Below are 51,777 nucleotides of genomic sequence, written 5' to 3' on the forward strand. Positions count from 1 at the left end.
GCCGCGACATCGGCATCCTGCGCACCATGGGGCTGACGCGGGGGGCGATCCTGCGGGTGTTCTTCTTGTGCGGGGCGCTGGTGGGCACGGTGGCGACGGCGCTGGGCACGGTGCTGGGCTGCCTCTTCGCGCTGAACGTCAACAACGTGGTGGGCTTCATCAACTGGATCTCCGGGCAGGAGGTGTGGGACGCCTCGATCCGGGGCATCTACCGGGTGCCCTCCGAGTTGCAGGCGGGCGACGTGGCCTTTGCCGTGGCGCTCGCGCTGGCGCTCTCCTGGGGGGCCACGATCATCCCCGCACGCCGGGCCGCCCGGCTCGATCCGGTGGAGGCGCTGCGCTATGAGTGAGGTTCTGGGGCTCGACGGGATCGAGAAGACCTACAACGCCGGAAAGCCGAACGAGATCAAGGTTCTGCGCGGGGCGGGGCTGACCGTGGCCGCCGGCGAGGTGGTGGCGCTGGTGGCGCCCTCGGGCTCCGGCAAGTCGACGCTGCTGCACATCGCCGGGCTGCTCGACACCCCCACCGCCGGGACCGTCCGGCTGCTGGGAGAGGATATGGGATCGCTCGGGGATGGCCGGCGCACCGAGGCGCGGCGGGCACAGGTGGGCTTTGTCTACCAGTTTCACCATCTTCTGCCCGAGTTCACCGCGCTGGAGAACATCGTGCTGCCGCAGCTCGCCAACGCGGTGGAGCGCGGGGCGGCGGAGGCGCGGGCGATGGACCTTCTGGCGTCGGTGGGGCTGGACAACCGGGCCAGCCACCGCCCGGCGGAACTTTCGGGCGGCGAGCAGCAGCGGGTGGCCTTCTGCCGGGCGCTGGCCAACGGGCCGGCACTGCTTCTGGCCGATGAGCCGACCGGCAACCTCGATCCGGGCACGTCGGACACCGTGTTCCAGGCGTTGATGGCGCTTGTCCGCGAGACCGGCCTTGCCGCGCTGATCGCAACCCACAACCTCGACCTCGCCGCCCGGATGGATCGGACGGTGCGGCTGGACAACGGGCTGCTGGTGTAAACCGCTGTTTCCGGAACGGAAACCGGCTGTTTCGCGCCAATCTTACCTGTCTGCGCCACTTTCGCCGCAAAGCCGGGTTAAGGTCCCGGCATGGATTGGGCTCTCATACTCTCTATGCCGTTCATGCTTCTGCTGGGGTTCCTTGGCGACGCGGCCAGCCGCGACGACGAGGACGACGACCAGGAGGTGAGCGAGGCCAGCGGTGGCGATGCCGCGCTGCAGGCCGCCGCTGCGCGCGGCGCCGGGGACGACGGGATTGCCGTGATGCTGGCGGCCTCCGAGGAGGCAGAGGAGCCTGCCCCCGAGGAGGAGCCGGCCGAGGAGGAGGCCGGGGAAGACGCCGAGCCCGAGGCCGAGGCGGCGCGCTTCAACGAGACCGTGGAGAGCGCCGCTGCCGTGGCCGCGCCGGAGCCCGCGCCGGAGGAGATGGCCGAGGCCGACCCCGACGTGGAGGAGGCCCCCGAGGAGATTGCGGGCTTCGACACCGAGGAGGATGTGCTGGTGGTCGAGGCCCCCGGCGCATCGGAGGCCGAACCCGAGCTGGAAGCTACCGAAGACGGCATGCTTGTGCGCATGGCGGGTCAGGAGGCCTTTCTGCCCGGCGTCGCCGAGCTGCCCGCCGATGCGGTGGTGGGCGTGGAGCCCGAGCCTAGCCTTTCAGCGTAAGCACCACGCCAAGCGCCATCAGCCCGATCCCGCTTGCCCTCAGGAGGCTGAGGCTGTGCTGCGCCGCGCCGAAGAGACCGAAATGGTCGATCACGGCGAAGGAGATCATCTGCCCCAGGAGCACGAAGATCACCGCGTTGCCGACCCCGAACTGCGGCGCGACCCAGGTGATGGAGAGCACGTAGAAGGCCACGAAGAGCCCTGCCAGAAACCCCTCGCGCGGGGCGGTGGCAAAGCGCGCAAGCGGGGCCGGGCCGGTGACGAGGGCGGTCGCCAAGGCGGCGGCGAAGGCCACGATGAAGAGCACCACCGCCGCGGAGGCGGGCGAGCCGAGGTGCCGCCCGAGGCTGGCGTTCAGCGCGGCGAGGATCGGAATGCCGATGCCCGCGGCGAGCATGATGGCGGCGGAGGTGGTATAGCCCATCGGTGGTGTCTCCCGTCTGTCGCGGCGAAGCTAGGCCGCAGCGCCGGGAGGAGCAACGCAGGGATTGCGGCGCAGGTCGTGCAGGCCTGCCTTGCCGCGCCTCAGGAGCAGATCCCCGCGGTGTCGGCGCCCTCCCAGGGCAGCACCACCTCGCCGACCGGGCGGGAGAGCTCGAGCGGGGCCGGGTCCATGACCTGGGAGAGCAGGGCGCGGAGGCGGGCGGTGCGGGGGCCTTCGGGGTCGAGCGCGCGGCAACAGACGAACTCTTCCACCAGGCTGGCCTGCTGTTCGTAGGGATAGTCGAGAAACCGGGGTTTGCTCGCGGCATGGAAGAGATAGGGATCGAGGCTGCCCCTGTGCTCGGCGGCGGCCTTGAGCGGGTGATAGCCGGTGATCCTGCGATTCTGCCACTGCCAGATGTGGGTGATCTCGTGGGCGACGAACATGGCGGCGCCGAGGTTCATCTGCTCGGGCCAGCCCTCGAGATAATCCTCCAGGTACCAGTCGGGATTGAGGAAGAGCTTGTTGAACAGCACCAGACCGGCGGTGCGGGACTTGAAGCTCCTTTTCGTGGAGGGCGGCAGGATCAGCTCGCGGCAGGTGGTGCGGGGCCGCGCGAGATAGGTGCGCTCGATTGCGCCGACGGTGCCCCAGGTGGTGAAGCGGGCGCGGTCGAGATCGACGGTATCGCCATGAATCTCCTGCAAGAACCCCTTCTCCGCTTCGGTCAGCGGGCGGCCGCAGGAGGCGGCGAGCAGGGCGAGACAGAGAACGAGGAACAGGCGCATCGCGGCGAGTTTAGGTTTTTTGCGGGGAGCGGCAAGTGGCGGATTACCCACGAAAAATCGAGGCGCTCCCCCGCTGCATGCCTCGGGGCTGGAGGCGTCTGCGCTCGGAGGGGCATGGGTGCGGCGCCCGCGCCGGCTTGACCCGGATCAAGGCGCGGGCAAGGGCTGGGGCGCAGACTGGGTGCAGACTGGGCGCAGGCAGCAAGAGGAGACAGGCGGATGAAGACGGCTCTTGGAGGGATCGCAGGCCTCGCGGCGGCGGCGGCAATGGCGGGTGCGGCGGCGGCGCAGGATGTGCACGAGGGCCGGGTGCTCTACGAGCGGCACTGTGCCACCTGCCACGGGCTCGACGCCGACGGCATGGGGCCGATGGCCCCCGCCCTGGTGCTGCAGCCGGTGGACCTGACGGAGCTCTCGCTGAACAACAGCGGTGTGTTTCCGATGGAGCGGGTGGTGATGCGGATCGACGGGCGCGACCCGCTGGTGAGCCACGGCTCGCCGATGCCGGTTTACGGGGACTTCTTCGAGGGCGACGACACCGCGCTGAAGGCCGAGACCGGCCAGCCGATCATGACCTCGCGGGCGATCGCCGACCTGGTGGCCTATCTGGTGACGCTCCAGAAATAGCCCGGTGGCGAAGACGCGCCTGTGTCTTTGTTTATAGGAACTTCCGGCCGTGGGGTGGCGTTGGGAGGGCAGAACCTGAAAGGAGGATCTGCCATGAATTGGGATGTCATCAAAGGCAACTGGAAAGAGTGGAAGGGTTCGGCCCGCGAGAAGTGGGGCGAACTGACCGACAACGAGCTGGAAGAGGCCAAGGGCGAGCGCGAGCAGCTCGTCGGGCTGGTTCAGCAGAAATACGGCTGGGCCCGCGACGAGGCCGAGCGCCAGGTCGACGACTGGCGCGCCGGGCTGCACGAGCGGACCTGACCCGCACCAGCCGAACCTCGTTGAGACGAGTGCCGCCCCCTGCGCGAGAGTGCGGGGGGCTTTTTCACGAGGTGATGCGTGGCAGGCCGGCCCGGTCGAAGAGCTGCGAGGAGGCGGAGCGCTCCATGGTCTTGCCGCGCTGGATATCGGAGAGCAGGAGCTTGAGGCGGCGGCGCTGGCGCCAGGAGCGGACCTGCGGCGCCTCCACCTCGACCGGACGCAGCACGGCCCGCTCGCCGCTGCCGGTGATGTCGAAATTGCGATAGGCGGCGACGATGTCGCGCGCCTGGCTGGTGGCGGCGACGGCGATCAGCTTGATGCGCTTGATGCGGTCGACCTTCCGCGCGATGTCCTGCGCGCCGTGGCGCTGGTGGACCCGCTCGAAGATGTCCTCGAAGCTGCCGATATCGACATGGGCGCCGCTGGCCATCGGGCCCTGGGCGGTCTCGGACCGGGTGCCGTCTCCGAACATCTCGAGCCGGTCGACGACGCTGGCGGTGATCGTGTCCTCCCCGATCTCGACCTCGGCGAGCACATCCGTCAGGTAGGCGGGCTCGGAGCCGAGGTTGGAGACGATGCAGCGTGCCTCCAGGCCGTCGCGCCCGGCACGGTTGATCAGAAGGCCGGAGCGGGTTTGACGGCGAAAGGAGACCAGGAAGATGTGCAGGTAGGCGATCCACACCACGGTGGTGGTGAGGCTGACGACGATCTGGATCGCCGGCTGGTTCTGCTGGAGCCATTGCCACATGGGGGGTCAACGGGGGAGGGGAGGCGGGGGTTCCGTTGGGGGGGTGGCACCGGGGGGGTAGCAAGAGGTCCTCGGGTCGAGCCCGAGGATGACGGCTTTGACTGTCGCCGCCCGGTGCGCGCCGTAAGGCGCCGGGCAGCGCCGACCCGCCCCCCGGGGCGGCGCTTTGGATGGGGAGCCGCGCGGTAGAGAGGGAGAGCCAAGGCTGAGGGATAAAGTGGCACAGACGGGCGTCGGGATGCGCCACCCCGCGGGTCGGCGCTGGGTGGCTCTGCGCTTAGCGCTTTGTCTTCTGCTTGAAAAACCTATCGCTCTCCGCGTCACTTAACCACTTCTTAATGTTAGGATGCGGGAAAATTAGGCTGGCTCTGTAGAGGAAACCCCATCGAACATGGCGAGTATTCTTGGTCGCTGGTATCGGTAAATTAAAGAGCAGGAGATAGAGAAATGTGGCGATTATTGTGAATACGCCAGCGGCAGCAGATACCCGATAGATTGCGGCAATGCCCGCGTTCGCGACGATATCAAGTTGAAGGATGAATAAATAGTATCCGAACGAAATCAGCGGAACCAAAAGAAGTGAGAGGCAAACGCTGGTCAGCAGAATAAGAACTCGACTAATCGGAAACTTTTGTTCAAAGAACATATTTGTGGTCAAAGGCACGGCCATAGAGATCCCATCAATTTTCTCAATTGTGGCATAAGCATTAATTGAGAACCCGTGGAGCAACATTCGGGTGCCAAGCCTAGACTTCATTGCAACAATGATCGCATGGTGTTGGAGAGCCATCGCGATGAAGAAAAGTGCGATACTTCCATACAGGGTCACGAATGCCGTAGAGATTGAGGCGGTAACGCCACCAATTGTAACGCTCACTCTAGACTCTGTTCCAAATGTCGAGAGTAGAAGGAATATTAAGAGTGCCGAGGAAGCTTGCTTTGCGAGGCGGGGTATCGATTCACTTTCCAGCTCGCCAATTCGTTTGTATGCAGCAGCCCATGACTCAACGGTCGGAAACATAATCCGCAGGGTAGAGTGCATTTCATGTAATCGAAGGCGTCTAAGAGATACGCAGGGATGTTTTGGGTTTCTCAAACATCCAACTCCTCAACAAACCTCGCATTCTCCTGAATATACTGGAACCGCAGTTCCGGCTTCTTCCCCATCAGCCGCTCAACCAAATCCCCAGTCTCCCCAGGATCGTCCTCGTCAATCGTCACGCGGATCAGCTGGCGGGATTTCGGGTCCATCGTCGTCTCTTTCAGGTCCTTGGCGTCCATCTCGCCCAGGCCCTTGAAGCGGGACACGTCGATCTTGCCCTTGCCGCCGAGGCCCTTCTCCAGCCACTTGTCGCGTTCGGCCTCGTCGAGGCAGTAGACGCGCTTCGCGCCCTGGGTCAGGCGGAAGAGGGGCGGGCAGGCGAGGTAGAGGTGGCCGGCGTCGATCATCGGGCGCATCTGGGTGAAGAAGAAGGTCATCAGGAGCGAGGCGATATGGGCGCCGTCCACGTCGGCGTCGGTCATGATGATGACCTTGTCGTAGCGCAGGTCGTCGATGTTGAACTTGCTCCCGAGGCTGACGCCGAGGGCCTGGGAGAGGTCGGAGATCTCGGTGTTGGAGCCGAGCTTGGAGGAGGCGGCGCCCAGCACGTTGAGGATTTTGCCGCGCAGGGGGAGGAGGGCCTGGTTGACCCGGTTGCGGGCCATCTTGGCGGAGCCGCCCGCGCTGTCGCCCTCGACGATGAAAAGCTCGGTGCCGTCGCGGTTGGTGGCGGAGCAATCGACCAGCTTGCCGGGCAGGCGGAGCTTCTTGGTGGCGGTCTTGCGGGCGGTTTCCTTTTCTTGCCTGCGGCGGAGGCGCTCCTCGGCGCGCAGCACGAGGAAGTCGAGGATCGCCCCGGCGGACTTGGTGTTGGAGGCCAGCCAGTTGTCGAAGTGGTCGCGCACCGAGTTCTCGACCATCCGCTGGGCCTCGGTGGTGGCCAGCCGGTCCTTGGTTTGCCCGACGAACTCGGGCTCGCGGATGAAGCAGCTCACCAGCGCACCGGCGCCGGCGACCAGGTCTTCGCGGGTGATGGTGGCGGCCTTCTTGTTGGAGACCAGCTCGCCGTAGGCCTTGATGCCCTTGAGGATCGCCGCCCAAAACCCGGCCTCGTGGGTGCCGCCCTCCGGCGTGGGCACGGTGTTGCAGTAGGACTGGATGAAGCCGTCGCGGCTTGGCGTCCAGTTGATCGCCCATTCGACCTTGCCCGGCGCATTGAACTTTTCGAAGGAGACGGTGCCGGCGAAGGGGGCCTCGGCGTAGGTGGAGGCGGTGCCCAACGTCTCGGAGAGGTAATCGGCCAGGCCGCCGGGGAAGTGGAACCTGGCCTCCATCGGTGTGTCGCCGTCGGGGAGGGCGGATTTCCAGCGGATCTCGACGCCCGAGAAGAGATAGGCCTTGGAGCGGGCCATCTTGAAGAGGCGATGGGGCTTGAGCTTGAGGGAGCCGAAGATCTCGGGGTCGGGGTGGAAGGTGACGGAGGTGCCGCGCCGGTTGGGGGCGGCGCCGATCTTCTCCAGCTTGGTCTGGGGCACGCCGCGGGAGAACTCCATGGCGTAGAGCTCGCGGTTTTGCGCGACTTCCACACGGAGGTGGTCGGAAAGCGCGTTGACCACGGAGGAGCCCACGCCGTGCAGGCCGCCGGAGGTTTCGTAGTTGTCGCCCGAGAACTTGCCGCCCGCGTTGAGGGTGCAGAAGATGATCTCGAGCGCGGATTTGGACGGATCCTTGGGGTGGGCGCCGATCGGGATGCCGCGGCCATTGTCGTTGACCGTGACATGGCCGTTGGCGTGCAGCTCGACCTCGATCCAGGTGGCATGGCCGGCCACCGCCTCGTCCATCGAGTTGTCGATGATCTCGGCGACCATGTGGTGCAGGGCGCGGTCGTCCTTGCCGCCGATGTACATGCCGGGGCGCAGGCGGACGTGCTCCATGTCTTCGAGCACCTGGATGGATGCGGCGTCGTAGGTGGAGGTCTCGCGTGCGCTGAGGAGGTCGTCGGCCATGTGGTGCTGCTCTTTTTCGGGCTTTTGGTTGGGCCGGAGTGTAGCGGAGGAGGACGGGCAGGGGAAGCGCATGGAGGGCGCTCCCGCCCGCTCTCCCTGCATGTCTCCGGGGGCAGGGCAGGGCGGCGCGGTGGGCCGATTGCCCAGCCTACCGGGCGGTGCAGGCCAGGAGCCAGCTGTTGGCGTAGTGGCTGCCTGCGACCGTCAGGGTGGTGGTGAAACCTCCATCCTCGGCGATCCGCTCCGCCGGGCGGGGCGGAAGGACGAGGAGATCGACGCTCTCGCGGTCGCGGCGCTGGGCGATGGTGGAGAGCATCTCGCGGCGGGCGACTATGTAGGTGGCGGTGTAGGGCTCGAAATCGGGAGAGTGCATGGCGAGGGTGATGGTGTCGCCGGAGATGGCGAGGTCGTAGGTCTTGCGGTGGTTGGCCGCGATGAAGGCGGTGTCGTCGGTATCGAAGGTGGTGAAGGCCGCGACGGTGCAGGCGTAGGGCGCGGCGAGGGCCGGGGTGGCGGCGAGGGTGAGGAGCCCGGCGAGCGCGCACATCCGCCTCTTGAGGCGTCTTCGCGGGCAGGAGAGGTGCCGCCGTGGGGTTTTCATGCGCGGGCCTTCGCGCGCAGCCATCGGGCGAGGTCGATGTCGTCGAGCTTGCGCTGGGCGAGGGCGATGATCTTGTCGCCGGCTTCCTCGGTGCTCCATGTGATCTGCACGCCGATGAGATCGAGGCAGACGTCCATTGACTGGTGCGCCGTGCGCTTGTTGGCGTCGTTGAAGCAATGACCGCAGGCGATGGCCTGGGCGTAGGCGGCGGCAAGGTCGAAGACATCTTCGATCATGCCATAATATAGGCGGTTGTCGACACGGGCGAGCGCGCCATCGAGCGACTTGTCGAGGGCGCGGCCGGTGAGTTCGCCGGGGTTGAGAACCTTGTCGTGGATGGCCTCGACAAGCTCCGCGTCGAGGAGCAGGTAGGTCATTTGTCTTTCAGGTAGTCCAGGACGGGCTGGTTGACCGAGCGGCGGCGCTCGAGCGACTCCAGGACCTCCTCCCTCGTCGCCACGCGGGGCTCTTCCTCGGGGGTGGCGGATTCGGGGACCAGGTAGCCCACCACGCGGGAGTTCTTCATGATGGCGACGGGCTTGCCATTGGCGCGGTCGAGCACCTTCTGCGGCTCGCGCAGTTCGGTCATGGTGCAGGTCTGGCTGGCGAAGATGCGGTTCATCGGGGTGCGCTCCTGAGTGTGCATTTCAATCTACATTCTGTTGGGCAAAATTTCAAGCGGTCCGGTGGTGGCCTGACGGGAGAGGGCGCGCGCCTGAGGCTTGGGCGCGACAGGCAGAGAGGCGTATCTGCTGAAAAGCCGAGGTTTGAGCGCGATCAAGGCGGCGGGGCGTGAAACGTGTCAGGGGAGGAGCCGGGGATAGTGAAGGAGACTGCCGATGGCCAAGGACACCGCTGCCGAAACGACGATCATTGACACGAAGACCGCGGCAGCTGCCGTGCCCGAGCCGGGGCCGCTGCCGACCCCGGCGCCCGACAGCTTGCGCGCGGCCTTCGAACGGGGGGACTACCCCTACGAGAAGCGGCTCTCCCGCCGGAGCTACGAGCGGCAGAAGGCCCAGTTGCAGGCCGAACTGCTGAAGGTGCAGAAGTGGGTGGCCGAGACCGGCCAGAAGATCGTTGTGCTCTTCGAGGGGCGCGATGCGGCCGGCAAGGGCGGGACGATCAAGCGGTTCATGGAGCATCTGAACCCGCGCGAGGCGCGGGTGGTGGCGCTGAACAAGCCGTCGGTGAAGGAAAAGGGCGAGTGGTTCTTTCAGCGCTACATCGAGCACCTGCCGACGGCCGGTGAAATGGTGTTCTACGACCGCTCCTGGTACAACCGGGCAGGTGTGGAGCGGGTGATGGGCTTCTGCTCGCCCAACGACTACCTCGAATTCATGCGCCAGACGCCGGAGCTGGAGCGGATGCTGGTGCGATCCGGGATCCGGCTGTTCAAATACTGGTTCTCGGTCACCCAGGACGAACAGCGGCTGCGATTTGCGGCCCGCGAGACCGACCCGCTGAAGCGGTGGAAGCTCAGCCCGATCGACAAGGCCAGCCTCGACATGTGGGACGATTACACCGAGGCGAAGGAGGCGATGTTCTTTTACACCGACACGGCGGATGCACCCTGGACCATCGTCAAGAGCGCCGACAAGAAGCGGGCGCGGCTGGCCTGCATGCGGCATTTCCTGGCGAGCCTCGAGTACCCGGGGCGCGACCGATCGGTGGTGAAGGGGCCGGATGCGAAGCTGGTGAGCGCGGGCTCGCACGTGGTGCACGGGGCCGATCACATCCTGGGTGCGGCGCTGCATCCCGACCTGCGGCGGAGCGGCGAGGCCAGCTGAGGCGGCGGGGCCGGTCACATCTTGCCGAGGGGCCCCCGCGACCGCTTGAGGCGGCTCGGGGGCCGCTGTAGGGTCGCCGCCATGAGAAACTGGTTTGCAGCCCTGATCCTGGCGGCCCCCGGCGTGGCCGGCGCGCATCCGCATGTCTTTGTCGAGACCGGCTTCGAGGTGATCTTCAACGATGCCGGTCTGATCGAGGCGGTGCGGGTGAACTGGCGCTATGACGAGCTGACGTCGCTCTACGTGGCCGAGGAGCGCGGGGTGGATCCCGACTTCGACGGCGAGGCGACGCCGGAGGAACTGGCCGCGCTCCAGGGCTTCGACATGACTTGGCCGGAGGCGTTCGAGGGAGACACCTACCTGACGGTCGACGGGGTGCGCGTGGCGCTCGGGGCACCGGAGGAGGTGAGCGCGGGCTACGCCGAAGGCAAGGTGTCTTCGAGCCACCTGCGGCGGCTGGCGGAGCCGGTGGACCCGAGGAAGGTGGTCGTGCTTTCGCCCTATGATCCGAGCTACTACTCGGCCTACGAGATCGTTTCGGAGACCGCCCTGACGGGCCGGGAGGGGTGCCGGGCGGAGCTTTGGGTGCCCGATTACGACGCCGCCGCGGAGCAGCTTCAGGTCGCGCTGGAGGAGCTGATGGGCGATGCCCAGGCCCAGGGGTTCGACGAGGCGGAGTTTCCGCCCGTGGGCGACATGTTTGCACAGGAAGTCCGGGTGGCGTGCGACGCGGGCTCGTGATTGCGGCCGCGCTGCTGGCGCTTGCGCTGGCAGGGCTCTGGGCGAGCGGCGCGGTGGAGGCGCTGGGGCGCTGGGGGGCGGCTGCGCAGAAGGAATTTCAAGGCAGCATGGCGGGCGCGATCCGGGCCTTGAAGGCCGGCCAGCCGGCGGCGATCTGGGGGCTGATCGGGCTCTGCTTTGCCTATGGGGTGGTGCATGCCGCGGGGCCCGGCCATGGCAAGGTGCTGATCGGCGGCTACGGGCTGGGGCGGCGGGTGCCGCTGGTGAAGCTTTCGGTCCTGGCGCTGCTGTCGTCGCTGGCGCAGGCGGGCGGCGCGGTGCTGCTGGTCTATGGCGCGATTGCCCTGCTGGGCTGGGGCGGCGACCGGGTGGAGGGGCTGACCGAGGAGGTGCTGGCGCCCGCGAGTTACGGGGCGATTGCGCTGATCGGGGCCTGGCTGGTGTGGCGCGGGCTACGCAGCTTGCTGCGGCGGGCGAAGGACGGCGGGCAGGGCCATGACCACGGACACGCCCAACATGGGCACGGGCACGGGCACGTGCATGACCATGGGCACGACCCCGAACACGAACACGACCACGGGCACGACCAAGGGCACGACCACGGGCACGACCACGGGGGCGCCGTCTGCGAGACCTGCGGCCATGCCCACGGGCCGACGCTTGAGCAGGTCGAGAGCGCGGGCAGCCTGCGGGACATGGCCATTCTGATCGCGGGCATCGCGATCCGGCCCTGCACGGGCGCGCTGTTTCTGCTTGTCATCACCTGGCGGCTCGGGCTGGCCGGGGCCGGTGTGGCGGGGGCCTTTGCCATGGGGCTGGGCACGGCGCTGGTGACGATCGCCGTGGCGGTCATGGCGGTGACGCTGCGCGAGGGCACCTGGTCGGCGCTGGAGGGCCGCGGGGCGGCGCTCAGGATCGCCGGGCCGGTGCTGGAGTTGGCGGCGGGGGCCGTGGTGGTGCTGGTGGCCGGGCAATTGCTGATGCGGGCGCTTTAGCGGAGGGCCAGGGCCCTGCGTGGGGGCGTGCAAGCCCCTTGCAGCCGCGCGGGCGCAGGCCTAGGCTGCGGGAGCGCGATGCGCCCCAGGGGGGTGCCGCGTGCGACTCATCGAAGTCATCGCCCTGGCGCGATCCAGGCAACCCTGATTTTTCTGAGCAACGCCCCCGCCCGGCATGTCGCCGGAGCGGTTTTGCATCGAGCGAGGACGTGATGGGAAAAGGCAACAACAAGCGCGGCAACAAGGAAGCGAAGAAGCCCAAGCAGGAAAAGCCCAAGGTGCTGGCCACGGCCAACTCGGGCGCGGTGAAACCGATCACGCTGGGCGAGAAGAAGGGCCGCTAGGGCCCTGATGCGGCACGAGGCCCTGGCCCGCCCGCCGCGGGCCGGGCCGTGAGCCCTGCCGCGCGGCCTGCGCAGGAGATCGCTGCTGTCAGCATGGGTCTTGCCCCGGCAGCGGCAAAGCCCTAGCAGGGGCCATGCGCGATCAGATGACATATGCGGGGCACGCGAAGGCGATTCTGCTCCTCGGGCTGCCGCTCGTCGGCGGGCATCTGGCGCAGATGGCGATCCAGATCACCGACACGCTGATGATGGGCTGGTACTCGATCCCCGGCCTTGCCGCCATGGTGCTGGCCGGCACCTTCTGGATCGTGGCCTTCATCTTCTCCATCGGCTTCAGCCAGGCGGTGCTGCCGCTCGTCGCGGAGGCGAGCGAGCGCGGAGAGGAGGGCGTGCAGCGGCTGCGCCGGGTGACGCGGATGGGCTTCTGGCTCTCGGCGCTGGCCTGGGCGGCATTCCAGCCGGCCTTCTGGTTTTCCGGCCCGATCCTGGTGGCGCTGGGGCAGGACCCGGAGCTGGCGGCCATGGCGGAGGGCTACCTGCACATCGCCGGCGTGGCGCTGCTGCCCGCGCTCGTCACCATGGTGCTGAAGAGCTACCTCTCGGCGCTGGAGCGCACCAGCGTGCTGCTCTGGATCGCGATCGTGGCGGCAGTGGTGAACGTGTTCCTCAACTGGGTGCTGATCTTCGGCAAGCTGGGCGCGCCGGAGCTGGGGCTGATCGGTGCGGCCTGGGCCTCGCTTGCCGGCCACCTGCTCTCGGCGGTGCTGCTGGCGCTTTACGCGGTGCGGATCTTTCCCGAGCATGGCATCTTTCACCGGCTCTGGCGGGGCGATGCGGGTGCGCTGCGGCAGGTCTTTGCGCTGGGCTGGCCGATTGGCCTGACGCTCCTCGCAGAGGTCGGGCTCTTCGCCTTTTCCTCGCTCCTGATGGGCTGGATCGGCACCATCGCGCTCGCCGCCCATGGCATCGCGATCCAGATCGCCAGTGCGACCTTCATGGTGCATCTCGGCCTTTCCAACGCGGCCACCATCCGCGCGGGCAAGGCCTTTGGCCGGATGGACGAGCCGGGGCTGCGGCGCGGCGCGCAGGTGTCGATCGCGCTCAGCATCGCCTGGGCGGTGGTGACGCTGGCGGCCTACCTGGCCTTCCCGGCCTTCCTGATCGGGCTCTTCGTGGACCCGGCGGAACCGGCGCGGGACGCGATATTGGCCACCGGCGTGGGGCTCTTGGCCATGGCGGCGCTGTTCCAGCTTTTCGACGGGGCGCAGGTGACGGCGATGGGCCTGCTGCGCGGCGTGCAGGACATGCGGGTGCCGATGTGGATCGCCGCCGTTTCCTACTGGGGCGTCGGCGCACCGCTGGCCTGGGCGCTGGGCTTTCCGGCGGGCTACGGCGGGATGGGCGTGTGGTTCGGCCTCGCCATGGGGCTGGCGACGGCGGGGGTGCTGCTTTTGTGGCGGTTCTGGGCGCGGTCGGTGAAGATCGGCGAGCTGCTGCCGGGCGCGGCGGCCTCGGCCTGAGGGCCGCGGCCCTTCCGCCCTCCGGCAAGCGGTGCTAGGCATGTGCCGCAACGGTAGCGCGGAGGCCCCCCGATGAGTGACAACGCACCCAAGGACCACCTGGGCAGCCTGTTGCGGCGCTTGCAGGGCCGGATCTTCGCCGTCATCGACGGGGCGCATTTTGACGACCTGCCGGGCCGGATCCGGGATGTGGGCCTGGAGGCGCTGCCGCTGTTCACCGACGAGATCGACCTGCCCGCGCTGGGCCGGGGGCCGCATCTGGTGGCCTGTCCGAACCTCTTTGCGGTGGAGCAGGTGACGGATGTCTGCGCGGGCGTTCCCGCCGTGGTCTGGTGGGACTGGCCGGACCAGGGGGTGAAGACGGCGGACAACATCTTTGCCCATCTGCGGCGGTTGAACCTGGTGGAGATCCCGGCCAACCGCGCCGAGCCGATCATCGGGCGCCGCCAGGTGGGCGCGGTGGACCGGAGCGCGGGCTGGGAGACGGTGCTGTTCCGGCATGGCGACCCCAACGTGATGTCGCTGCTGATCCCGGTGCTGGACGAGGCGCAGCGGGGGCAGCTCTTTGGCGCGGCGCTCTCGGTGGCGATGCAGCCGCCGGGCGGCGAGGTGACCCACACCACCAACCCCAGCCACAACGCCCCGCCGGGCTTTGGCCGGCTGCGTCTGTCGGCGGCGCAATATGACGAGCTGGCGGGCCATCACGGGCGCGGCCTGCGGCGGCGGGCGATCAACGAGCTGGCCGCCGACATGCCGGGCCGGACCCCGGAGGAGCGCGCCGCGCGGGTTGCGGATGCCTACGACCGGGCCGAGAGCTTTGGCTGCATGACGCTCGACCAGATCTGGGAGTTCATCCATCTCGACAAGCGCTGGGGCGCGCGGTTCGAGCAGGCCAAGGGGCACGAGAAGGTGCTGGAGGCGCTGCGGATGGCCGATGCCAGCGCCGAGGAGCGGCTGTGGCGGGCCGAGATGGAGCTGGGTTTCGCCAAGTAGGCGGGCCGCTCTTCGGGGCCTTTCCTGCGGCGCGGCCGCTCATCGCGGGCTTGCGCGGTGAGACGGGTTGCGGCACGATGGGGCATGGGCCCGGCGTTCGGGCCATGGAGTTTTGATGCCAGAGACTGCATGAGGTCGCCGCCCCGCGCGGGTGGCAGCTGAGAGAAGGGACAGGCCCCGGGAGGGTCTGCTCGATCTTTTGTGCAATCCAGAGACATCCATGAACATTTCGAAAGACGAACAGCGGGCGCTGCATGTGCTGGCCCGCGGTGGCGTGATCCGCCATGAGCGGGGTGCGGGCGGCAAGGTGCTGGACGTGACCTGCTTCACCCATGACGGGCTGGTGCTGGAGGGCTGCGGCCTCGCGCTCTTCCAGCGGCTGCGCAAGCGGGGCTTCATCGAGAGCCGGGGCGGTGCGCCCTATCGGATCTCGCGCAGGGGGCGCCGCGCGGTGCGGGCGCAGCCGGACAATGCAGCCTGAGGAGCGCCGGATGGAGATCAGGGACGAGCGGCCGCAAGAGGCCGGAGCGATCGGGGCGCTGGTGACGGCGGCCTTCGCGGGCAAGGCCTATTCCGACGGCACCGAAGCGGCGCTCTTGGCCGGGCTGCGGGACAGCGGCGCGCTGGTGCTCTCGCTGGTGGCCGCAGAACCGGGCGGCCTTCTGGGGCAGGTCGCGGCCTCGGAGGTGCGGCTGGGCGGGCGCAGCGGTTGGGTCGGGATCGGCCCGGTCGCCGTGCGGCCCGACCGGCAGCGTGAGGGCATCGGCTCGGGTCTGATGCGGGCCGCCCTGGCGCGGCTCGCGGCAGCGGGGTTTGACGGGGCGGTGCTGGTGGGGGATCCGGGCTACTACGGCCGCTTCGGCTTTGCCCCGCGCGAGGGGCTGACCTCGCCGGGGCTGCCGACGCACCATGTCATGGGCCTCGGCTTTGGCGTCACCGCGCCGCGCGGTGAGATCCGCTGGCACCCGGCCTTCGACACGGGCCGGGGCTGACGGGGATGTGGCGAAGCCCTCAGGGGCTTCGCCCGGGCTCCGGACGCCTGCTCAGGAGAGCAGTTCGTCTTCGGTGATGACCTCGTCGGTGGGCAGCACTTCGACGCCGTTCGCGTCGACCACCGGCGCCTTGGGCGCCTCGGCGGCGGGCGGCGTCACGCAGCCGGCGAGGGCGAGCGCGAGCAGGAGAGGCAGCGTCTTGCGGATCATGGGGGTCCCTTTCAAAGTGATAAACGATGCATGGCCGCAGATTGGCAGGAAAGCCGGGGGCAGGCAACAGGCGGCGGCCGCTCAGCCCTCGCCCTTCGCGCGCATCAGCCGATCGGCCTTCTTGCGGACGAGCACGGAGCGCAGGTCGTGCATGGCCAGCAGCAGGGCGTCGGTGACCTCTTCGAGCTGGTCGTCCTCGGCCTTGGACTGGACCCATTGGGTGGTGATGTTGAGGTAGTCGACCGCGCGGTGGATGTCGTCGATGTCACGACGGGCGAGCAGGGCGGTGCGCTCGGTCATCCACGCGGTGATGGCGGCGACGTCTTCTTCGGAGAGCTGGTGATCGCCGTGCGGCTTGACCTCGCCGTTCCTGATGTTGATGACCGCGATCTGGTCCATCTCGATGCGGCGCTGGCGGTTCTCGGTGTCGACCCGGAAGGCGACGGCCCCGTTCTCGCGCACGCGGAAGTAATAGTCCGGCAAATCGCCTGCCATCGGCCTCGTGTCCCTTGTTGTGCCAGAAGGGATAGCAGGGGGCGGGGCGGGGCGCCAGATGCCGGGAAAAGCCGGGCGCGGGGAGGGGGGCGGAGCGGCGGGCAGGAAAAAGGCCCGGCGCAGCGCCGGGCCTTTAGGGGTCGGGATGCGGCGGCGCTTATTTCAGACCGGCGCAGAAGGCCTGGATGCGGGTGCAGGCTTCTTTCAGGTTCTCATCCGACGTGGCGTAGCTGACGCGGAAGTTGGGCGAGAGGCCGAAGGCGGCGCCGAAGACGGCGGCAACGCCCTTTTCTTCGAGCAGGGCGGTGCAGAAGTCCTCGTCATTCGAGATCAGCTTGCCGCCCTCGGTGGTCTTGCCGATGCAGCCGGCGACATCGGGGTAGACGTAGAAGGCGCCCTCGGGGGTGGCGCAGGTGATGCCCTCGGCCGCGTTGAGCATGGTCACCACGAGATCGCGCCGGCGCTTGAAGGTCTCGTTGTTGGCAGCGATGAAATCCTGCGGGCCGTTCAGCGCCTCGACGGCGGCGTATTGCGAGACCGAGCAGGGGTTGGAGGTGCTTTGCGACTGGATCTTGCGCATGGCCGCGATCAGCTCCTTCGGCCCGGCGGCATAGCCGATGCGCCAGCCGGTCATCGCGTAGGCCTTGCTGACGCCGTTGACCGTGAGGGTGCGATCGTAGAGCCGGGGCTCGACCTGGGCCGGAGTGCAGAACTCGAAGCCGTCGTAGACGAGGTGCTCGTACATGTCGTCGGTCATCACCCAGACGTGGGGGTGCTTCAGCAGCACGTCGGTCAGCGCCTTAAGCTCGTCCCAGGTGTAGCCCGCGCCGGTGGGGTTGGAGGGCGAGTTGAAGATGAGCCACTTGGTCTTGGGCGTGATCGCCGCCTCCAGCGCTTCGGGGGTCAGCTTGAAGGCGGTATCGGCCCCGGCGGGCGCGATCACCGGGGTGCCGCCCGCGAGCAGGGTCATGTCGGGGTAGCTGACCCAGTAGGGCGCGGGGATCACAACCTCGTCGCCGGGGTTGAGCGTGGCCATCAGCGCGTTGTAGAGGATCTGCTTGCCCCCGGTTCCGACGGAGACCTGCGCGGGGGTATAGTCGAGCCCGTTGTCGCGCTTCAGCTTGGCGCAGATTGCCGCTTTCAGCTCGGGAATGCCGTCAACGGCTGTATATTTGGTGCGGCCCTCTGTTATAGCCTTGATGCCCGCCTGCTTGATGTTGTCGGGCGTGTCGAAATCGGGCTCCCCCGCGCCGAGGCCGATGACATCCTTGCCGGCGGCCTTGAGCTCGGCGGCGAGGTTGGAGACGGCGATGGTGGGCGAGGGCTTCACGCGGGAGAGCGTGTCGGAGAGGAAGGCCATTGATGGGCTCCGGGGCTGTGTGCGGACGGGGCCGAGTAGTAGGCCCGGGCCGCGTGGCGTTCAAGCGCCAAAGGGCTTGGGACGGAGAGGATTCGAGATGGAAAGCGAGACAGGCGGCTGGTTTGACGCCGAGACGGCAACCTTCGGCGACCGGGTGGCGGGCGCGCGCGAGGCGATGGGCTGGAGCCAGAAGCAACTGGCCGAGCGGCTGGGCGTGAAGGCCAAGACGGTGCGGCAATGGGAGAACGACTCGGCCGAGCCACGGGCGAACAAATTGCAGATGCTGGCGGGGATGCTGGGCGTGTCGATGCGCTGGCTGCTCTCGGGCGAGGGGCCGGGGATAGAGGCCCCGCTGCCGGAGGGCGTGGTGCCAGCCACGGCGCCGGCGGAACTGGCCGGTCTGCTGGCCGAGATCCGCGCGGTGCGCGGCGAGATGGTGCTGCAGGCGCAGCGGCTGGAGCGGCTGGAGCAGCGGCTCGCGGTGGCGCTGGAGGCGACGCAATGAGCGAGCCGCGGGAGGTTCGGCTCAAGCGGCTGAAGATTCGGGCCTGGCGGCGGGGCATCAAGGAGATGGACCTGCTGCTGGGCGGCTTTGCCGACCGCGAGATGGCGGATCTGTCGGCGGCCGAACTCGATGCCTTCGAGGCGCTGATGGAGGAGGCCGACCAGGACCTGCTGCGTTGGGTGACCGGGCTGGAGCCCGCGCCGGAGGGGCATTTGCCGATGCTGCGGCGGGTCGCGCCGGAGGCGCGCTTGTAAACGGGCACGCCGGAGGCGCGCTTGTAAACGGGCACGCCGGAGGCGCGCTTGTAAACGGGCACGCCGGAGACGGGCTTGCAGGGCGGCAAGCAGCTCGTGTGCAGGCGCTTGCGGACAATTTGCGCGAAGATCGGTGCACAACCGTTGACGATCTGCGGAAAAATTGTCGGGACTTAACGAGTTCTAAGGGTTTCGCACGCTAAGGGGGATGCCAGACAAGAACTGGCGGAGAATGCCATGAGCATCCATTCCCCCGTCGCCCCCAGCCTGAGGCAGGGCTTCATGGGCGGCTATCTCGAGACGCTGGCGCTGGTGGAGCGGCTCCACCGCCTCCTGCTCGACGTCATCAAGGACGAGTTCGAGCGCGTCGGCGTGCTGGAGATCAACGCGGTGCAGGCGCTTCTGCTGTTCAACGTGGGCGACAACGAGGTGACCGCGGGCGAGCTCAAGACGCGGGGCTACTACCAGGGGTCGAACGTGAGCTACAACCTCAAGAAGCTGGTGGAACTGGGCTACATGCACCACCAGCGCTGCGAGATCGACCGGCGCTCGGTGCGCGTGCGCCTCACCGAACGGGGCCGCCACATCCGCAGTCTCGTGGCAGAGCTCTTCGAGCGCCACGCCGAGGGGCTGGAAACCAGCGGCGCGATCGACATGAACGGCCTCGAGGTGATCACGGCCGCGCTCCGCCGGATGGAACGCTACTGGGGCGACCAGATCCGCTACATCTACTAGGCAGGGCCGAACCCGCCGGGCAGAGGGCCGACCCTCGAAGAGAGGGCGGCCTTCGGCGTTTGCGGGAGAGAGGGCAGCAGATGGGGTCTCTTCGCTTCGGCGATGAGAGGCTGAAGGGCTCCCGATAGCCGCACCTTGCCGAGCGAAGCGAGGCCCGCGAGAGCCTGCCGCGCAGTGGCCGCCGAAGGGCGTGGCCCGAGCGAAGCGAGGCCAGCGAGAGCCTGCCGCGCAGTGGCCGCTGCAGGGCTTGGCCCGAGCGAAGCGAGGCCGCCGAGAGCCTGCCGCGCAGTGGCCGCCGAAGGGCTTGGCCCGAGCGAAGCGAGGCCGCCGGGAGCCTGCCGCACGGCGGCCCGCCGAAGGGCTTGGCCCGAGTGAAACGAGGCCGCCGAGAGCCTGCCGCGCGGCGGCCCGCCGAAGGGCTTGCCCCGAGCGAAGCGAGGCCTCCCGGAGCCGCCGCGTTGAGCCGCCACGACTTGTCCGGGGATGGATCAGGGCTTGGCGGCGAGGCGGGTGTCGGGGCCGGGTATCCCGGTCATCGGCGCCCCTTCGAGCTCCTTCAGCAACTTGCGGGCCATGGCCTCGGCAAAACCATCGAAGGTTTCGGCCGTCATCACGAAAGCGCCGGCTCCATGGATCACCTGCGCCTTGTAATAGGCCGAGAGTTCGGCGAGCGAGGGGTCGGCGTGATCGGCGGGCGCGCTGCCGATGGTGAGCCCGTTCACCACGATCCCGGCGAGCGCGGGCGTGGCGCGCACATCCTGCGGGCGCGGGCCGCTGTTGCTCTTGCCATCGCCGGAGAGGTCGATGGTGCGCTTGGGGCAGGCCGGCGCGCGGGCGATGAGCTGGGCGCCGTAGAGCATGGCGGCCCCGATCGCGGTGGTCTGTGGCGCGGGCTGGCGGGGTGTTTCGCGCAGCCGTCCCGCCACGCCCGCGAGCACCTCCGGCGAGGTGATCGCGATCCAGTCGATCAGCAGCCGCTGGAAGCTCTCGTCGGACCATTCGTAGACCGCGAGCACCACCGGGCGGTGGGTGCCGGTGAGCAGGGCGGAGGCGACCTCGGGGTCGGTCAGCGCCGCGGCGAGGCCGTCGAGCTGGAGGCGGTATTCGTCGAGGTCCACGGAGCCGGAGACATCGAGGCCCAGAGCGAGGGCCTGGCGGCAGCTGTCCTGGGCTCCGGCGGGGGCGGCGAGCAGGACGCAGGTGGCCAGCGAGGCGCCTGCCCCTCGCGCGCCCCGGAGTATCTTTTGCAAGAAAATGAGCAAGTTGTGGCGGCTCATCGCGCGGCGAGCCAGGCGCGGGCGGCTTCGGTGAGGCGGAAGTGGCCCTGCATCGGGTGGTCGAAGAGCATGTTCTCTGTGCGGGCGCCCGCACCGATGTTGTGGGTCACCAGCGGCGTGCCGTCGGGCGCGCTGCCCGAGGCGATGATGCCGATGTGGGGCAGGTTCGTGCCGGTTAGGCGGAAGCTGACGATGTCGCCGGGCGCGAAGGCGGCCGGGTCCGAGGTGAGCGGGAGGGCCGCGCCGGCGCGGGTGAAGAGGGTTTCGAGGTTGGGCACGCGGCGGTGGTCGATGTTGCGGTCGGGTGTCGCCAGGCCCCAGAGCGGCGGATAGGCGGAGAAGCGCGCCTTCATGTCGGCATTGGTGATGGCCTGCAGGTCGAGGCCCCAGGCATCGCGCAGGGCGCGGATCACCACATCTGTGCAGACGCCGCGCTCGCGGGGCAGGTCGCCGCCGGGAAAGGCGAGGCCGACATAGGCGGGATCGTAGAGGGTGGTGACGCCGACCTGGGCCTGGGCTGCGGCGGCGAGATCGTCGCCCGGGGCCGCCTGGGCGGGCGTGGCGAACGCGAGGAGAAGGGCCGCGAGCCGCATCATGCCGGCGCCTCCTCGTCTTCCGCGTGCGGCAGGGCGCGGCGCGGCGGGCGCTGGGGGGTGCGGTAGAGGAAGTCGCGCATCACCAGGGTGACGGTGACGAAGGCGACGAAGAGCAGCAGATACCATGACCCCATCTTGGAAAAGCTCACCCGCTCCGTCCAGTGCTGGCCGGGGTAGGCCCATGTGCCGGTGACCGTGCCGACGTTTTCCGCCACCCAGACCATGAGGGCCACGAGGAAGGCGGTGAGCGGAAGCGGCATCCAGAGCGGCCTTTCGCCCACGTAGAACCACACCCGCGTGCGGGCGAAGAGCAGGAGCGTGGCGGCGAAGAGGGCGAGCCGGATGTCGGGCAGGAAGTGGTGGGCGAAGAAGTTGACATAGATCGCCACGGCCAGCAGGACGGTCGTCCAGAACGGGGGGTAGGGGGCGAAGCGCATCTCGAAGATCCGGGTGACGCGGGCGATGTAGCTGCCGATGGAGGCATACATGAAGCCCGAGAACAGCGGCACGCCCATGATCTTGAGCAGGCCCGCCTCGGGGTAGGACCAGCTTCCGGCCTGAACCTTGAAGAACTCCATCGCCGTGCCGGTGAGGTGGAAGAGCGCGATGACCCTGGCCTCCTCCCAGGTTTCGAGCCGGGCCCAGAGGAAGAGCACCTGGGTGGAGAGCGCGAAGATCACGAGAAAGTCGTATCGGGCGAGCATCCAGCCGGGTTGCCAGACGGCCTTGGTGGCGAGGATGGCCAGCAGCAGCAGCCCGCCGAAGAGCGCGGCCCAGCCCTGCTTGAGGGTGAACATGACCAGCTCGGCCAGCCAGGCGGGCAGGCGGCGGCGCGCCCAGTCGCCCATGCCGCGCTCGAGCCGGCGCGTGCCGCCGTCGACAGGACGGGGGGGAAGGCGCTGCGGGGTCATCGGAGAGGAGTTTCCTGTTGGTGGGAGTGGGCGTGCATGGGGTGGTGGGGTCTGTCTGTTGCGTTTCGATCTCGCGAGAGGCTCACCGTGGAGGGCCGGCAAGTCAACGGCTTATGGGCAGGGGCCGGGGCGGGCAGGGAGGTTGGTCACGGGGCGAGGTCGAGCGGGCGCCTCACAACATCCGGGGGGTGCTTTTCGGCTCGCGCCGATATGTGGTAGGACTTTCGGGCAGCATGAGATGGGGGAATCGGTGAGGCAGTATCTGGACGCCCTGAGGGAGGTGCTGGAGCGCGGCGAGGTTTCGACCGACCGCACCGGAACCGGCACGGTCAGCGCCTTCGGGCTGCAGACGCGCTATGACCTGTCGAAGAGCTTTCCGCTCGTGACCACCAAGAAGCTGCATCTGCGGTCGATCATTCATGAGCTGCTGTGGTTTCTCTCGGGCGATACCAATATCCGGTATCTGAAGGAGAACGGTGTGAGCATCTGGGACGAGTGGGCCGACGAGAACGGCGACCTCGGCCCGGTCTATGGCCGCCAGTGGCGGGATTTTCCGCGGCTGGTGCCGACCGATGCGGTGGCCAACGGGCAGAGGCTCTACGAGCGGCGCTCGGTGGACCAGATCGCCACGCTGGTGGAACGGACAAAGGCGACGCCCGACTCGCGGCGGCTGATCGTGAGCGCCTGGAACCCCGGCGAGGTGGACGAGATGGCGCTGCCGCCCTGCCACACGCTCTGGCAGGTGCGGGTGCTGGGCGGAAAGTTGCATCTGCAGCTCTACCAGCGCAGCGCCGACATGTTTCTGGGCGTGCCGTTCAACATTGCGAGCTACGCGCTGCTGGCGGTGATGCTGGCCCATGTGACGGGCTACGAGCCGGGCGAGTTTGTCCATTCGATTGGCGACGCGCATATCTACTCCAACCACATGGAGCAGGTGCGCGAGCAGTTGAGCCGGGCGCCGCGGGAGCTGCCGACGTTGCGGCTGGCGCGGGATGTGAAGAGCCTCTTCGATTTTCGCTACGAGGATTTCGTGATCGAGGGCTATGACCCTGCGCCCGCGATCAAGGCACCGGTGGCCGTGTAATGCTCAGCCTGGTGGTGGCGCGGGACCGGAACGGCGCGATCGGCAAGGAGGGCGACATCCCCTGGCGGGCGCCGGAAGACCTGAAGTTCTTCAAGCGCGAGACGCTGGGGGGCGCGGTGATCATGGGTCGGAAGACCTGGGAGAGCCTGCCCTTCCGGCCCTTGCCCGACCGGCTGAACCTGGTGGTCACCTCGCGCACCGACCTCGGTGTGCACAGCTTTCACAAGCCGCAGACCGCGCTGGATTTTGCCCATGAGGCCGGGCACAGGCGGGTCTATGGCATTGGCGGTGAAGGGATATTCAAGGCCTTCATGCCCTTGGCCGACCGGCTGCTGATCACCGAGGTGGGCCTCGAGGTGGCGGGGGCGGATGCCTTCATGCCGGCCTTCGACGAGGCCGAGTGGCGGCTGGCGGGGGAGCATGTGCTGCGCGAGGACGCCCCGCGCTGCGTGCTGCGGGAGTGGCTGCGGCGTTAGGACCATGGTGGGGGCGGTGGGCAGATTGCCCACCCTACGGCGGGGCGCTAGGCTCGGCGCCATGAAACGGGTGGTTCTCGCAGCACTGATGATGCTTGGCGCGGTGGCGGCGCGGGCAGAGGCCGTGACGGTGTTTGCCGCGGCCTCGCTGAAAGGCGCGCTCGACGAGGTGGCAGCGGCATGGAACGGCGAGGTGCAGATCTCCTACGCGGGGTCCTCGGCGCTGGCCCGACAGATCGCGGCAGGGGCACCGGCGGACCTGTTTCTCTCGGCCAACCCGGAGTGGGTGGACTGGCTCGAGGCCGATGGCGTGGCGCTCAAGCGGGTGGATCTGCTGAGCAATGCGCTGGTGCTGGTGGCCGGGGCCGATGATCCGCGCGCGGGTCTGGACCAGTTGAAGGGACAGGACCGGGTGGCGATGGCGTTGGTGGACGCGGTGCCGGCAGGGATTTACGGCAAGGCGGCGCTGGAGAGCCTGGGGCTCTGGGAGGCCGTCGCGCCGCGCGTGGTGCAGGCCGACAACGTGCGCGCGGCGCTGGCGCTGGTGGCACTGGGCGAGGCGCCGCTGGGAATTGTCTATGCGACCGACGCGCGGGCCGAGCCCGGCGTGCGGGTGGTGGCGGAGTTTCCGCCCATGAGCCATCCGCCGATCCTCTACCCGGTGGCGGCGCTGACCGAGGCGGGTGCACCGCTGATGGGCTTTCTGCAATCGGCCGAGGCGGCGGAGATCTTCACCCGCCACGGGTTCGGGGTGATCGCGGAGTGAGCTGGCTCGGGCCCCAGGAATGGGCAGCGGTGGCGCTCTCGCTGAAGGTGGCCTTCTGGGCCACGCTCTTTGCCCTGCCGCCGGGTGTTTGCGTGGCCGTGGCGCTGGCGCGCTGGCGGTTTCCGGGGCGCGAGATCGTGAACGGGCTGGTGCATCTGCCGCTCGTGCTGCCGCCGGTGGTGACGGGCTACCTGCTGCTGCTGACCTTCGGAACGCGGGGCTGGCTGGGGGGCGCGCTGGCGGAGGTGGGCGTGGTCTTTGCCTTTCGCTGGACCGGGGCGGCGCTGGCGGCGGGGATCATGGGATTTCCGCTTCTGGTGCGGGCGATCCGGCTCTCGGTCGAGGCGGTGGACCCGAAGCTGGAGCAGGCGGCGGCGACGCTGGGGGCCTCGCGCGCCTGGGTTTTCATCACCGTGACGCTGCCGCTGATCCTGCCCGGCGTGATCGCGGGCGCGGTGCTGGCCTTCGCCAAGGCGATGGGCGAGTTCGGGGCGACGATCACCTTCGTTTCCAACATTCCGGGCGAGACCCAGACCCTGCCGCTGGCGGTGCACAACTTCCTGCAGGTGCCGGGGGCAGAGGCTGCGGCCTGGCGGCTGGTCGTAGTGTCGCTGGTGGTGTCGATGGGGGCCTTGCTGCTGAGTGAATGGCTGGCGCGCAGGGTGGCCGCGCGGGTGGCGGGGCGATGACGCTGGAGGTGGCGATCACGATGCGGCAGGGGGCCTTTGCGCTGGACGTGGCCTTCGAGGCACCGGCAGGCATCACCGTGCTCTTTGGGCGGTCGGGGGCCGGAAAGACGAGCATCGTCAACGCCGTGGCCGGGCTGGCGCGGCCCGAGGCGGGGCGGATCGCGGTGGATGGGTCGGTGCTTTACGACAGCGCCGCCGGGGTGAACCTGCCGCCCCACAAGCGCCGCATGGGCTGCATCTTTCAGGATGCGCGGCTGTTTCCGCATCTGACGGTGGCGCAGAACCTGGCCTTTGGGCGGTGGTTCTCGAAGACAGGGCCGGAGCAGGCGCGGGTGGTGGAGATGCTGGGGATCGGGCCGCTGATGGGCCGTCGCCCCGGTGCCCTTTCGGGGGGCGAGCGGCAGCGCGTGGCGATCGGCCGGGCGCTGATGGCCGGGCCGCGGATGCTGCTGGCCGACGAACCGCTTGCGGCGCTCGACGAGGCACGCAAGGCGGAGATCCTGCCCTATTTCGAGCGGCTTCGTGACGAGATGGGTGTGCCGGTGCTCTATGTGTCGCATGCGCCCGCCGAGGTGGCGCGGCTGGCGACCACGGTGGTGGCGCTCGACGGCGGAGGGGTGCTGCGGCAGGGCCCGGCGGCGGAGGTGCTGGGCGATCCGCAGGTGATGCCGCTCGGGCCAAGGGCGGCGGGGAGCGTGCTGGAGGCGCGGGTGGTGGCGCATCACGCGGACGGGCTCAGCGAGTTGGACGCGGGCGGGCTGCGGCTGCACTTGCCGGCCGTCCGCCATGCGGAGGGCGCGGCATTGCGGGTGCATGTGCAGGCGGCGGACGTTATGCTGGCGATCCGGCCACCGGAGGGGATTTCGGCGCTCAATGTCTGGCCGGCGGCGGTGCGCGAGCTGCGCATGGGCAGCGGCCCCGGCGCGATCGTCCGGCTCGATGCGGGCGGCCAGGCGCTGCTTGCGCGGATCACCCGGCGCTCGGTGGAGGCGCTGGAGCTGGCGCCGGGGCGCGAGGTTTACGCGGTGCTGAAGGCCGTGTCGGTGGCACCGGAGAGCGTGGCCTGAGGCGCAATGGGCGCCTCGTCAACGCACTGTTTCCAATCTGGAAATTGAATTGAGGCGGAAAGGCGGTAACACTGTGACGATATTGGGTCTTTCCGGCCCGATGAGGGCTGGGTCAAGGAGGTTTTCATGCGCCAGACTGTATCGCTCGCCATCGCGGGCCTGATCCTCGGAGCCGGCGCCGCGCTGGCCCAGGGCGCGCCGGATGCGCCGCGGATCTATGCCTACCCGGGCGAGAACTTCTGCCCCGCCGGGCTGCGGCCGGTAACCATCGACGGGGTGATCTGCTGCGGCACGCCGAACCAGACAGTGAGCTACGCCGCGATGAAGGCGACGCCGGCGCGCAAGACGGTGGTGCGCAGGCGCGCGGCCTCGTCGGACGGCTACATATGGCATGGCGGCAAAGGCGTTGCGCCCGACGAGTGAGGCGGAACGGTACGGAGAGCACGAGGCCGACGGGGCAACCCGACGGCCTTTTCAGTTGCGGCAAAGGCCCTTGGCCTCAGAGCAGCTTGAGGTCGCCCGCGCTTTCGCGGCCATCGCGGCCGGGGATCATCTCGTAGCTGATCTTCTGGTTGTCGGCGAGGCCGGTGAGGCCGGCGCGCTCGACGGCCGAGATGTGGACGAAAATGTCCTTGCCGCCATCATCCGGCGCGATGAAGCCGTAACCCTTTGTCGTATTGAACCATTTCACGGTGCCGGTGGGCATTCCGTTTCTCCCTCTTTCATCACCCGGCCCTGAACTGCGGGCCGTTTGCAGTCCGGTCTTCAGTCATCCGGTCCGCGTCAGAGGCAGTATCGGTCGTGAAGTCTCCGTGCCCCGAGGATTGTGGTGCGTTGTAAAAAACGCAAGACAAAGCCTGAGCCTTGCGGGGATTCTCGCGGAATTGGCGGAAAAAGGGGCATATGCGATGAAAATTTACGGGTTAAAGACGTGCGATACCTGCCGAAAAGCCGTGAAAACAAGCGGGGCGGAGCTTGTGGACGTGCGCGAAAATCCGCTTACCCGTGGTCAACTGGAGAAATTCTGGGCTGCCTTCGGGGAGGCGCTGATCAATCGCAAGTCGACGACCTGGCGGGGATTGAGCGAGGCGGAGCGGGCGGGTGAGTCGCTGGACCTGCTGGCCGCCCATCCGACGCTGATGAAGCGCCCGGTGGTGGAGAAGGACGGACGGCTGTGGCTGGGCTGGGGGGCCGAGGTTCAGGCGGAGGTGCAGGGATAGGCGCTCAGGCCGGGGCAACCGAAGGGCCGCGCCAGGAGATCAGCGCCCGGTCGACCGAGAGCGGCCCGGCGCCGCGCAGCACCAGCACGCCGAGCGTAAAGACCCAGAAGGCGCGCTGGTCGAGCAGGAGGGCGCCTGACGGCGCGTCGAACCATGCGCCGATGTCATCGCCGGTCACGCCGTGGCCGTAGACATCGACGATGCTCTGAACGGCGACGAAGCCGATCATCGCCAGCGAGGCGAGGCGGGTGAAGAGGCCGATCACGATGGCGACGGGCAGGATCACCTCGGCCCAGGTGCCGGCGAGGGTGACGGCCCAGTGAAAGACCGAGAGCTGCGAAACGTCGTAGTTCACGGCCTCCATCGCCTTGGGAAAGATCGTGACATAGGCGCCGGCGTCGGGGCGGAAGAGGCCGAGCAGCCCCTCGCCGAACTTCGAGAGGCCGGAGTTGAGGTAGTAGACCAGCAGCACGCCGGCGAAGACCAGCCGGGCGAGGGTCGGGATGAGCCAGGGCGCGGCGGCTTCGAGCCGGGCGGCGGCGGCGTCGTAGAGGCTGAGGAGGCGGGTCATGGCTGAGGCTCCGTGAGCGCACCGCCGGAGAGGAGGGCGGTGAGCGTTTCGGTGATGTCGAAGCCATCGGGCGTGGCCTCTTCGAGGGTCTCACCGGCGGCAAGACCGGCGAGGAAGGCAGGGGCCTCGGGGGCGAGCAGGGTGAGCTGCGGGTCGTAGCCGGGGCGGGTGACGAGCACGCTTTGCGCCTGCGGTTCGGGCTTGGGCCCTTCGCCCCGGGTGAAGCGCCAGATCGCGTGGATCGGATAGGGCGACTGCACGAGGCGAACGGAGGGCGCGAGGGCGAAGCGGCTCTGCGGCGTGATCGTGGCGGGGTTGGCGGGCGTGCTGTCGGCGGCGTGATAGCTCTCGCGGCGGGCCTGCTCGAGCCGGGCCACATCGGGGAGATAGGGCAGGTGGGCGACGGGCGGGAAGCTGGCGAGAAACCCCGCGAAGCTGCCGCCCCATGTGGCGATGCGCGGGTCACGGGGTGGATGCTGGCGGACATACTGGCCGGCGAGGGCGGAGAAGAAGGCCTCGCCCACGATCCCCTTGATGACCGGGAAGGCCTCGGCCAGCGCCTCGGACAGCGAGACGACGACGTTGTTGCGGTAGACATCGAAGCGCTTGCCGGCGGGGCGGCCCTTGGGATCGACGAGGCCGGGGGGCACCGGCGCGTCGGGGGCGAGGAGGGCGGAGTGGAAGGCGGACTGGCTCATGCGGGCACCGGTTCGAGGATGGCGGCGGCGCGCCGGGCCTCCGCCTCCAGCGTGGGGTAATCGGGGATGTCGGCATCCCATTCGATCAGGGTGGGCCGGGGGCCGGAAAGGCGGATGGTCTCGCGGTAGAGCTGCCAGACCGGGTCCACCACCTCGGCATCGTGGCTGTCGATCAGCAGGCGGTCGCCGTGCTCGTCGCTCTGCTCGTCATGGCCGCCGAGGTGGATCTCGTGGACGGCGGAGAGCGGGAAATGTTCGATATAGTCAAGCGGGTCGCGCTGCTGGTTGGTGCAGGCGACGTAGACATTGTTGACATCCAGCAGCAATCCGCAGCCCGTCCTGCGGGCGATCTCGGCGAGAAAGTCGGTTTCCTCCATGTCGGAGTCCTCGAAGGCGAGGTAGGTCGAGGGGTTCTCGAGCATCATGGCGCGCCCGATGGTGGCCTGGAGCTGGTCGATGTGAGTGCAGACGCGGGCCAGCGTGGCCTCGGTGTAGGGCAGCGGCAGCAGGTCGTTCAGGAAGGCGCCTTCGTGGGTGGACCAGGCCAGGTGCTCGGAGAAGCTGGCCGGTTTCAGCCAGGCGCAGAGGTGCTTGAGCCGGGCGAGGTGCTCGGGGTCCAGCGGGGCCTCGCCGCCGATGGAGAGGCCGACGCCGTGGACGGACATGGGGAAGCGCTCGGAGAGATGGCGGAGCTGGGCCAGCGGACGGCCGCCGTCGCCCATGTAGTTCTCGGCGTGGATCTCGAGCCAGGACACGCAGCCGGGCGCGGTGACGAGATCGTTGAAATGCTGGGCCTTGTAGCCCACGCCCACCCCGGCGGGGAGGCGGAAATCGGGTGCGGCGCCGGACATTGCGCTCTCCTCCGTGCTGGAAAGGGAGGGTGCGCCCGGCCCGAGGGGAGCCGGGCGCGGGCTGTCTTACGAGGCGGGCAGGTCGCGCTCGAGGGCTTCGAGCGAGCCCATGCGCGCGGTGCCGTCGGCCATCGCGGGCAGCTCGATGTCGGCGCAGGTGCCAGCGGCCACGAGGGTCCAGGCGTTGCCCTGGTAGTCGACGGTCGAGGTGCCCTTGCAGGTGGTGCCGGGACCGGCGGCGCAGTCGTTCTCGCCGGCCATGGACACGCCGAAGCACTTTTCCTGCTCCTGGGCGGAGGCGGTGCCGGCGGCGGCCATGGCAGCGGCCAGGGAGGCGGCGACGGCGAGGGTCTTGACGGTGTTGGACATGAGTATCCCCTTGGGTTGGTTTGATTTTCACGGTTTCTCGTGACCCCGGGTCATCCATCCGGGGATGGGGGAACGCTAATCGTCCGCAGGGGTCACGCGCCATTGACAGGCCCGTGAACACACGCGGCCGTTATGTCATGCGACAAATGTTGCGCTGCGGCGAAGGGGGGAAGAAACGGCAAGCCGCGGGAAAGAAAAGGTTTTTCTCGTGAGCGGCGCGGTGGTTCTTGTAACATTCGGGCCCCGGACCGAGTGAATCGGCGGGGAATGGTTACAAAAGCGAAGCGCCGCCCGGATCGGCTCCGGGCGGCGCTCACGCTCGAGTGGCGATTGTTACAAGGCTCAGCGCAGGTCGGGCGGGGTGGCCTCGGCGGCCAGAGCCTCGACGATCTCGTCGAACGACTGGACGGCGGTCTGCTTTTCGCCCAGGCGGCGGACCGACACGCTGCGCTCCTCGACCTCGCGGCCGCCGCAGGCGAGGATCACCGGCACCTTGCCGACGGAGTGCTCGCGGACCTTGTAGTTGATCTTTTCATTGCGGATGTCGGCCTCGGCGCGGATGCCGCAGGCCTTCAGCGCCTCGGTGACCTCGGTCACGTAGGCGTCGGCCTCGGAGGTGATGGAGGCGACCACGACCTGGCGGGGGGCCAGCCAGAACGGCAGCTTGCCCTCCCAGTTCTCGATCAGGATGCCGACGAAGCGCTCGAAGCTGCCCAGCGTGGCGCGGTGCAGCATGAAGGGGCGGTGCTTGTCGCCGTCGGCCCCGATGTAGGAGGCGCCCAGCCGCTCGGGCAGGTTGGGGTCGACCTGGAAGGTGCCGCACTGCCAGACCCGGCCGATGGCGTCGGTCAGGTAGAAGTCGAGCTTGGGGCCGTAGAAGGCGCCGTCGCCGGGCTCGAGCGTGTAGTCGCGGCCCACCGCCTTGATGGCGTTCTCGAGCGCGTTCTCGACGTAGTCCCAGCTTTCCTCGGTGCCGACGCGCTTTTCGGGGCGGGTGGCGAACTTGATCTCGAACTCCGGAAAGCCGAGCTCCTCGTAGATGTTGGCGAGGAAGTCGATGAAGCGGGCGCATTCGGACTGGATCTGCTCTTCGGTGCAGAAGATATGCGCATCGTCCTGGGTGAAGCCGCGCACGCGCATGATGCCGTGCAGCGCGCCGGAGGGCTCGAAGCGGGCGCAGGAGCCGAACTCGGCCAGCCGCAGCGGCAGGTCGCGGTAGGACTTGAGGCCCTGGTTGAACACCTGAACGTGGCAGGGGCAGTTCATCGGCTTCAGCGCGTTGATCCGGGTCTGGCTCTTGTCCTTGACCGCGGCATCGTCGTTCTCGCCGTCACGGCTTTCGTCGACTTCGACGAGGAACATGTGGTGCTGGTACTTCTCCCAGTGGCCCGAGGCCTCCCAGAGCTTGCGGTCGACCACTTGGGGCGTGTTGATCTCGCGGTAGCCGCCGGCGCGCTGCTTGCGGCGCATGTAGTCTTGCAGCGTGGTGTAGATCGTCCAGCCGTTGGGGTGCCAGAAGACCTGGCCGGGGGCCTCTTCCTGCATGTGGAAGAGGTCCATCTCGCGCCCCAAGCGGCGGTGGTCGCGCTTTTCGGCTTCCTCCAGAAAGGTGAGATGGGCCTTCAGGTCATCACGGTTCTTGAAGGCCACGCCGTAGATACGCTGAAGCATCGGGCGGCTGGAATCGCCGCGCCAGTAGGCGCCTGCGACCTTCATCAGCTTGAAGGCATCCGCCGGGAGCTGGCCGGTGTGCTGGAGGTGCGGGCCGCGGCAGAGATCCTGCCAGGGCCCGTGCCAGTACATCCGGATCGGCTGACCGTCGTCGGGGATCATGTTCACCAGCTCGACCTTGTAGTTTTCGCCGGTCTTTTCGTAGTGCGCGATGGCATCGGCGCGCGACCAGACCTCGGTGCGGACGGGGTCGCGGGCGTTGATGATCTGCTTCATCTTCGCCTCGATTGCGCCGAGATCCTCGGGCGTGAAGGGCTCGGCGCGGTCGAAGTCGTAATACCAGCCGTTCTCGATGACCGGGCCGATGGTGACGCGGGTGTCGGGCCAGAGCTCCTGCACGGCGCGGGCCATGACATGGGCGAGGTCGTGGCGGATGAGCTCCAGCGCGGGGGCATCGTCCTTCATGGTGTTGATGGCGATCTGCGCATCGGCCTCGATGGGCCAGGCGAGATCGTGATGCTTGCCGTCGACCATCGCGGAGATGGCGGATTTGGCGAGGGACTTGGAGATGGATTCGGCCACTTCGGCAGGGGTGACCCCGGCCTCGAATTGCCGCGCATTGCCATCGGGGAAAGTAAGGGAGATCTGGGCCATATCGGCTCTCCTCGTCGGTTTGGCGCCCACGGAACGCCCGGTTGCGGGTATGTCGTTGGCGCTCTTTGGCCGGTGGACGCGCCCATGTCAACCGGGGGGGGCGGTGGCGGGGGCGGGATCGAGTATCTCGGGCAGGAAAACGAACCGGTTCGGGGTTGGGGCGTATATGTTGCATGACTGTTGCAGACCGGGCGTTCGATGCGCTGACCGACGAGAGCCGCGCGGAAGCGCAAGACATCACCGAGGCCGCGCGGGGCGCGGAGGCGGGAAACTTCTTGCGGCATGGGGCGGCGCTTTCGTTGAGCAAGCTGGCGGACGGGTTGATCGACCCCAAGCTGGTGCTGGCCTGGCTGATGGGGGCGCTGGGGGCACCAGCCGCGCTGACTGGCCTGCTGGTGCCGGTGCGGGAGGCCGGTGCGCTGGTGCCGCAGTTGTTTACCGCTGCGCGGATCCGGGCGATGGGGCGGCGCAAGTGGGCCTGGGCCTTCGGCGCGGCAGGGCAGGGGGCTGCGGCGCTGGTGATCCTGGGCGCGGCGCTGCTGCTGGAAGGCTGGGCAGCCGGCGTGGTGATCGTGGGCGCGCTGGCGGTGCTGGCGGTGGCGCGGTCGGTCTGTTCGGTGAGCTACAAGGATGTGCTGGGCAAGACCGTGGACAAGCCGCGCCGGGGCACGGTGACGGGCTTTGCGGCCTCGGTGGCCTCGGCGGGGGTGCTGCTGTTCGCCGGGGTGCTGATGCTCGGCGGGCTGGAGAGATTTCAACTCGTGGCGGGCGCGATTGCGCTGGCGGGGGCGGCCTGGCTGGGAGCGGCTTGGATTTTTGCGACAATTGCCGAGGAGGACCGGCCCGGCAATGCGGAGGGCGAGGCGACCGGGTTGGGGCAATTGGCGCTGCTGCGCGAGGACGCCGACCTGCGCCGCTTCGTACTGGCGCGGGTGCTGCTCCTGCCGACCGCGCTGGCTCCGCCCTACCTGGTGATGCTGGCCGGGCAGGCGGGGGACGACCGCTGGGGCGCTCTGGGCGCGATGCTGGCGGCCTCGGCGCTGGCGGGACTGGTCTCGGGCTGGATCTGGGGGCGGCTTTCGGACCGCTCGTCGCGGCTGGTGCTGGCGATCTCGGGTGCGGTGGCGGCAGGCTTCCTGGCGGCGGCAGTGATCCTGCAGGGCGCGATGGGCACGGCCTGGGCGGCGCCGCTGGTGCTGTTCGGCCTGATGGTCAGCTACCGCGGCGTGCGGATCGGACGCTCGACCTACCTGGTGAACCTGGCGCCGGAGGAGCGGCGGGCCAGCTACACGGCGGTGGCCAACACCACGGTGGGCGTGGCGCTGCTGGGCGGCGGGGCGTTTGGCGTGCTGGCCTCGGTGACGGGGCCGGGGGTGGTGCTGGCGGTCTTCGCGGTGGTGGCGGCCGGGGGCGCGGGGTTGGCCTTTGCGATGAAGGAGGTTTGATGGTGGGTGAGCAGATTGCCCACCCTACCTGTCATCCGATCTCCGCGAGCCGGGCTAGGGCCTCCTTGAGCTTGGCCTCTTCTTCCTGCCGTTCGGCGAGGTTGGCTTCGGCCTCTTCCACCACCTCGGGGGGGGCGTTCTCGGCGAACTTGGGGTTCTTGAGACGGCCCTGGAGCCCGCCGATTTCCTTGGCGAGCTTGCCGAGGGTCTTTTCGAGGCGGGATTTTTCTTCTTCGATGTCGATGAGGTCGGCGACGGGCAGGCCGAAGGTGCCGCCGGAGACGGCGATGGTGAGGGCGCCCTTGGGCATGGTGTCGGCCCGTGTCAGCGACTCGACGCGGGCGAGGCGCTTGATCAGGGCCTCGTTGGCGGCATAGGCGGCCTCGCCCTCGGGCGTGAGGGAGACCTGCACCAGCGGCACGTGCAGCCCGGCGGGGACGTGCATTTGCGCGCGAGCGGAGCGGATGGCCTCGATGAGGGAGATCACCCAGTTCATCTCGGCATCGGCGGCCGGGTCGATCAGCTCGGGGCCGTAGGTGGGCCACTCGGCGTGCATCACGAAGCCGTCGTGGCCCTTCTCGGCCCAGAGCTCCTCGGTGATGAAGGGCATGATGGGGTGGAGCAGGATCAGCACCTGGTCGAGCGCCCAGGACATGGTTTGCCGGGTTTCCTCGGCCGCGTCGGTATCGAACAGCGGTTTGGAGAACTCGATATACCAGTCGCAGAAGGTGCCCCAGGTGAAGCTGTAGAGCGCCTGTGCGGCGTCGTTGAAGCGGTAGTTGGCGAGCGCGTCGTCGACGGCGGCGCGGGTCTTGGCAAGCTCGCCGACGATCCAGCGGTTGACGGTGGATTGCGGCTCGGGGCGGTCCGTTGGACGGGCCTCGAAGACGCCGTTCATCTCGGCGAAGCGGGCGGCGTTCCAGAGCTTGGTGCCGAAGTTGCGGTAGCCGGCGATGCGCTGGGTGTCGAGCTTGAGCACGCCGCCGAGGGCGGCCATGGCGGCCGACGAAAAGCGCAGCGCGTCGGCGCCGAACTCGTCGATGATCTCCAGCGGGTCGATGACGTTGCCCACGGACTTGGACATCTTCTTGCCCTTGGCGTCGCGCACGAGGCCGTGGAGGTAGACCTCGCGGAAGGGGACTTCGCCGACCACGGCGAGCTGCATCATCATCATCCGGGCGACCCAGAAGAAGATGATGTCTTGCCCGGTGACGAGGGCGGAGGTGGGGAAATAGCGGGCCAGTTCCGGGGTTTGCTCGGGCCAGCCGAGGGTGCCGATGGGCCAGAGGCCGGAGGAGAACCAGGTGTCGAGCACGTCCGGGTCGCGCCAGACGGGGTAGACCAGGTGGGTCGGGTCCTGGCTGACGTTGTACTCGGCCAGGGAGGCGGCGAGGGTGTCGATGGCCTCGGCGCGGCCCGAGACCTCGACGATGCGGGCGTGGTTGATCGGTGTGGGCGTGTCGGCCAGCTCGTTCTTGAACTTGTGGGTGACGGTCTCGAAGGCGGCGGCGCAATGGTGGACGGTGCCTGCATGGACCATGCCCTCGCCCAGCAGGCGGGCCAGCTCGACATGGTCGAGGGCGCCGTCACTCTCGTCGTCCTTGAAGTCGGGCGCGGAGAGGTCGAGGCCATACCAGACCGGGATCTGGTGACCCCACCAGAGCTGGCGGGAGATGCACCAGGGCTCGATGTTGTCGAGCCAGTTGTAGTAGGTCTTCTCGCCGGATTCGGGGAGAATCTTGACCTCGCCGGTGCGCACCGCATCGAGCGCGGGCCCGACGATCTTTTCGGCGTCGACGAACCATTGGTCGGTGAGCATGGGCTCGATGACGACCTTGGAGCGGTCGCCGAAGGGCTGCATGATCGGTTTGTTCTCGACATGGGGCATGAGGCCGCCGTCGAAGCAGACCTCGCCCTCGTCGTCGGGCGGGGCGGGGACCATGACGGCGAGGCCCTCGTCGGTGATCTGCTGCACCACGCGCTTGCGGGCCTCGAAACGGTCGAGGCCGCGCAGGTCGTCGGGCACCAGGTTGAGGGTGTCGACCTCGGCCTCGGTGAAGGCCGCGCCATTGGCGATGTCCTGGGCGCGGGCGGCGCAGGTGGCGTAATCCTCGCCGTCGTCGCGGAGGTTCGCCCGGGTGTCCATCAGGCGGTAGAGCGGGATGCCGTTGCGGGTGGCGACTCCGTAGTCGTTGAAGTCGTGGGCGCCGGTGATCTTGACCGCGCCGGAGCCGAAATTCGGGTCGGGATACTCGTCGGTGATGATCGGGATCAACCGGCGGTGCGCCTTGGGGCCGACCGGAATTTCACAGAGTTTTCCGACGATTGGGGCGTAACGCTCATCCGATGGATGAACCGCCACCGCGCCGTCGCCCAGCATGGTTTCAGGCCGGGTGGTGGCGATCGAGATGTAGTCGCGGGTCTCGCGGAGCAGGATGTTTCCGTCTTCGTCCTTCTCGACGTATTCGTAGGTTTCGCCCCCAGCGAGCGGGTACTTGAAGTGCCACATGTGGCCCGCGACTTCGAGGTTTTCGACCTCGAGATCGGAGATCGCGGTTTCGAAATGCGGGTCCCAGTTGACCAGGCGCTTGCCGCGATAGATCAGGCCCTTTTCGTACATGTCGACGAAGACCTTGATCACGGCGTCGTGGAAGTTGGGCGCGCCGCTGCCCGCCTCGGGGTCGCCCGCCGCGCCGCCCATGGTGAAGGCCTCGCGGGACCAGTCGCAGCTTGCGCCAAGGCGCTTGAGTTGGCCGATGATGGTGCCGCGGGATTTGCCCTTCTGCTGCCAGACCCGCTCGAGAAACCTCTCGCGGCCCATCTCCACCCGGGTCGGCTCGCCGTTGGCGGCCATCTCGCGCTCGGTCACCATCTGGGTGGCGATGCCCGCGTGGTCGGTGCCGGGCTGCCAGAGCGTGTCGAACCCGCGCATGCGGTGCCAGCGGATGAGAATGTCCTGCAGCGTGTTGTTGAAGGCGTGGCCCATGTGGAGCGAGCCGGTCACGTTGGGGGGCGGGATCATGATGGAATAGGTCTCGGGCCGGCGGGCGGCGACACCGGCGGCGAAGGCGCCTGCCTTCTCCCATGCCGCGTAGATGCGGCCTTCGGCTTCGCTCGCGTCGAACGTCTTTTCCATCGCCATGGTGGCTCTCCGGCTTTGTCCTGCTTGGGCCGAGGGGATACCCAATCGGGCGGGCGAGGGAAAGCCCGTGCTGGCTCTGGACAGCGGGGCGCAGAGGGCTAGTGTCTCACGGGCCAGCCAAGAGGGAGCACGCCGCATGAATGCGTTCGGAAAGAGCCAGTCGTTGAAACGGGTCGAGGATGTGCGGTTTCTGACCGGGCATGGGCAGTATATCGACGACACCGCTCCCGAGGGTGCGCTCTTTGCCTACTTCCTGCGGTCGCCGGTGGGCCACGCCGTGCTGACCGGGCTGCACATGGAGGATGCGCGGCAGATGCCGGGGGTGAGGCTGGTGGCCGGGGCCGAGGAGATGAAGGCGGACGGGCTGGACATCGACCTGCCGGGAGGGCGCGTGCCGGGCGGCAGGAAGACCCGGCGGCCGGTGCTGGTGGAAGAGCGGATGCGCTTTGTCGGCGACCCGATCGCGGTGGTCATTGCCGAGACGCTGGAGCAGGCGAAGGACGCGGCCGAAGCCATCGAGATGGAGTTCGACGAGCTGCCCGCGCATATGGAGCTGGCGCCGGGCGGCGAGGCGCTGCACGAGGATGCGCCCGACAACATGGCCTATGACTGGAGCCAGGGCGACCTGGAGGCGACCGACAAGGCGCTCGCAGGCTCCAGGCACCGGGTCAAGCTGGAGATCGTCGACAACCGGGTGATGATCGTGCCGATGGAGCCGCGCGGCGCCTGGGCCGAGTGGGAGGACGGGCGGATCCACCTCTGCTTCAGCGGCCAGGGCGTGTGGGAGCAGAAGGAGGCTCTGGCCCGCCAGATGGGGCTGGGCGAGGAGAACGTGCGGGTGACCCACCCGGACGTGGGCGGCGGTTTTGGCCTGAAGGCGCAGCAGTTTCCCGAGCACCTGGTGATCTCCTGGGCGGCGAAGGTGCTGGACCATCCGGTGCGCTGGATGAGCGACCGCAACGAGGGCCTGATGAGCGACCATGGCGGGCGCGACCTGGTGAGTGTGGCCGAGCTGGGCTTTGACGAGACCCTCAAGATCACCGCCTACAAATGCGAGAATCGCTCGAACATGGGGGCCTACAACTCGGGCTTCGGGCAGTACATCCAGTCGGCGCTCTTCGCCAAGGTCTTCCCCGGCACCTACGACATCCAGACCGCCTACCTTGGCTCGAAGGGCTACTATACCAACACCGCTCAGATGGACGCCTATCGCGGCGCCGGGCGGCCCGAGGCGATCTTCGTGCTGGAGCGGATGATGGACGAGGCGGCGCGGCAGCTCGGGGTCAGCCCCTGGGAGCTGCGGCGCAAGAATTTCATTCCGGTCGACAAGTTCCCTTACAAGACGGTGGTGGGCGAGCTCTATGACGTGGGGGATTTTCACGCGGTGCTGGCCGATGTGGAAAAGGCTGCCGACCTGCAGGGCTACGCGGCCCGCAAGGCCGAGAGCGAGGCCAGGGGCCTGCTGCGGGGCTACGGGCTGGCCTATTACATCGAATCCATCCTGGGCGACCCGACCGAGGGCGCGGCGGTGGAATTTGCCGAGGACGGCATGGTGGAGCTGATGGTCGGCACCCAGTCGAACGGGCAGGGGCATGAGACGGTTTACGCGGCCTTCCTCGAAGAGCGCAGCGGCATCCCGGTGGAGAAAATCCGGGTGGTGCAGGGCGACAGCGACCGGATCGCCACGGGCGGCGGCACCGGCGGCTCGCGCTCGGTGACCAACCAGACCAACGCCACCATCGCCGCCGTCAACGTGATGGTCGAGGCCTTCGCGCCCTTCGTGGCCGAGGAACTGGGCGTGGATGAGGTGGCGTTCGAGGATGGCAGCTTTGGCGCGCCGGGCACCAACCGGAGGCCGACGCTGATCGACGCCGCCGAGATGGCCCGCGCGAAGGGCCGCGACGACCTGCTGCGCCACGAGGGCAAGGCCACGCTCGATGGCCGCAGCTACCCCAACGGCGGGCATTTCTGCGAAGTCGAGGTGGACCCGGAGACGGGCCATGTGCAGCTGGTGCGCTACCTGGTGGTGGACGACTTCGGCAACCTGGTGAACCCGACGCTGGCCAAGGGCCAGGTGCATGGCGGCGTGGCGCAGGGCGCCGGGCAGATCCTGATGGAGAACGCCGTGTATGACGAGGACGGGCAGCTCTTGACCGGCTCGTTCATGGACTACGCGATGCCGCGTGCGGCCGATCTGCCGTTCTACGGCTTTGCCGCCCATCCGGTGCCCTCGATCCAGAACCCGCTTGGCATGAAGGGCTGCGGCGAGGCTGGCACTGTCGGCGCCATGGCGGCGGTAACCAACGCGGTGATCGACGCGCTGTGGGAGAAGGGCGTGCGCAATGCGCAGGTGCCCTTTACCCCGCAGCGGGTCTGGGCGCTGCTGAAAGAGGCGGAAGGTGACGCTTCGTGAACTCATAGGGTCCTTCTGGCCGGGGCGGCGTGAGAAGAACACGCCGCGCCCGACCACGCGCGGACCGGTCACCCATGTGGTGATCCTTGATGGCACGATGTCGAGCCTGCGCGACAAGCATGAGACCAACGCCGGGATCACCTTCAAGCTGTTGCGTGCCGCAGGGCCGAGGGCGGGACTCTCGGTGCATTACGAGCCGGGCATCCAGTGGCGCGACTGGCGGAGCACCGGCGACGTGGTGGCGGGGCGGGGAATCAACCGGCAGATCCGGCGCGCCTACGGCTTTCTGGCCAGCCGATACAGGCCCGGCGACCGAATCTACCTGATCGGATATTCGCGGGGGGCTTATGCCGTTCGCAGCCTGGCGGGCTGCATCGACACGGTGGGGCTTCTGAAGCGCAACCATGCCACGGTGCGGGCAATCGAGCAGGCCTGGCGGCATTACCGCGCGGGCGGCCAGAGCCAGGCGGCGCTGCGTTTCAGGCTCGCCTATTGCCTGAACGACGTGCGGATCGAGGCGGTGGGCTGCTGGGACACGGTGAAGAGCCTCGGCGTGCGCCTGCCGGTCCTGTGGAAGTTCATGAACGACGCCCATGCCTTTCACAACCACCACCTCGGCGCGGCGGTGAAGAACGGCTTTCATGCGCTGGCGCTCGACGAGACGCGCCTCGCCTACGAGCCGGTCTTGTGGCAGAGCCGCGAAGGCTGGCCGGGCGAGCGGCTGGAGCAGGTCTGGTTTCGGGGCAGTCATGGCGACGTGGGCGGGCACATCACGCCCTACCTGCGGGCAAGGCCGCTGGCGAACATCCCGCTGGTCTGGATGCTGGGACGGCTGGCCGACTGCGGGCTGCCGCTGCCGGAGGGCTGGGCGGCGGCGTTTCCGCAGGATGTGAACGCGCCCTCGATCGGGCGGTTCATGGGGTGGGGCAAGCTGTTTCTCTCGCGCCGGTCCCGGATCATCATGGAGGACCCGAGCGAATCCTATCACCCGACTGCCCGGCCCGATGCCCCGCTGATGGCCGCGCCGAACTCGGGCGGACCGGGCCCTTCGGTCGAAAAGCAGCGGGAAACAGGGGAATCCGGCGCCAGCGCGCGGTGAGGAGGGCTTGACGCCTCTCCGCTTTGCCCCTAAACGCACGAAACGAAATTCGGGGGCGCGCCCGGCGAAGGGCCGCGCCTCTCTCATTTGAAGTTGAGGATGAAACCATGTCTCGCGTCTGCGAACTGACCGGCAAGGGCCCGATGACTGGCAACAACGTCAGCCACGCCCACAACAAGACCCGCCGTCGCTTCCTGCCCAACCTGCAGGTTGTCACGCTGATTTCCGACGTGCTGGGCCGCCCCTTCAAGCTGCGCATCTCCAACGCTGCGCTGCGCACGGTGGACCATCGCGGCGGTCTCGACGCCTTCCTGGCGAAAGCCAAGAGCGACGAGCTCTCGGCGAAGGCCCAGAAGATCAAGAAGGACATCGAAAAGGCCCAGGCTGCCGCCTGATCCCTTTCGGGTTCGTGAAATTTCAGCCCCGCCGGTGGATGCACCGCGCGGGGCTGCTTCATTGTGGCATCTTGCGGGCGGTGGCGGGTGGCGTAGATTGCGCGCCATGATCCTGCGCTCTCTCATATCCGGGTTGATGCTGGTGACCTTGCTGGTCGCGGGCCAGGCCCTGGCCGTGGCGCGGGGGCAGGCCCCGGTGGCCATGCAGGCGGTGCTCTGCACCGGCTTCGGCACCCAGGTGATTCACCTCGACGCCGAGGGCAAGCCGGTGAGCGCGCCGCATCTCTGCCCCGACGGGCTGGCCGCGATGGTGGAGGCCCATGTGCCGCTGCCGGAGCTTGTGCAGCGGGAGGGTGCGGAACGGGCGGTGGCGGCGGGCGTTGCCGCGCGGCCGGAGGCCTGGCTGGCGCGGGCGGTGTTCGAGGCGCGGGGTCCGCCCCTGGCCTGAAGTTTCGCACTCGCAACTTCAGCACAGGAAAAGACAGATGAAACTCAATGCTTTGACCCTTGCCGCCTTGCTGGCGGCCACCCCCGCCCTTGCCGAGATCAAGGTCATGGACGCCTATGCCCGCGCCGCCAGCCCCACGGCGAAGTCGGGCGCGGCCTTCATGCAGATCATGAACGACGGCGCCGAAGAGGACCGGCTGATTGACGCCGCCAGCGATGCCGCCGCCCGTGTGGAGTTGCACACCCACAAGGACCTGGGCGACGGCGTGATGAAGATGATGCAGGTCGAGGAGGGCTTTGCCGTGCCCGCGGGCGGCATGCATGCGCTGGCCCGCGGCGGCGACCACGTGATGCTCATGGGCCTGACCGGCCCTCTGGAGCAAGGCGCCACGGTCTCGATCACGTTGACCTTCGAGAAGGCGGGCGAAATGGTCGTGGAGGTGCCGATCGACAACGAACGGCAGGACCACGGCGCCATGGACCATTCGAAGATGGGCAACTGAGGGCGGTCAGCCCTCGATGATCCAATGGATCTCGGGAGCGGCTGGTTGACCCCGGCCGCTCACGGCACCCTGGCACCTTGCGGAAGGCCCAACAGGGCGCTCCGGACGTTCCGCGCGGCGGCGGCGGCACGTGCAGTGGCTCAGGCGACCACCTCCTCCACCCAGGCGGGCACCAGCTCTGTAGCGGGGCCGTGGCGGGAGGTGTCGAAGAGCGGGGTGATCTCGGAGGGCTCGAGGTTCAGCTCCAGCGTTTCGGCCCCGGCGGCGCGGGCGAGGCGGACAAAGCCCGCGGCGGGATAGACCGCGCCGGAGGTGCCGATGGAGACGAAGAGGGCGGTGCGCTCGAGGATCTCGCCGATGCGCTCCATGTGATAGGGCATCTCGCCGAACCACACCACATCGGGCCGGGTCGCGGGTTGGCGGCAGTCGGGGCAGGGGTCGTGCAGGTCCATCGCCGGGGGGGCGGGCCAGCGGTGGCCACAGGCGGCGCAGAGCGCGGTGCTGTGCTGGCCATGCATGTGGATCACCTTGGCGCCGCCCTTCTCGTGCAGGTCATCGACGTTCTGGGTGATAATGTGCACCGGGCCGGGCCAGGACTTTTGCAACCTGCCGAGCGCGTGGTGGGCGGCGTTGGGCTTGGCGCCACGCACCTTCTCGCGGCGCATGTTGTAGAAATCAAACACCAGCTCGGGATTGCGGGCAAAGGCCTGCGGCGTGGCGACATCCTCGATGTCATATTGTGCCCAGATGCCGCCCGGGTCGCGGAAGGTGGCGATGCCGCTCTCGGCGGAAATGCCGGCGCCGGTCAGGATCGTGATGGGTCGCATGGTCTCTCTGTTTGCTCTAGCCTCGCCAACATGACCCATCGCGTGATCTTTGTCTGCCTCGGCAACATCTGCCGCTCTCCCACCGCCCACGGGATCTTCGAAGCCAAGGCCAGGGCCGCCGGGCTCGATGTGGAGGTGGAGAGCGCGGGCACCGGCGGCTGGCACGTCGGAGAGCCGCCCGACCGCCGGATGCAGGCGGCGGCAAAGGCGGCGGGCTACGACCTGAGCGGGCTGAGGGCGCAGCAGTTCGTGGCCGGAGACTTCGAGCGGTTCGACGCGATCTACGCGATGGACCGGCAGAACCTGGCCAACATCGAGGCGCTGCGGCCTGCGGGAAACACCACGCCGGTGACGCTGTTTCTCGACCACGGCCCGAGCGGGCGCGACGAGGTGCCCGATCCCTACTTCGAGGGCGGGTTCGACGCGGTGGTGGAGATGGTGGCGGAGACCTGCGACGCGCTGGTCAGAGACCTCGCGCGCTGATCAGGAGCAGGACCGCGCGGCGCTGTCGCCGAACTTCTTCCACTTCTGCCAGAACACCGCGTTGTCGGAGCGGTCCGACTGGCGGGTGTCCTGCGCGAGCTGCGGGTTCTTGAAGAACTTGGCGCCCTTTTTCTGTTCGGTGCGCGACAGCTCGAAGTCGGCGACCCGCTGGATGCAGGAGCACAGCGAGCGCGATGCGCCACGGTCGGAGCTGTTGCAGGCGCGTTCGAGCACCTTGGCCTGGGCCGGGGTGGTGAAGGCTGTCGCGGCGGGCAGGGCCACGGCCGCACAAAGGAGGAGAGTGGAAAGGGTCTTCATCTGCGTCGTGCCTCGTTCTCTCGGTGGTCCAATGTGCCGGATGTCTCTCCGGCTGCACGGGGTCGTGATGGAGGGAAGGATGACTCGAAAGCCGTTCAAATTCAATTGGGCATGTCTTGTGGGGCAGTCCGCTCGGGGGACCATGGATTGTATCGGGTTGCGAAACGGCGGGGGAAACCCGCCGTGAGGTGGCGTGAGGCGGACGGCCGGGTGCGGGGCGCGCCGGGTGGGTAAACGCCGGGGAGAGGAGGCGCGCCGGGCACCGTTGGGGAGGGCGGGAGGCCGAGGCGGTGCGAGAGGCCGCTCCGGCCCCATGCGCGCCCGCTTGACGGCCCCCCGAAAGCCCAGCATATGAGCCGGATGACCGATCTGAACCACATCCGCAATTTCTCCATCGTCGCCCATATCGACCACGGGAAATCCACGCTTGCCGACCGGCTGATCCAGCTCACCGGAACGGTGGCCGAACGCGACATGAAGGAGCAGATGCTCGACGCGATGGACATCGAGCGCGAGCGGGGGATCACCATCAAGGCCAACTCGGTGCGGATCGAGTACCCCGCCAAGGACGGCAACACCTATGTGCTCAACCTGATCGACACGCCCGGCCACGTGGACTTTGCCTATGAGGTCAGCCGCAGCATGCGCGCCGTGGAGGGCTCGCTGCTAGTGGTGGATGCCACCCAGGGCGTGGAGGCGCAGACGCTGGCCAACGTCTACCAGGCGATCGACGCCGACCACGAAATCGTGCCGGTGCTGAACAAGATCGACCTGCCGGCCTCCGAGCCCGCGCGGGTGAAGGAGCAGATCGAGGACGTGATCGGGATCGACGCCTCGGACGCCATCGAGATTTCGGCCAAGACCGGCCTCGGCATCCCCGACGTGCTGGAGGCCATCGTCCAGCGGCTGCCCGCGCCGAAGGGCGAGCGCAACGCGCCGCTGAAGGCGATGCTGGTGGATTCGTGGTACGACAGCTACCTCGGCGTCGTGGTGCTGATCCGGGTCATGGACGGGGTCATCCGCAAGGGCGACCAGATCAAGATGATGCGCACCGGGGCCACCTACAAGCTCGACAAGCTCTCGGTGCTGCGCCCGGCGATGAAGGACATCGCCGAGCTGGGGCCGGGCGAGATCGGCGTGTTCACCGCCTCGATCAAGCAGGTGCGCGACACCAAGGTGGGCGACACGATCACCCATGAGAGAAAACCCTGCGAGAAGGCCCTGCCGGGCTTCAAACCCTCGGTGCCGGTGGTGTTCTGCGGGCTGTTCCCGGTGGATTCAGCCGAGTTCGAGGATCTGCGGGACGCGATCGAGAAGCTGGCGCTGAACGATGCGTCGTTTTCCTTCGAGATGGAGACCAGCGCGGCACTTGGCTTCGGCTTTCGCTGCGGGTTTCTCGGGCTGCTGCACCTCGAGGTGATCCGCGACCGGATCGAGCGCGAGTATGACATCGACCTCATCACCACGGCGCCCTCGGTGGTTTATCACCTGCACATGAAGGACGGGGAGATGCGCGAGCTGCACAACCCCGCCGACATGCCCGACCTTACCTATATCGACCACGTGGAGGAGCCGCGCATCAAGGCGACGATCCTCGTGCCCGACGACTACCTCGGCGACGTGCTGAAGCTCTGCCAGGAGCGGCGCGGCATCCAGGAAGACCTGACCTACGTGGGCGGGCGGGCGATGGTGGTCTATGACCTGCCGCTGAACGAGGTCGTGTTCGACTTCTACGACCGGCTGAAGAGCATCACCAAGGGCTACGCCAGCTTCGACTATCAGATGACGGGCTACCGACAGGACCACCTGGTGAAGATGCAGGTGCTGGTGAACGACGAGCCGGTGGATGCGCTGTCGATGATGGTGCACCGCGACCGGGCCGAGATGCGTGGGCGGGCCATGTGCGAGAAGCTGAAGGAGCTGATCCCCCGCCACATGTTCAAGATCCCGATCCAGGCGGCCATCGGCGGCAAGGTGATTGCACGGGAGACGCTTTCGGCGCTCCGGAAGGACGTGACGGCCAAGTGCTACGGCGGCGACGCGACCCGGAAGAAGAAACTTCTGGAAAAGCAGAAGGCCGGCAAGAAGAAGATGCGCCAGTTCGGGAAGGTGGATATCCCGCAGGAGGCGTTTATTTCTGCGTTGAAGATGGACAGCTGAAGGCTGGCCATTTTCAAGGCGGGTGGGCGGAAGCGGTTTTCCTTGGAAAACTGCGTGCCCACACGGTGGATCATTGCGCAGGTGACAGCCAAACGCCGCTGCACTAACCTCCCCACATGCCGACGGTCTTTCGCCACGAGGGGTTCCGCTTCTTCTTCTATTCCAACGAGGGAGACCCGCGTGAGCCGGTGCATATCCACGTGATGAAGGATCGGTCGGAAGCGAAGTTCTGGGTCGAGCCTGTGGTTCGGCTGGAGCGCGCGGCGGGGTTCAATGCCCGCACGCTGCGACGGCTGGCCGGAATCGTGGGCGAGAACCGGGAGAGGATCACGGAGGCATGGCATGAGCATTTCGGCGGTTGACGTGCGGTTCGACGACGACGCGATGTGGGTGGCGCTGGAGGACGGGCGCACCATCGGGGTGCCGTTGGCGTGGTTTCCTCGGCTGCTCGGGGCGAGTAAGGAAGAGCGGGCGGCGGTTGAAATTTCACCATTCGGGCTGCACTGGGAAGGCCTGGACGAGGATATCTCGGTGGCCGGGTTGCTGGCCAAGGATGTGCCGGGGGTGGCGGCGGAGTGAGGCGCTACCAGCAGACGCTTTATCGCATCGGCTTAGGGTTTGCTGCCTTAGCCACGCTAGGGGCATGGTTTTGGCCCGATGATCTTGCCAGCCAATTCAAAGAGCCGGAAGCAATGTTTGCATTCGCAATTGCTTTGGTAGTTTGGGTTGCCGGAGAAATTAAGCTGAGCGAAGAGTTTATAGAAAAGCCTAGTTCGCAAAATGACGTGCGCTTGGGCCGTGAAATCATCGAGATGCACACCGGAGATGTTCGGTCATTGCTAAAGGATACCGATCTGTTTCAGTTCGTGGATGAGCGGATCTACGATAAAGTTTTCAATTTTCTGTCCGACTTTGATCGGGGCAAAAAGGAGTTTCAGAATAGGCGGCTTGGACGGGAGTTCGATGATTTCGTTGAGGGGTTGAAGGATTTTAGCCGCTATGTTGCGATCGAAACGGTGCCGGTGAACTTGGGTGGTAGTCTGTGCCGGGGTTTCAAACCTGAACACACTGTAACTGAAGAGGAATACGAGCGGCAGAAAGCGCTTTCAAAGAAAGCTAACGACCTAGCGGATCTTGCCTGGGGCAAGTTGGATGCCCTTGCAGCAAGAGTTAAGATCGAAATCCCTGAGGTGCTAGACCACCACAATGGCTAGTCACCTGCGGCCTCGGCTCATGTGACGGTTTTACCCCCCCTCAAAACGCGTTCTGCACAGCGTCCGCCGTGTTCGTCACGTCCCTCCCGACGCCCTTCACGGTTTCGCAGGCCGAGAGGAGGGTGAGGGCGATGAGGGCCAGGGGGATGCGGGTCATGGGGCTGCTCCGGGGCGTGTGTTTTTCGGGAGGGTAGCACGCCGGATTTGGCGAGGGAATCCGGGCGCTGCGTGTCGGCGGAAGTTTTCCGGGGCCAAGCTGTTGGGAAGCTGCGCAGATTCCTCCCGCTCCACAGGTTGTTCACACGCCTTTCCAACGGGTTATCCCCAGAAAAATCCGCTTCGGTCCTAATTTTCTGTTGCCCGACTCGGGGTCGGAGTGTGACGGTTTTGTTAACGCAAGGGGTCGCAAGACCCGGAGCGGGGCGCGAGGGCCTTCGGGGCTGGAGCGGCAAGGGCGACGGAGGACCCGCAAGGGGATCTGGAAGCCGGGTCGTGATGAGAGCACCGGACGCAGGGCCGAAACGGAACGGGTTCGATGAAGCCGGACCGGGAAGGCGGCGGACAAGCCAGCGCGTTGGCCGGATGGGGCGCAAGCCGCAGCCGGTAGGGGGGACGGCCCGAAAGGGGCGATCCCGCTCATGCAGGGCCCGCAAGGGCGGTTGCATGCGAACAGAAAGGCCGCAAGGCCGGCCTGTTCAGGAAGGCGTCGCGTCGGGGTCCAGGCCCTGCTGCGGCGCCTTCTGCGTTTCCGGCCCGCAGTTTGGCGGCCCGGGTGCCGGGGCAAGGAACGCGACCGGCCGCTCGCGGGTTGTCTCCCAAAGGAGAGACGACATGAAACATGGTTGGAGACTTGTATTCATCCCGCTGGCCGTGGCCTGCATTGCGGGCGCGGCGCTTGTTCTGTTCCTGGCGCTGGCCTGGGTGAGCGCGGTGGCCTTCGTGGCGGCGGCGCTGATCGGCCTCGGCCTGGGCGTGCCCTTCGGGCTCTGGGCGACGAAGAAGGTGCGCAAGGACGACCCGGAATGGTCGGAGCGGCGCAGCGAGCACGTGCCCAACCCGCCGCCGGTGGTGTGACCGGAGGGTGCCTGCGCTTTCGCGGCGGCATTAGCGGTTTGTTAACCATCCGGGCGCAGGCTGGGGCGCATGCGCTGGATGGTCTTGGCTCTTGCCCTCGCGGGCTGCAACACGGTGAAGGAGGACCTGCAGGGCCATTCGGTCCGCAAGGCCGAGGCGCTGGGCTACACCTTCAACGTCTTTGCCGACGGCCCCGATTTTCAGGTCGTGCGCACCAACTTCGGCCGGCCGAACAGCCGCACCTACCCGGAAGCGGTGGCGCTCGCCGTCCGGCAGGCGACGGGCTGCGAGGTGTCGGTGGGCTCGCTCTCGGGCGACTACAACCTGACGAGGGGCAAGATGCGCTGCCCCTGAGTTGATACATGTCAAGGTTGGAATGTGTTGGCCGTGGCAGGGTCTGCGCCGAACGCGCCCTGACATGGAGGCTGGCGATGATCCGGCTTGCTCTGGTTCTCTATTCTCTCATCGGCACCACGCTGGCGGGCAGCTTCATGGTGGCCTCGCTGACCATGGGCTACGACACGCTGGTGCCGATCCTGATGGCGGCGGCGATCGGGGCCGTGGTGGCGGTGCCCGTCTCCTGGCTCGTGGCGCGGCAACTGGCCGGGTAGGGGCCGGTGGGCGGATTGCCCACCCTATGCGGAGAGGTAGGCCTCGACGGTGGCCTCGAACGCGCGCGGCTTGTCGGCGTGGAGCCAGTGACCGGCGCCGGGGATCCTGGCGAAGCGCGCCTGGGGAAAGCGGGCCTTGATCTCGGGGCGGTGCTCGGGCGTCACGTAGTCGCTCTCGGCCCCGGTCAGAAAGAGCGCGGGGCCCGCGAAGTCGCCCTCGGGATGGGGCCAGCCGACGATCTTTGACATCTCGGCCTCCAGCGCGTCGAGGTTGAAGCGCCAGTGCGGCGGATCGGCCTTGAGATCCAGCGATTGCAGAAGGAAGGCCCGGGTGCCCGGGTCTTCGATGCTGCCCGACAGCCGGCGGTCGGCCTCCGAGCGGGAGGTGAGGCCGGCGAGGTCGAGCCCGCGCATGGCGGTGATCAGGTGCCCCTGGGTATGGCTGTAGGCGGTAGGCGCGATATCGGCCACGATCAGGCGGCGGAGCAGCTCGGGGCGGGTCAGTGCCAGCATCATCGCCGCCTTGCCGCCCATCGAGTGGCCTAACAGGTCCATCGGGGCGCCCTCGGCCTCGATCACCTCCGCGAGGTCGGCGGCGAGATCCTCGTAGCCGTGGCTCTCGAACCAGGGTGATTGCCCGTGGTTGCGCATGTCGACCGTCACGACCCGGCGCTTGCCCGCGAGACGGGTGGCGATGACGTTCCAGTTGCGCGCCGAGCCGAAGAGGCCGTGGGCGATCAGGAGGGCGGGGGCGGCGGGGTCGCCGTCGTAGAGGGTCGTGGCCAGCATGGGGAGGAGGTAGCGCGGCGCGGTGCGCGGCTCAAGCGGGGTTTTCGGTGGCCGCGAGGGGAGATAGAAGCTGGGCCATGGAACATCCGGTGAAACAGGTGGCCGACGGGCTGGCGCAGATGATGGGCGAGCGGCTGGGCATCCGGCGCGGCGAGACGCTGGCGGAGAAGCTGCGCAAGGGCGGGCGGCTGCTGCCGCGCAAGGTGCGCCGGGAGGCGGCCTTCATCGCCGAGACCGAGGCGCGGATGGCGGTGCCGAAGTTTGCCTTTCAGTATGACCCGGCACGGGTGGCGCGGGCCGAGAAGACGGTGCGCGGGTTCCTCGAGACGGTCGACCCGGCGGACCGGCGCAAGGGTGTGGTGCTGGGTATTCTCGGTTGGCTGGCGTTCAATTTTCTGCTGGTGAGCGGGCTGGTGATCTGGTGGCTGGTGGAGAGCGGGCGGATCTAGCGTGGGGCCTGTCGGGTCCGGCGCTCTGCCGAGGCATGCGCCCGCCTCTGGCTGGCGGTGCGCAGCGGGGGTTTCACACCCCCACACCCCCGTGGGATGTTTCCGGGACCAATGAGGGGCGGCGGATGCCTACACTTTCGGGCGGCGGGGCCCTAAGTAGGTCCGGACGGAATGAAAGGGGCAGGCGTGGTTGTTTCGGCGATCGTTGACGGGGTGACGCGGGGCGTCGAGACGGTCGGTCACGTGGTGACCGGCGGTTTCATGGACGCCCGCATCCGCCTTGGCGTGACCGGGTTGAGCCGCGCGGGCAAGACGGTGTTCATCACCTCGCTGGTGGCCAACCTGATGGACCGGGCGCGGATGGGCGGGCTGCGGGCCGCCGCCGACGGGGCGATCAAGGCGGCCTACCTTCAGCCGCAGCCCGACGACACGGTGCCGCGCTTTGCCTATGAGGATCACCTCGCCGCGATGGTCGGCCCCGAGCCGCACTGGCCGGAGAGCACGCGGGCGGTGAGCGAGTTGCGGCTGAGCCTGAAGGTGCAGCCGGGCGGCTTGCTGGGGGGCTTGCGCGGGCCGCAGGTGGTGCATCTCGATATCGTGGATTACCCCGGCGAGTGGCTGCTCGACCTCGGGTTGCTCGACATGAGCTATGACACCTGGGCCGCACAGGCGCTGGAGAAGGCGCGGGCGCGGGCGGAGGGTGCGGGCTTCATCGCGGCGCTGGAGGCCGTGGATGGTGCTGCGAAGCTGGAGGAGCCGGTGGCCAAGCGTCTCTCGGAGAGCTTTGCCGACTATCTGAAGGCGGCGCGGGAGGCGGGGTACAGCGATTGCACGCCGGGGCGGTTCCTGCTGCCCGGCGAGCTTGAAGGGTCTCCAGCGCTGACATTTGCGCCCCTGCCTGCGGGCGAGGGGCCGCGGGGGTCTCTCCGGCGCGAGTTGGCGCGACGGTTCGAGGCCTACAAGCGGGCGGTGGTGAAGCCGTTCTTCCGCGATCATTTTGCAGAAATAGACCGGCAAGTGGTGCTGGTGGACGTTCTTGGCGCCATTCATGCAGGACCCAAGGCCTTGGAAGACCTCCGTCAGGCCATGGCCGACATCCTGGGGGCCTTCAAGCCGGGGCGGAACGGCTGGCTGACGCGACTGCTGGGCGGGCACCGGGTGGAGAAGATCCTCTTTGCCGCGACCAAGGCGGACCATTTGCACCACAAGCAGCACGGGGCGCTGACGGCGATCACCGAGGCGCTGGTGCGCGAGGCGAAGGACCGGGCGGATTTTGCCGGGGCCAGGACGGCGGCGATGAGCATCGCGGCGCTGCGGGCGACCACCGAGGAGACCCGCAGCCACGAGGGCCGCGAGATCGACCTGGTGCGCGGCAGGCTGATGGAGACGGGCAGACATGCGGCGATGTATCCCGGCGCCCTGCCCGAAGATCCGGGGCGGCTGCTGGGCGCGGCGCGGGGCGGGCGCGAGGCCTGGCTCGACGGTGACTACGCGGTGATGAAGTTCGCGCCGGCGCAGGTGTCTCTGAGCCCCGGCGAGGGGCCGCCGCACATTCGGCTGGACCGGGCGGCGGAATTTCTGATCGGGGATCGGTTGAAATGAGCGAGACGCGCGGGCCGGTCGTGTTTGAGGTCGAAGACGAGGTGCCGGGGCCGGACAGGGCGCCACCGGTGCCCGACCTCTCGGGGCCGGCGGCCATGCAGCGGCTGGCGGTGCGCTCGGCGCGGCCGGCAAGCCGGGTGGCGCGGCTGTTCTGGGCGGGGCTCGGCGGGGTGGTGAGCCTGGTCGTTTCGGTCGCGGCCTGGGACTTCGTGATGCGGCTCCTGGAGCGGTCGCCGGTGCTGGGCTGGGTGGCAGTGGCGCTCATCGCGATCACGCTCTTCGCTCTGGCCATCATGGCGCTGCGCGAATTGGCGGCCTTCGCCCGGCTGGCGCGGCTCGATGGCATCCAGAAGGCGGCGGCGGGGGCGTTGGTCTCGGGCGATCTCGGCGCGGCGCGGGGTGTGGTGGACCGGCTGGAGCGGCTCTACGCGGCGCGGGATGACACCAAATGGGGCCGCGAGCGGCTGGCGGAGCGGCGGGGAGATGCCTTTGATGCCGATGCCCTGCTGGCGCTGGCCGAGCTGGAGCTGCTGGTGCCGCTCGATGCGGCGGCGCGGGCCGAGGTGGAGGCCGCCGCGCGGCAGGTGGCGACGGTGACGGCGGTGGTGCCGCTGGCGCTGGCCGACGTGTTCACCGCGCTGACCGCCAACATGCGGATGATCCGCCGCATCGCCGAGGTCTATGGCGGGCGGGCCGGGGTTTTTGGCTCCTGGCGGCTCACACGGACAGTGCTGGCGCATCTCGTCGCTA

At 67.9% G+C, this 51,777-nt stretch carries 65 protein-coding genes (2 of these 65 running past the window's edge); 40 read left to right on the top strand and 25 right to left on the bottom strand.

Features of this window, described 5'->3' with window-relative positions:
• The 3 genes from BUR94_RS03035 to BUR94_RS20600 form a co-directional block, all read left to right on the top strand.
• On the top strand, positions 1-350 hold the 3' end of the coding sequence (locus BUR94_RS03035) for an ABC transporter permease (RefSeq protein ID WP_074257549.1). It extends 898 nt beyond the left edge of the window; the window shows 350 of its 1,248 coding nt (coding positions 899-1,248); its start codon lies beyond the left edge, outside the window; its stop codon occupies positions 348-350.
• Entirely contained in the window at positions 343-1,017 is a 675-nt protein-coding gene (locus BUR94_RS03040) for an ABC transporter ATP-binding protein (RefSeq protein WP_074254786.1), read from the top strand. Before BUR94_RS03035 ends, BUR94_RS03040 begins: the two co-directional genes overlap by 8 nt.
• Positions 1,018-1,107: 90 nt before the next feature.
• Positions 1,108-1,683 (top strand): hypothetical protein, encoded by a 576-nt coding sequence (locus BUR94_RS20600; RefSeq protein ID WP_175570415.1) that lies wholly within the window; start codon positions 1,108-1,110, stop codon positions 1,681-1,683.
• On the opposite strand, the gene BUR94_RS03050 is transcribed toward BUR94_RS20600, so the two are convergent.
• Positions 1,667-2,107 (bottom strand): DMT family transporter, encoded by a 441-nt coding sequence (locus BUR94_RS03050; protein ID WP_074254788.1) that lies wholly within the window; start codon positions 2,105-2,107, stop codon positions 1,667-1,669. The two genes, BUR94_RS20600 and BUR94_RS03050, sit on opposite strands and share 17 nt — an antisense overlap.
• 101 nt (positions 2,108-2,208) lie before the next feature.
• The gene (locus tag BUR94_RS03055) at positions 2,209-2,895 is read right to left on the bottom strand and encodes a hypothetical protein (RefSeq protein WP_074254789.1); all 687 of its coding nucleotides are present in this window, start codon (positions 2,893-2,895) and stop codon (positions 2,209-2,211) included.
• A gap of 219 nt (positions 2,896-3,114) precedes the next feature.
• Here BUR94_RS03055 and BUR94_RS03060 point away from each other — a divergent pair, with 219 nt between their 5' ends.
• Together BUR94_RS03060 and BUR94_RS03065 are read left to right on the top strand one after the other, a co-directional pair.
• Positions 3,115-3,522 (top strand): c-type cytochrome, encoded by a 408-nt coding sequence (locus BUR94_RS03060; protein ID WP_074254790.1) that lies wholly within the window; start codon positions 3,115-3,117, stop codon positions 3,520-3,522.
• Between the two features lie 93 nt (positions 3,523-3,615).
• On the top strand, positions 3,616-3,825 hold the full coding sequence (locus BUR94_RS03065) for a CsbD family protein (RefSeq protein WP_074254791.1): 210 nt from the start codon (positions 3,616-3,618) through the stop codon (positions 3,823-3,825).
• Positions 3,826-3,889: 64 nt separating this feature from the next.
• Here the strand turns inward: BUR94_RS03065 and BUR94_RS03070 are convergent, their stop codons facing one another.
• From BUR94_RS03070 to BUR94_RS03090, 6 genes are all read right to left on the bottom strand, one after another.
• Positions 3,890-4,573 (bottom strand): hypothetical protein, encoded by a 684-nt coding sequence (locus tag BUR94_RS03070; protein WP_074254792.1) that lies wholly within the window; start codon positions 4,571-4,573, stop codon positions 3,890-3,892.
• A gap of 277 nt (positions 4,574-4,850) precedes the next feature.
• On the bottom strand, positions 4,851-5,450 hold the full coding sequence (locus tag BUR94_RS20400; protein ID WP_139301208.1) for a hypothetical protein: 600 nt from the start codon (positions 5,448-5,450) through the stop codon (positions 4,851-4,853).
• 215 nt (positions 5,451-5,665) lie between these two features.
• The gene (parE, locus tag BUR94_RS03075) at positions 5,666-7,621 is read right to left on the bottom strand and encodes a DNA topoisomerase IV subunit B (RefSeq protein ID WP_074254793.1); all 1,956 of its coding nucleotides are present in this window, start codon (positions 7,619-7,621) and stop codon (positions 5,666-5,668) included.
• Between the two features lie 148 nt (positions 7,622-7,769).
• Entirely contained in the window at positions 7,770-8,168 is a 399-nt protein-coding gene (locus BUR94_RS03080; RefSeq protein WP_074254794.1) for a hypothetical protein, read from the bottom strand.
• A 50-nt stretch (positions 8,169-8,218) separates the two neighbouring features.
• The gene (locus BUR94_RS03085) at positions 8,219-8,599 is read right to left on the bottom strand and encodes a type II toxin-antitoxin system death-on-curing family toxin (RefSeq protein WP_074254795.1); all 381 of its coding nucleotides are present in this window, start codon (positions 8,597-8,599) and stop codon (positions 8,219-8,221) included.
• Positions 8,596-8,844, bottom strand: coding sequence for a type II toxin-antitoxin system Phd/YefM family antitoxin (locus tag BUR94_RS03090; protein WP_074254796.1), 249 nt, complete (start codon positions 8,842-8,844; stop codon positions 8,596-8,598). The genes BUR94_RS03085 and BUR94_RS03090 overlap by 4 nt, the downstream gene beginning before the upstream one ends.
• Positions 8,845-9,061: 217 nt before the next feature.
• Here BUR94_RS03090 and ppk2 point away from each other — a divergent pair, with 217 nt between their 5' ends.
• The 8 genes from ppk2 to BUR94_RS03125 all read left to right on the top strand — a co-directional run bounded on the left by ppk2 (position 9,062) and on the right by BUR94_RS03125 (position 15,597).
• A complete protein-coding gene (gene ppk2 / locus BUR94_RS03095) occupies positions 9,062-10,012 on the top strand; it encodes a polyphosphate kinase 2 (RefSeq protein WP_074254797.1) in 951 nt (316 codons plus the stop codon).
• A gap of 81 nt (positions 10,013-10,093) precedes the next feature.
• Positions 10,094-10,753 (top strand): DUF1007 family protein, encoded by a 660-nt coding sequence (locus BUR94_RS03100; protein ID WP_074254798.1) that lies wholly within the window; start codon positions 10,094-10,096, stop codon positions 10,751-10,753.
• Entirely contained in the window at positions 10,735-11,748 is a 1,014-nt protein-coding gene (locus tag BUR94_RS03105) for a nickel/cobalt transporter (RefSeq protein WP_074254799.1), read from the top strand. Before BUR94_RS03100 ends, BUR94_RS03105 begins: the two co-directional genes overlap by 19 nt.
• 209 nt (positions 11,749-11,957) lie before the next feature.
• On the top strand, positions 11,958-12,092 hold the full coding sequence (locus BUR94_RS21015; RefSeq protein WP_281249226.1) for a hypothetical protein: 135 nt from the start codon (positions 11,958-11,960) through the stop codon (positions 12,090-12,092).
• 134 nt (positions 12,093-12,226) lie between these two features.
• Positions 12,227-13,612 carry an MATE family efflux transporter gene (locus tag BUR94_RS03110; RefSeq protein WP_074254800.1) on the top strand — a complete coding sequence of 462 codons (1,386 nt, stop codon included), beginning with the start codon at positions 12,227-12,229 and terminating at the stop codon, positions 13,610-13,612.
• 72 nt (positions 13,613-13,684) lie between these two features.
• A complete protein-coding gene (locus BUR94_RS03115) occupies positions 13,685-14,605 on the top strand; it encodes a DUF4123 domain-containing protein (RefSeq protein WP_074254801.1) in 921 nt (306 codons plus the stop codon).
• Between the two features lie 220 nt (positions 14,606-14,825).
• Positions 14,826-15,086: a YjhX family toxin gene (locus BUR94_RS03120; RefSeq protein WP_074254802.1), complete on the top strand. Its 261-nt coding sequence runs from the start codon at positions 14,826-14,828 to the stop codon at positions 15,084-15,086.
• Positions 15,087-15,096: 10 nt separating this feature from the next.
• Positions 15,097-15,597, top strand: coding sequence for a GNAT family N-acetyltransferase (locus BUR94_RS03125; RefSeq protein WP_074254803.1), 501 nt, complete (start codon positions 15,097-15,099; stop codon positions 15,595-15,597).
• A 51-nt stretch (positions 15,598-15,648) separates the two neighbouring features.
• On the opposite strand, the gene BUR94_RS20605 is transcribed toward BUR94_RS03125, so the two are convergent.
• From BUR94_RS20605 to BUR94_RS03135, 3 genes are all read right to left on the bottom strand, one after another.
• Positions 15,649-15,807, bottom strand: a complete 159-nt coding sequence (locus BUR94_RS20605) for a hypothetical protein (RefSeq protein ID WP_175570416.1) — start codon at positions 15,805-15,807, stop codon at positions 15,649-15,651.
• A gap of 81 nt (positions 15,808-15,888) precedes the next feature.
• Complete coding sequence (locus BUR94_RS03130; protein ID WP_074254804.1) at positions 15,889-16,302, bottom strand: hypothetical protein; 414 nt, start codon at positions 16,300-16,302, stop codon at positions 15,889-15,891.
• Between the two features lie 157 nt (positions 16,303-16,459).
• Positions 16,460-17,662 carry a pyridoxal phosphate-dependent aminotransferase gene (locus BUR94_RS03135; protein WP_074254805.1) on the bottom strand — a complete coding sequence of 401 codons (1,203 nt, stop codon included), beginning with the start codon at positions 17,660-17,662 and terminating at the stop codon, positions 16,460-16,462.
• Between the two features lie 97 nt (positions 17,663-17,759).
• Between BUR94_RS03135 and BUR94_RS03140 the strand changes: the two genes are divergently transcribed.
• From BUR94_RS03140 to BUR94_RS03150, 3 genes are all read left to right on the top strand, one after another.
• Positions 17,760-18,167, top strand: a complete 408-nt coding sequence (locus tag BUR94_RS03140) for a helix-turn-helix domain-containing protein (RefSeq protein ID WP_074254806.1) — start codon at positions 17,760-17,762, stop codon at positions 18,165-18,167.
• Entirely contained in the window at positions 18,164-18,421 is a 258-nt protein-coding gene (locus BUR94_RS03145; protein WP_074254807.1) for a succinate dehydrogenase assembly factor 2, read from the top strand. Before BUR94_RS03140 ends, BUR94_RS03145 begins: the two co-directional genes overlap by 4 nt.
• Before the next feature lie 237 nt (positions 18,422-18,658).
• Entirely contained in the window at positions 18,659-19,156 is a 498-nt protein-coding gene (locus tag BUR94_RS03150) for a MarR family winged helix-turn-helix transcriptional regulator (protein ID WP_074254808.1), read from the top strand.
• Between the two features lie 488 nt (positions 19,157-19,644).
• On the opposite strand, the gene BUR94_RS03155 is transcribed toward BUR94_RS03150, so the two are convergent.
• Genes BUR94_RS03155 through BUR94_RS03165 form a run of 3 tightly spaced genes read right to left on the bottom strand, consistent with a single transcriptional unit; the run spans position 19,645 to position 21,940 of the window.
• A complete protein-coding gene (locus BUR94_RS03155; RefSeq protein WP_245794353.1) occupies positions 19,645-20,406 on the bottom strand; it encodes a DUF1194 domain-containing protein in 762 nt (253 codons plus the stop codon).
• 23 nt (positions 20,407-20,429) lie between these two features.
• Positions 20,430-21,029, bottom strand: coding sequence for a DUF1287 domain-containing protein (locus BUR94_RS03160; protein ID WP_074254809.1), 600 nt, complete (start codon positions 21,027-21,029; stop codon positions 20,430-20,432).
• Positions 21,026-21,940, bottom strand: a complete 915-nt coding sequence (locus BUR94_RS03165; protein WP_084192891.1) for a DUF817 domain-containing protein — start codon at positions 21,938-21,940, stop codon at positions 21,026-21,028. Before BUR94_RS03165 ends, BUR94_RS03160 begins: the two co-directional genes overlap by 4 nt.
• A 238-nt stretch (positions 21,941-22,178) precedes the next feature.
• On the opposite strand from BUR94_RS03165, the gene BUR94_RS03170 reads away from it, so the two are divergent.
• The 6 genes from BUR94_RS03170 to BUR94_RS03195 all read left to right on the top strand — a co-directional run bounded on the left by BUR94_RS03170 (position 22,179) and on the right by BUR94_RS03195 (position 26,445).
• Positions 22,179-23,024 (top strand): thymidylate synthase, encoded by an 846-nt coding sequence (locus BUR94_RS03170; RefSeq protein WP_175570417.1) that lies wholly within the window; start codon positions 22,179-22,181, stop codon positions 23,022-23,024.
• Positions 23,024-23,500, top strand: a complete 477-nt coding sequence (locus tag BUR94_RS03175) for a dihydrofolate reductase (protein ID WP_074254810.1) — start codon at positions 23,024-23,026, stop codon at positions 23,498-23,500. Before BUR94_RS03170 ends, BUR94_RS03175 begins: the two co-directional genes overlap by 1 nt.
• Positions 23,501-23,561: 61 nt before the next feature.
• A complete protein-coding gene (gene modA / locus BUR94_RS03180) occupies positions 23,562-24,266 on the top strand; it encodes a molybdate ABC transporter substrate-binding protein (RefSeq protein ID WP_074254811.1) in 705 nt (234 codons plus the stop codon).
• Positions 24,263-24,955, top strand: a complete 693-nt coding sequence (gene modB / locus BUR94_RS03185) for a molybdate ABC transporter permease subunit (RefSeq protein ID WP_074254812.1) — start codon at positions 24,263-24,265, stop codon at positions 24,953-24,955. The genes modA and modB overlap by 4 nt, the downstream gene beginning before the upstream one ends.
• Positions 24,952-26,022, top strand: a complete 1,071-nt coding sequence (modC, locus tag BUR94_RS03190) for a molybdenum ABC transporter ATP-binding protein (protein ID WP_074257553.1) — start codon at positions 24,952-24,954, stop codon at positions 26,020-26,022. Before modB ends, modC begins: the two co-directional genes overlap by 4 nt.
• A gap of 126 nt (positions 26,023-26,148) precedes the next feature.
• On the top strand, positions 26,149-26,445 hold the full coding sequence (locus BUR94_RS03195; RefSeq protein ID WP_074254813.1) for a hypothetical protein: 297 nt from the start codon (positions 26,149-26,151) through the stop codon (positions 26,443-26,445).
• 76 nt (positions 26,446-26,521) lie between these two features.
• Here BUR94_RS03195 and BUR94_RS03200 read toward each other — a convergent pair whose 3' ends face one another.
• Positions 26,522-26,728: a cold-shock protein gene (locus tag BUR94_RS03200; RefSeq protein WP_074254814.1), complete on the bottom strand. Its 207-nt coding sequence runs from the start codon at positions 26,726-26,728 to the stop codon at positions 26,522-26,524.
• Positions 26,729-26,930: 202 nt separating this feature from the next.
• Between BUR94_RS03200 and BUR94_RS03205 the strand changes: the two genes are divergently transcribed.
• Positions 26,931-27,242, top strand: a complete 312-nt coding sequence (locus BUR94_RS03205) for an arsenate reductase family protein (protein ID WP_074254815.1) — start codon at positions 26,931-26,933, stop codon at positions 27,240-27,242.
• A gap of 4 nt (positions 27,243-27,246) precedes the next feature.
• Here the strand turns inward: BUR94_RS03205 and BUR94_RS03210 are convergent, their stop codons facing one another.
• The 5 genes from BUR94_RS03210 to thrS form a co-directional block, all read right to left on the bottom strand.
• Complete coding sequence (locus tag BUR94_RS03210) at positions 27,247-27,813, bottom strand: DoxX family protein (protein ID WP_074254816.1); 567 nt, start codon at positions 27,811-27,813, stop codon at positions 27,247-27,249.
• Complete coding sequence (locus BUR94_RS03215) at positions 27,810-28,511, bottom strand: HvfC/BufC N-terminal domain-containing protein (protein WP_074254817.1); 702 nt, start codon at positions 28,509-28,511, stop codon at positions 27,810-27,812. The genes BUR94_RS03210 and BUR94_RS03215 overlap by 4 nt, the downstream gene beginning before the upstream one ends.
• The gene (gene bufB, locus BUR94_RS03220) at positions 28,508-29,362 is read right to left on the bottom strand and encodes an MNIO family bufferin maturase (protein WP_074254818.1); all 855 of its coding nucleotides are present in this window, start codon (positions 29,360-29,362) and stop codon (positions 28,508-28,510) included. The genes BUR94_RS03215 and bufB overlap by 4 nt, the downstream gene beginning before the upstream one ends.
• A 66-nt stretch (positions 29,363-29,428) precedes the next feature.
• On the bottom strand, positions 29,429-29,731 hold the full coding sequence (locus BUR94_RS03225; protein ID WP_074254819.1) for a BufA1 family periplasmic bufferin-type metallophore: 303 nt from the start codon (positions 29,729-29,731) through the stop codon (positions 29,429-29,431).
• Positions 29,732-30,073: 342 nt separating this feature from the next.
• Positions 30,074-32,056 (bottom strand): threonine--tRNA ligase, encoded by a 1,983-nt coding sequence (thrS, locus tag BUR94_RS03230; RefSeq protein WP_074254820.1) that lies wholly within the window; start codon positions 32,054-32,056, stop codon positions 30,074-30,076.
• Positions 32,057-32,229: 173 nt separating this feature from the next.
• On the opposite strand from thrS, the gene BUR94_RS03235 reads away from it, so the two are divergent.
• Positions 32,230-33,501, top strand: a complete 1,272-nt coding sequence (locus tag BUR94_RS03235) for an MFS transporter (protein WP_074254821.1) — start codon at positions 32,230-32,232, stop codon at positions 33,499-33,501.
• A 31-nt stretch (positions 33,502-33,532) separates the two neighbouring features.
• Here BUR94_RS03235 and BUR94_RS03240 read toward each other — a convergent pair whose 3' ends face one another.
• Positions 33,533-36,643: a valine--tRNA ligase gene (locus BUR94_RS03240; RefSeq protein ID WP_074254822.1), complete on the bottom strand. Its 3,111-nt coding sequence runs from the start codon at positions 36,641-36,643 to the stop codon at positions 33,533-33,535.
• A gap of 136 nt (positions 36,644-36,779) precedes the next feature.
• Between BUR94_RS03240 and BUR94_RS03245 the strand changes: the two genes are divergently transcribed.
• From BUR94_RS03245 to BUR94_RS03265, 5 genes are all read left to right on the top strand, one after another.
• Positions 36,780-39,056 (top strand): xanthine dehydrogenase family protein molybdopterin-binding subunit, encoded by a 2,277-nt coding sequence (locus BUR94_RS03245; RefSeq protein WP_074254823.1) that lies wholly within the window; start codon positions 36,780-36,782, stop codon positions 39,054-39,056.
• Positions 39,043-40,155 carry a DUF2235 domain-containing protein gene (locus BUR94_RS03250; RefSeq protein WP_084192892.1) on the top strand — a complete coding sequence of 371 codons (1,113 nt, stop codon included), beginning with the start codon at positions 39,043-39,045 and terminating at the stop codon, positions 40,153-40,155. The genes BUR94_RS03245 and BUR94_RS03250 overlap by 14 nt, the downstream gene beginning before the upstream one ends.
• 107 nt (positions 40,156-40,262) lie before the next feature.
• Positions 40,263-40,550, top strand: a complete 288-nt coding sequence (gene rpmB / locus BUR94_RS03255) for a 50S ribosomal protein L28 (protein WP_074254825.1) — start codon at positions 40,263-40,265, stop codon at positions 40,548-40,550.
• A gap of 106 nt (positions 40,551-40,656) precedes the next feature.
• Positions 40,657-40,998, top strand: coding sequence for a hypothetical protein (locus tag BUR94_RS03260; RefSeq protein WP_074254826.1), 342 nt, complete (start codon positions 40,657-40,659; stop codon positions 40,996-40,998).
• Between the two features lie 37 nt (positions 40,999-41,035).
• On the top strand, positions 41,036-41,500 hold the full coding sequence (locus BUR94_RS03265) for a copper chaperone PCu(A)C (protein ID WP_074254827.1): 465 nt from the start codon (positions 41,036-41,038) through the stop codon (positions 41,498-41,500).
• Positions 41,501-41,640: 140 nt separating this feature from the next.
• Here BUR94_RS03265 and BUR94_RS03270 read toward each other — a convergent pair whose 3' ends face one another.
• Positions 41,641-42,327 (bottom strand): NAD-dependent deacylase, encoded by a 687-nt coding sequence (locus BUR94_RS03270; protein ID WP_074254828.1) that lies wholly within the window; start codon positions 42,325-42,327, stop codon positions 41,641-41,643.
• A 30-nt stretch (positions 42,328-42,357) separates the two neighbouring features.
• Between BUR94_RS03270 and BUR94_RS03275 the strand changes: the two genes are divergently transcribed.
• A complete protein-coding gene (locus BUR94_RS03275) occupies positions 42,358-42,810 on the top strand; it encodes a low molecular weight protein-tyrosine-phosphatase (protein ID WP_074254829.1) in 453 nt (150 codons plus the stop codon).
• Here the strand turns inward: BUR94_RS03275 and BUR94_RS03280 are convergent, their stop codons facing one another.
• Positions 42,811-43,128 (bottom strand): hypothetical protein, encoded by a 318-nt coding sequence (locus BUR94_RS03280; protein WP_074254830.1) that lies wholly within the window; start codon positions 43,126-43,128, stop codon positions 42,811-42,813.
• Between the two features lie 351 nt (positions 43,129-43,479).
• On the opposite strand from BUR94_RS03280, the gene lepA reads away from it, so the two are divergent.
• The 4 genes from lepA (at position 43,480) to BUR94_RS03300 (ending at position 46,502) form a co-directional block, all read left to right on the top strand.
• Positions 43,480-45,288, top strand: coding sequence for a translation elongation factor 4 (gene lepA, locus BUR94_RS03285; protein ID WP_074254831.1), 1,809 nt, complete (start codon positions 43,480-43,482; stop codon positions 45,286-45,288).
• Positions 45,289-45,404: 116 nt separating this feature from the next.
• Entirely contained in the window at positions 45,405-45,650 is a 246-nt protein-coding gene (locus BUR94_RS03290; RefSeq protein ID WP_074254832.1) for a DUF4160 domain-containing protein, read from the top strand.
• Positions 45,631-45,867, top strand: a complete 237-nt coding sequence (locus tag BUR94_RS03295) for a DUF2442 domain-containing protein (protein ID WP_074254833.1) — start codon at positions 45,631-45,633, stop codon at positions 45,865-45,867. Before BUR94_RS03290 ends, BUR94_RS03295 begins: the two co-directional genes overlap by 20 nt.
• Positions 45,864-46,502 carry a hypothetical protein gene (locus BUR94_RS03300; protein ID WP_139301210.1) on the top strand — a complete coding sequence of 213 codons (639 nt, stop codon included), beginning with the start codon at positions 45,864-45,866 and terminating at the stop codon, positions 46,500-46,502. The genes BUR94_RS03295 and BUR94_RS03300 overlap by 4 nt, the downstream gene beginning before the upstream one ends.
• A 40-nt stretch (positions 46,503-46,542) precedes the next feature.
• Here BUR94_RS03300 and BUR94_RS03305 read toward each other — a convergent pair whose 3' ends face one another.
• Complete coding sequence (locus tag BUR94_RS03305; RefSeq protein WP_074254835.1) at positions 46,543-46,659, bottom strand: entericidin, EcnA/B family; 117 nt, start codon at positions 46,657-46,659, stop codon at positions 46,543-46,545.
• A gap of 674 nt (positions 46,660-47,333) precedes the next feature.
• Between BUR94_RS03305 and BUR94_RS03310 the strand changes: the two genes are divergently transcribed.
• From BUR94_RS03310 to BUR94_RS03320, 3 genes are all read left to right on the top strand, one after another.
• Positions 47,334-47,576: a hypothetical protein gene (locus tag BUR94_RS03310; RefSeq protein ID WP_074254836.1), complete on the top strand. Its 243-nt coding sequence runs from the start codon at positions 47,334-47,336 to the stop codon at positions 47,574-47,576.
• Positions 47,577-47,645: 69 nt separating this feature from the next.
• Positions 47,646-47,930 carry a hypothetical protein gene (locus BUR94_RS03315; RefSeq protein WP_074254837.1) on the top strand — a complete coding sequence of 95 codons (285 nt, stop codon included), beginning with the start codon at positions 47,646-47,648 and terminating at the stop codon, positions 47,928-47,930.
• Positions 47,931-48,007: 77 nt separating this feature from the next.
• Positions 48,008-48,187 carry a CTP synthetase gene (locus BUR94_RS03320; protein WP_074254838.1) on the top strand — a complete coding sequence of 60 codons (180 nt, stop codon included), beginning with the start codon at positions 48,008-48,010 and terminating at the stop codon, positions 48,185-48,187.
• 24 nt (positions 48,188-48,211) lie between these two features.
• Here the strand turns inward: BUR94_RS03320 and BUR94_RS03325 are convergent, their stop codons facing one another.
• On the bottom strand, positions 48,212-48,976 hold the full coding sequence (locus tag BUR94_RS03325) for an alpha/beta fold hydrolase (RefSeq protein WP_074254839.1): 765 nt from the start codon (positions 48,974-48,976) through the stop codon (positions 48,212-48,214).
• A 77-nt stretch (positions 48,977-49,053) separates the two neighbouring features.
• Here BUR94_RS03325 and BUR94_RS03330 point away from each other — a divergent pair, with 77 nt between their 5' ends.
• The 3 genes from BUR94_RS03330 to BUR94_RS03340 all read left to right on the top strand — a co-directional run.
• A complete protein-coding gene (locus BUR94_RS03330) occupies positions 49,054-49,425 on the top strand; it encodes a hypothetical protein (protein WP_074254840.1) in 372 nt (123 codons plus the stop codon).
• 171 nt (positions 49,426-49,596) lie between these two features.
• A complete protein-coding gene (locus BUR94_RS03335) occupies positions 49,597-51,027 on the top strand; it encodes a YcjX family GTP-binding protein (protein WP_074254841.1) in 1,431 nt (476 codons plus the stop codon).
• Positions 51,024-51,777 carry the 5' portion of a YcjF family protein gene (locus tag BUR94_RS03340; protein WP_074254842.1) on the top strand. Its footprint extends 248 nt past the window's final position, so the window shows 754 of its 1,002 coding nt (coding positions 1-754); its start codon is at positions 51,024-51,026; its stop codon lies off the right edge, out of view. Before BUR94_RS03335 ends, BUR94_RS03340 begins: the two co-directional genes overlap by 4 nt.

It is taken from the genome of Vannielia litorea, from assembly GCF_900142295.1.
Classification (GTDB): Bacteria; Pseudomonadota; Alphaproteobacteria; order Rhodobacterales; family Rhodobacteraceae; genus Vannielia; species Vannielia litorea.

Excerpts from the sequence above, each read along its gene's own strand:
- BUR94_RS03170 (WP_175570417.1), top strand. The coding sequence starts at position 22,179 with ATGGGGGAATCGGTGAGGCAGTATCTGGACGCCCTGAGGGAGGTGCTG.
- BUR94_RS03330 (WP_074254840.1), top strand. The coding sequence starts at position 49,054 with ATGGAACATCCGGTGAAACAGGTGGCCGACGGGCTGGCGCAGATGATG.
- BUR94_RS03270 (WP_074254828.1), bottom strand. The coding sequence starts at position 42,327 with ATGCGACCCATCACGATCCTGACCGGCGCCGGCATTTCCGCCGAGAGC.
- BUR94_RS03320 (WP_074254838.1), top strand. The coding sequence starts at position 48,008 with ATGATCCGGCTTGCTCTGGTTCTCTATTCTCTCATCGGCACCACGCTG.
- BUR94_RS03085 (WP_074254795.1), bottom strand. The coding sequence starts at position 8,599 with ATGACCTACCTGCTCCTCGACGCGGAGCTTGTCGAGGCCATCCACGAC.
- BUR94_RS03125 (WP_074254803.1), top strand. The coding sequence starts at position 15,097 with ATGGAGATCAGGGACGAGCGGCCGCAAGAGGCCGGAGCGATCGGGGCG.
- modC (WP_074257553.1), top strand. The coding sequence starts at position 24,952 with ATGACGCTGGAGGTGGCGATCACGATGCGGCAGGGGGCCTTTGCGCTG.
- BUR94_RS03325 (WP_074254839.1), bottom strand. The coding sequence starts at position 48,976 with ATGCTGGCCACGACCCTCTACGACGGCGACCCCGCCGCCCCCGCCCTC.
- BUR94_RS03065 (WP_074254791.1), top strand. The coding sequence starts at position 3,616 with ATGAATTGGGATGTCATCAAAGGCAACTGGAAAGAGTGGAAGGGTTCG.
- BUR94_RS20605 (WP_175570416.1), bottom strand. The coding sequence starts at position 15,807 with ATGATCCGCAAGACGCTGCCTCTCCTGCTCGCGCTCGCCCTCGCCGGC.
- BUR94_RS03130 (WP_074254804.1), bottom strand. The coding sequence starts at position 16,302 with ATGGCAGGCGATTTGCCGGACTATTACTTCCGCGTGCGCGAGAACGGG.
- BUR94_RS03195 (WP_074254813.1), top strand. The coding sequence starts at position 26,149 with ATGCGCCAGACTGTATCGCTCGCCATCGCGGGCCTGATCCTCGGAGCC.
- BUR94_RS03135 (WP_074254805.1), bottom strand. The coding sequence starts at position 17,662 with ATGGCCTTCCTCTCCGACACGCTCTCCCGCGTGAAGCCCTCGCCCACC.
- BUR94_RS03080 (WP_074254794.1), bottom strand. The coding sequence starts at position 8,168 with ATGTGCGCGCTCGCCGGGCTCCTCACCCTCGCCGCCACCCCGGCCCTC.
- BUR94_RS03240 (WP_074254822.1), bottom strand. The coding sequence starts at position 36,643 with ATGGCGATGGAAAAGACGTTCGACGCGAGCGAAGCCGAAGGCCGCATC.
- BUR94_RS03335 (WP_074254841.1), top strand. The coding sequence starts at position 49,597 with ATGAAAGGGGCAGGCGTGGTTGTTTCGGCGATCGTTGACGGGGTGACG.
- BUR94_RS03140 (WP_074254806.1), top strand. The coding sequence starts at position 17,760 with ATGGAAAGCGAGACAGGCGGCTGGTTTGACGCCGAGACGGCAACCTTC.
- BUR94_RS03145 (WP_074254807.1), top strand. The coding sequence starts at position 18,164 with ATGAGCGAGCCGCGGGAGGTTCGGCTCAAGCGGCTGAAGATTCGGGCC.
- bufB (WP_074254818.1), bottom strand. The coding sequence starts at position 29,362 with ATGTCCGGCGCCGCACCCGATTTCCGCCTCCCCGCCGGGGTGGGCGTG.
- BUR94_RS03160 (WP_074254809.1), bottom strand. The coding sequence starts at position 21,029 with ATGATGCGGCTCGCGGCCCTTCTCCTCGCGTTCGCCACGCCCGCCCAG.
- BUR94_RS03205 (WP_074254815.1), top strand. The coding sequence starts at position 26,931 with ATGAAAATTTACGGGTTAAAGACGTGCGATACCTGCCGAAAAGCCGTG.
- BUR94_RS03315 (WP_074254837.1), top strand. The coding sequence starts at position 47,646 with ATGCGCTGGATGGTCTTGGCTCTTGCCCTCGCGGGCTGCAACACGGTG.
- ppk2 (WP_074254797.1), top strand. The coding sequence starts at position 9,062 with ATGGCCAAGGACACCGCTGCCGAAACGACGATCATTGACACGAAGACC.
- BUR94_RS03275 (WP_074254829.1), top strand. The coding sequence starts at position 42,358 with ATGACCCATCGCGTGATCTTTGTCTGCCTCGGCAACATCTGCCGCTCT.
- thrS (WP_074254820.1), bottom strand. The coding sequence starts at position 32,056 with ATGGCCCAGATCTCCCTTACTTTCCCCGATGGCAATGCGCGGCAATTC.
- BUR94_RS03050 (WP_074254788.1), bottom strand. The coding sequence starts at position 2,107 with ATGGGCTATACCACCTCCGCCGCCATCATGCTCGCCGCGGGCATCGGC.
- BUR94_RS03165 (WP_084192891.1), bottom strand. The coding sequence starts at position 21,940 with ATGACCCCGCAGCGCCTTCCCCCCCGTCCTGTCGACGGCGGCACGCGC.
- BUR94_RS03200 (WP_074254814.1), bottom strand. The coding sequence starts at position 26,728 with ATGCCCACCGGCACCGTGAAATGGTTCAATACGACAAAGGGTTACGGC.
- BUR94_RS03245 (WP_074254823.1), top strand. The coding sequence starts at position 36,780 with ATGAATGCGTTCGGAAAGAGCCAGTCGTTGAAACGGGTCGAGGATGTG.
- BUR94_RS03265 (WP_074254827.1), top strand. The coding sequence starts at position 41,036 with ATGAAACTCAATGCTTTGACCCTTGCCGCCTTGCTGGCGGCCACCCCC.
- BUR94_RS03310 (WP_074254836.1), top strand. The coding sequence starts at position 47,334 with ATGAAACATGGTTGGAGACTTGTATTCATCCCGCTGGCCGTGGCCTGC.
- BUR94_RS03225 (WP_074254819.1), bottom strand. The coding sequence starts at position 29,731 with ATGTCCAACACCGTCAAGACCCTCGCCGTCGCCGCCTCCCTGGCCGCT.
- lepA (WP_074254831.1), top strand. The coding sequence starts at position 43,480 with ATGAGCCGGATGACCGATCTGAACCACATCCGCAATTTCTCCATCGTC.
- BUR94_RS03175 (WP_074254810.1), top strand. The coding sequence starts at position 23,024 with ATGCTCAGCCTGGTGGTGGCGCGGGACCGGAACGGCGCGATCGGCAAG.
- BUR94_RS03150 (WP_074254808.1), top strand. The coding sequence starts at position 18,659 with ATGAGCATCCATTCCCCCGTCGCCCCCAGCCTGAGGCAGGGCTTCATG.
- BUR94_RS03305 (WP_074254835.1), bottom strand. The coding sequence starts at position 46,659 with ATGACCCGCATCCCCCTGGCCCTCATCGCCCTCACCCTCCTCTCGGCC.
- parE (WP_074254793.1), bottom strand. The coding sequence starts at position 7,621 with ATGGCCGACGACCTCCTCAGCGCACGCGAGACCTCCACCTACGACGCC.
- BUR94_RS03215 (WP_074254817.1), bottom strand. The coding sequence starts at position 28,511 with ATGAGCCAGTCCGCCTTCCACTCCGCCCTCCTCGCCCCCGACGCGCCG.
- BUR94_RS03210 (WP_074254816.1), bottom strand. The coding sequence starts at position 27,813 with ATGACCCGCCTCCTCAGCCTCTACGACGCCGCCGCCGCCCGGCTCGAA.
- BUR94_RS03280 (WP_074254830.1), bottom strand. The coding sequence starts at position 43,128 with ATGAAGACCCTTTCCACTCTCCTCCTTTGTGCGGCCGTGGCCCTGCCC.
- BUR94_RS03100 (WP_074254798.1), top strand. The coding sequence starts at position 10,094 with ATGAGAAACTGGTTTGCAGCCCTGATCCTGGCGGCCCCCGGCGTGGCC.
- BUR94_RS03260 (WP_074254826.1), top strand. The coding sequence starts at position 40,657 with ATGATCCTGCGCTCTCTCATATCCGGGTTGATGCTGGTGACCTTGCTG.
- BUR94_RS03235 (WP_074254821.1), top strand. The coding sequence starts at position 32,230 with ATGACTGTTGCAGACCGGGCGTTCGATGCGCTGACCGACGAGAGCCGC.
- BUR94_RS03110 (WP_074254800.1), top strand. The coding sequence starts at position 12,227 with ATGCGCGATCAGATGACATATGCGGGGCACGCGAAGGCGATTCTGCTC.
- BUR94_RS03055 (WP_074254789.1), bottom strand. The coding sequence starts at position 2,895 with ATGCGCCTGTTCCTCGTTCTCTGTCTCGCCCTGCTCGCCGCCTCCTGC.
- BUR94_RS03090 (WP_074254796.1), bottom strand. The coding sequence starts at position 8,844 with ATGAACCGCATCTTCGCCAGCCAGACCTGCACCATGACCGAACTGCGC.
- modA (WP_074254811.1), top strand. The coding sequence starts at position 23,562 with ATGAAACGGGTGGTTCTCGCAGCACTGATGATGCTTGGCGCGGTGGCG.
- BUR94_RS03040 (WP_074254786.1), top strand. The coding sequence starts at position 343 with ATGAGTGAGGTTCTGGGGCTCGACGGGATCGAGAAGACCTACAACGCC.
- BUR94_RS03060 (WP_074254790.1), top strand. The coding sequence starts at position 3,115 with ATGAAGACGGCTCTTGGAGGGATCGCAGGCCTCGCGGCGGCGGCGGCA.
- BUR94_RS20600 (WP_175570415.1), top strand. The coding sequence starts at position 1,108 with ATGGATTGGGCTCTCATACTCTCTATGCCGTTCATGCTTCTGCTGGGG.
- BUR94_RS03290 (WP_074254832.1), top strand. The coding sequence starts at position 45,405 with ATGCCGACGGTCTTTCGCCACGAGGGGTTCCGCTTCTTCTTCTATTCC.
- BUR94_RS03120 (WP_074254802.1), top strand. The coding sequence starts at position 14,826 with ATGAACATTTCGAAAGACGAACAGCGGGCGCTGCATGTGCTGGCCCGC.
- BUR94_RS03115 (WP_074254801.1), top strand. The coding sequence starts at position 13,685 with ATGAGTGACAACGCACCCAAGGACCACCTGGGCAGCCTGTTGCGGCGC.
- rpmB (WP_074254825.1), top strand. The coding sequence starts at position 40,263 with ATGTCTCGCGTCTGCGAACTGACCGGCAAGGGCCCGATGACTGGCAAC.
- BUR94_RS03295 (WP_074254833.1), top strand. The coding sequence starts at position 45,631 with ATGAGCATTTCGGCGGTTGACGTGCGGTTCGACGACGACGCGATGTGG.
- BUR94_RS03070 (WP_074254792.1), bottom strand. The coding sequence starts at position 4,573 with ATGTGGCAATGGCTCCAGCAGAACCAGCCGGCGATCCAGATCGTCGTC.